35 protein-coding genes and 2 pseudogenes are annotated in these 43,680 nt (G+C 40.9%); 24 read left to right on the forward strand and 13 right to left on the reverse strand.

Annotation, left to right across the window (positions count from 1 at the left end; genetic code table 11):
* Positions 1 to 584 precede the first annotated feature (584 nt).
* The 5 genes from mce (at position 585) to D0T50_RS12545 (ending at position 5,164) form a co-directional block, all read left to right on the forward strand.
* The gene (gene mce / locus D0T50_RS12525) at positions 585 to 989 is read left to right on the forward strand and encodes a methylmalonyl-CoA epimerase (RefSeq protein ID WP_163223874.1); all 405 of its coding nucleotides are present in this window, start codon (positions 585 to 587) and stop codon (positions 987 to 989) included.
* A 36-nt stretch (positions 990 to 1,025) separates the two neighbouring features.
* A complete protein-coding gene (locus tag D0T50_RS12530; RefSeq protein WP_163223875.1) occupies positions 1,026 to 2,579 on the forward strand; it encodes an acyl-CoA carboxylase subunit beta in 1,554 nt (517 codons plus the stop codon).
* A gap of 12 nt (positions 2,580 to 2,591) precedes the next feature.
* Positions 2,592 to 3,506, forward strand: a complete 915-nt coding sequence (locus tag D0T50_RS12535) for an OadG family transporter subunit (RefSeq protein WP_163223876.1) — start codon at positions 2,592 to 2,594, stop codon at positions 3,504 to 3,506.
* A gap of 75 nt (positions 3,507 to 3,581) precedes the next feature.
* A complete protein-coding gene (locus D0T50_RS12540; protein ID WP_163223877.1) occupies positions 3,582 to 4,001 on the forward strand; it encodes a biotin/lipoyl-containing protein in 420 nt (139 codons plus the stop codon).
* Between the two features lie 2 nt (positions 4,002 to 4,003).
* Positions 4,004 to 5,164, forward strand: a complete 1,161-nt coding sequence (locus D0T50_RS12545) for a sodium ion-translocating decarboxylase subunit beta (RefSeq protein ID WP_163223878.1) — start codon at positions 4,004 to 4,006, stop codon at positions 5,162 to 5,164.
* Positions 5,165 to 5,224: 60 nt separating this feature from the next.
* Here D0T50_RS12545 and D0T50_RS12550 read toward each other — a convergent pair whose 3' ends face one another.
* Positions 5,225 to 5,638: a PaaI family thioesterase gene (locus tag D0T50_RS12550; RefSeq protein ID WP_163223879.1), complete on the reverse strand. Its 414-nt coding sequence runs from the start codon at positions 5,636 to 5,638 to the stop codon at positions 5,225 to 5,227.
* A 186-nt stretch (positions 5,639 to 5,824) separates the two neighbouring features.
* On the opposite strand from D0T50_RS12550, the gene D0T50_RS12555 reads away from it, so the two are divergent.
* From D0T50_RS12555 to D0T50_RS12575, 5 genes are all read left to right on the forward strand, one after another.
* Positions 5,825 to 7,156, forward strand: coding sequence for a tetratricopeptide repeat protein (locus tag D0T50_RS12555; RefSeq protein ID WP_163223880.1), 1,332 nt, complete (start codon positions 5,825 to 5,827; stop codon positions 7,154 to 7,156).
* A 193-nt stretch (positions 7,157 to 7,349) separates the two neighbouring features.
* Positions 7,350 to 7,850: an RNA polymerase sigma factor gene (locus D0T50_RS12560; RefSeq protein ID WP_163223881.1), complete on the forward strand. Its 501-nt coding sequence runs from the start codon at positions 7,350 to 7,352 to the stop codon at positions 7,848 to 7,850.
* 14 nt (positions 7,851 to 7,864) lie between these two features.
* Complete coding sequence (locus D0T50_RS12565; RefSeq protein ID WP_163223882.1) at positions 7,865 to 8,374, forward strand: hypothetical protein; 510 nt, start codon at positions 7,865 to 7,867, stop codon at positions 8,372 to 8,374.
* 13 nt (positions 8,375 to 8,387) lie between these two features.
* Positions 8,388 to 8,882, forward strand: coding sequence for a DUF4252 domain-containing protein (locus tag D0T50_RS12570; RefSeq protein WP_163223883.1), 495 nt, complete (start codon positions 8,388 to 8,390; stop codon positions 8,880 to 8,882).
* 6 nt (positions 8,883 to 8,888) lie between these two features.
* Positions 8,889 to 9,386 (forward strand): DUF4252 domain-containing protein, encoded by a 498-nt coding sequence (locus D0T50_RS12575; RefSeq protein WP_163223884.1) that lies wholly within the window; start codon positions 8,889 to 8,891, stop codon positions 9,384 to 9,386.
* A 7-nt stretch (positions 9,387 to 9,393) separates the two neighbouring features.
* Here D0T50_RS12575 and D0T50_RS12580 read toward each other — a convergent pair whose 3' ends face one another.
* From D0T50_RS12580 to rlmH, 4 genes are all read right to left on the reverse strand, one after another.
* Positions 9,394 to 10,560 (reverse strand): serine hydrolase, encoded by a 1,167-nt coding sequence (locus D0T50_RS12580; RefSeq protein WP_163223885.1) that lies wholly within the window; start codon positions 10,558 to 10,560, stop codon positions 9,394 to 9,396.
* 57 nt (positions 10,561 to 10,617) lie between these two features.
* Positions 10,618 to 14,994 (reverse strand): two-component regulator propeller domain-containing protein, encoded by a 4,377-nt coding sequence (locus D0T50_RS12585; protein WP_163223886.1) that lies wholly within the window; start codon positions 14,992 to 14,994, stop codon positions 10,618 to 10,620.
* Positions 14,995 to 15,718: 724 nt separating this feature from the next.
* Positions 15,719 to 19,447 (reverse strand): T9SS type A sorting domain-containing protein, encoded by a 3,729-nt coding sequence (locus D0T50_RS12590; RefSeq protein WP_163223887.1) that lies wholly within the window; start codon positions 19,445 to 19,447, stop codon positions 15,719 to 15,721.
* Between the two features lie 115 nt (positions 19,448 to 19,562).
* On the reverse strand, positions 19,563 to 20,036 hold the full coding sequence (rlmH, locus tag D0T50_RS12595) for a 23S rRNA (pseudouridine(1915)-N(3))-methyltransferase RlmH (RefSeq protein WP_163223888.1): 474 nt from the start codon (positions 20,034 to 20,036) through the stop codon (positions 19,563 to 19,565).
* Positions 20,037 to 20,135: 99 nt separating this feature from the next.
* Here rlmH and D0T50_RS12600 point away from each other — a divergent pair, with 99 nt between their 5' ends.
* The 6 genes from D0T50_RS12600 (at position 20,136) to D0T50_RS12625 (ending at position 24,531) form a co-directional block, all read left to right on the forward strand.
* Entirely contained in the window at positions 20,136 to 20,528 is a 393-nt protein-coding gene (locus D0T50_RS12600; protein WP_163223889.1) for a DUF4783 domain-containing protein, read from the forward strand.
* Positions 20,521 to 21,360, forward strand: coding sequence for a carboxylating nicotinate-nucleotide diphosphorylase (gene nadC / locus D0T50_RS12605; protein ID WP_163223890.1), 840 nt, complete (start codon positions 20,521 to 20,523; stop codon positions 21,358 to 21,360). The genes D0T50_RS12600 and nadC overlap by 8 nt, the downstream gene beginning before the upstream one ends.
* Before the next feature lie 196 nt (positions 21,361 to 21,556).
* Complete coding sequence (locus tag D0T50_RS12610; protein WP_163223908.1) at positions 21,557 to 22,108, forward strand: RNA polymerase sigma factor; 552 nt, start codon at positions 21,557 to 21,559, stop codon at positions 22,106 to 22,108.
* Positions 22,092 to 23,225, forward strand: a complete 1,134-nt coding sequence (locus tag D0T50_RS12615) for an outer membrane beta-barrel protein (protein ID WP_163223891.1) — start codon at positions 22,092 to 22,094, stop codon at positions 23,223 to 23,225. Before D0T50_RS12610 ends, D0T50_RS12615 begins: the two co-directional genes overlap by 17 nt.
* A gap of 34 nt (positions 23,226 to 23,259) precedes the next feature.
* On the forward strand, positions 23,260 to 23,787 hold the full coding sequence (locus tag D0T50_RS12620; protein WP_163223892.1) for a DUF4943 family protein: 528 nt from the start codon (positions 23,260 to 23,262) through the stop codon (positions 23,785 to 23,787).
* 9 nt (positions 23,788 to 23,796) lie between these two features.
* A complete protein-coding gene (locus D0T50_RS12625) occupies positions 23,797 to 24,531 on the forward strand; it encodes a DUF4858 domain-containing protein (protein WP_163223893.1) in 735 nt (244 codons plus the stop codon).
* Between the two features lie 38 nt (positions 24,532 to 24,569).
* On the opposite strand, the gene D0T50_RS12630 is transcribed toward D0T50_RS12625, so the two are convergent.
* Genes D0T50_RS12630 through D0T50_RS12640 form a run of 3 tightly spaced genes read right to left on the reverse strand, consistent with a single transcriptional unit; the run spans position 24,570 to position 27,699 of the window.
* Entirely contained in the window at positions 24,570 to 25,754 is a 1,185-nt protein-coding gene (locus tag D0T50_RS12630) for a SpoIIE family protein phosphatase (RefSeq protein ID WP_163223894.1), read from the reverse strand.
* Positions 25,751 to 27,460: a [Fe-Fe] hydrogenase large subunit C-terminal domain-containing protein gene (locus D0T50_RS12635; protein ID WP_163223895.1), complete on the reverse strand. Its 1,710-nt coding sequence runs from the start codon at positions 27,458 to 27,460 to the stop codon at positions 25,751 to 25,753. Before D0T50_RS12635 ends, D0T50_RS12630 begins: the two co-directional genes overlap by 4 nt.
* Entirely contained in the window at positions 27,454 to 27,699 is a 246-nt protein-coding gene (locus D0T50_RS12640; RefSeq protein WP_163223896.1) for an NAD(P)H-dependent oxidoreductase subunit E, read from the reverse strand. Before D0T50_RS12640 ends, D0T50_RS12635 begins: the two co-directional genes overlap by 7 nt.
* 202 nt (positions 27,700 to 27,901) lie before the next feature.
* On the opposite strand from D0T50_RS12640, the gene D0T50_RS12645 reads away from it, so the two are divergent.
* From D0T50_RS12645 to D0T50_RS12660, 4 genes are read left to right on the forward strand one after another with little or no spacing between them, the layout of a single operon-like run.
* Entirely contained in the window at positions 27,902 to 29,536 is a 1,635-nt protein-coding gene (locus tag D0T50_RS12645) for a hypothetical protein (RefSeq protein ID WP_163223897.1), read from the forward strand.
* A gap of 10 nt (positions 29,537 to 29,546) precedes the next feature.
* Positions 29,547 to 31,040 (forward strand): hypothetical protein, encoded by a 1,494-nt coding sequence (locus D0T50_RS12650; RefSeq protein ID WP_163223898.1) that lies wholly within the window; start codon positions 29,547 to 29,549, stop codon positions 31,038 to 31,040.
* Positions 31,041 to 31,051: 11 nt separating this feature from the next.
* Complete coding sequence (locus tag D0T50_RS12655) at positions 31,052 to 32,137, forward strand: outer membrane beta-barrel protein (RefSeq protein ID WP_163223899.1); 1,086 nt, start codon at positions 31,052 to 31,054, stop codon at positions 32,135 to 32,137.
* Positions 32,138 to 32,149: 12 nt separating this feature from the next.
* The gene (locus D0T50_RS12660) at positions 32,150 to 33,820 is read left to right on the forward strand and encodes an IPT/TIG domain-containing protein (protein WP_163223900.1); all 1,671 of its coding nucleotides are present in this window, start codon (positions 32,150 to 32,152) and stop codon (positions 33,818 to 33,820) included.
* Positions 33,821 to 33,845: 25 nt separating this feature from the next.
* On the opposite strand, the gene D0T50_RS12665 is transcribed toward D0T50_RS12660, so the two are convergent.
* Genes D0T50_RS12665 through D0T50_RS12685 form a run of 5 tightly spaced genes read right to left on the reverse strand, consistent with a single transcriptional unit; the run spans position 33,846 to position 39,747 of the window.
* Positions 33,846 to 35,144, reverse strand: a complete 1,299-nt coding sequence (locus tag D0T50_RS12665; protein ID WP_163223901.1) for a PAS domain-containing sensor histidine kinase — start codon at positions 35,142 to 35,144, stop codon at positions 33,846 to 33,848.
* Positions 35,145 to 35,153: 9 nt separating this feature from the next.
* The gene (locus D0T50_RS12670) at positions 35,154 to 36,500 is read right to left on the reverse strand and encodes a sigma-54 dependent transcriptional regulator (RefSeq protein ID WP_163223902.1); all 1,347 of its coding nucleotides are present in this window, start codon (positions 36,498 to 36,500) and stop codon (positions 35,154 to 35,156) included.
* 48 nt (positions 36,501 to 36,548) lie between these two features.
* Positions 36,549 to 37,808 carry an ABC transporter permease gene (locus D0T50_RS12675; protein WP_163223903.1) on the reverse strand — a complete coding sequence of 420 codons (1,260 nt, stop codon included), beginning with the start codon at positions 37,806 to 37,808 and terminating at the stop codon, positions 36,549 to 36,551.
* Between the two features lie 2 nt (positions 37,809 to 37,810).
* Positions 37,811 to 39,025 (reverse strand): ABC transporter permease, encoded by a 1,215-nt coding sequence (locus D0T50_RS12680; protein WP_239058269.1) that lies wholly within the window; start codon positions 39,023 to 39,025, stop codon positions 37,811 to 37,813.
* Between the two features lie 53 nt (positions 39,026 to 39,078).
* Complete coding sequence (locus tag D0T50_RS12685) at positions 39,079 to 39,747, reverse strand: ABC transporter ATP-binding protein (RefSeq protein ID WP_163223905.1); 669 nt, start codon at positions 39,745 to 39,747, stop codon at positions 39,079 to 39,081.
* Between the two features lie 633 nt (positions 39,748 to 40,380).
* Between D0T50_RS12685 and D0T50_RS12690 the strand changes: the two genes are divergently transcribed.
* The 4 genes and pseudogenes from D0T50_RS12690 to D0T50_RS12705 all read left to right on the forward strand — a co-directional run.
* Complete coding sequence (locus tag D0T50_RS12690) at positions 40,381 to 42,327, forward strand: nucleoside-diphosphate sugar epimerase/dehydratase (protein ID WP_163223906.1); 1,947 nt, start codon at positions 40,381 to 40,383, stop codon at positions 42,325 to 42,327.
* 3 nt (positions 42,328 to 42,330) lie between these two features.
* A complete protein-coding gene (locus D0T50_RS12695) occupies positions 42,331 to 42,846 on the forward strand; it encodes a UpxY family transcription antiterminator (protein ID WP_163223907.1) in 516 nt (171 codons plus the stop codon).
* A 574-nt stretch (positions 42,847 to 43,420) separates the two neighbouring features.
* Positions 43,421 to 43,558, forward strand: a pseudogene (locus D0T50_RS12700) (transposase); the annotation flags it as partial.
* A gap of 41 nt (positions 43,559 to 43,599) precedes the next feature.
* Positions 43,600 to 43,680: pseudogene (locus D0T50_RS12705) on the forward strand (ISL3 family transposase); the annotation flags it as partial.

Genomic DNA, 43,680 nt, shown 5'->3' on the forward strand with positions numbered 1-43,680 from the left:
AACTTAAAAGTTTCACTGTAGCGATGTTGTACGGTTTTATGCATAAATAAGAAAATATTATGCAGCAAAAAGGTGACAACCAAATCCCGTATAAGACATAAAGCAACAACAATACAGTGGTATAAGCGCAACATTTCAGTGGCAAAAAGGCAACAAGATAGTGCTTCAGCCATGAGGAAGGATACTTAAAAAGTTGTCTCGAAGTAGTTTGTGAATACCCTGTGAAGGATAAAAGAGAGGGTCTTCACACGTAAATTTCTATCAGCTAACAAGTTACAGCGTTTTGTGAATGTGAAGACCTATTCCGTAAAACTGCATTTGGAGTGTATCCAAGTATCATTTTGATACTCCAACCTACCAACAACACACTTTCGGATAACTAATGTGGCAAAAATCAGAACTAATGATTTAATGACTGTCGCTTGAAAGAAATTCAATTAGTATGGCATTATCAAGCAATCCTTAAATAGCGCAAAAAAGCTAGAACTTAATTACGGAAAGATTTCTTTATTTGGTTTTTTCTTTTCTATCTTTGTGCTGTTTTTCAGATAGTAAAACATTTTTTCGAACTAAAATAAATCATTATGAAGATTTCACACATTGAGCATTTAGGAATTGCCGTAAAGAGTATTGAAGAAGCTCTTCCATACTATGAAAACGTTTTAGGACTTAAATGCTACAACATTGAGGTTGTTGAAGACCAAAAAGTAAAAACCGCTTTCTTGAAAGTTGGCCAAACAAAGATCGAATTACTCGAAGCGACCAGCCCCGAAAGCACTATCGCCAAATTCATCGAGACTAAAGGACAGGGCGTACATCACATTGCATACGCAATAGAAGATGGTGTAGCCAATGCACTTGCCGAATGCGAAGAAAAAGGCATACGCCTCATCGACAAAGCTCCACGCAAAGGCGCCGAAGGTTTAAGCATCGCGTTCCTTCATCCAAAATCCACAGAAGGTGTATTGACCGAACTGTGCGAGGCGTAAATAAACACACAATTTATTAATTCTTATAAAAACAATATGAGTAACCAACTTGAAAAAGTAAGAGAGCTTATTGACTTACGTACAAAGGCTCGTTTAGGTGGTGGCGAAAAAGCTATTGAGAAACAACATGCAAAAGGCAAATACACCGCTCGCGAGCGTATTGCCATGTTATTAGACGAAGGTAGCTTCGAAGAAATGGATATGTTTGTAGAACACAGATGTACCAACTTCGGACAAGAGAAAAAACATTTCCTCGGAGACGGTGTTGTAACAGGCTACGGTACTATCGACGGAAGATTAGTGTATGTTTTTGCACAAGACTTTACAGTATTCGGCGGTTCTTTGTCCGAAACAATGTCTTTAAAAATATGCAAAGTAATGGACATGGCCATGAAGATGGGTGCTCCATGTATCGGTATCAATGACTCGGGTGGTGCACGTATCCAAGAAGGTATCAACGCATTGGCCGGATACGCAGAAATATTCCAACGCAACATCATGGCATCGGGTGTTATTCCTCAAATATCAGGAATCTTTGGTCCTTGTGCAGGTGGAGCTGTTTATTCACCAGCATTGACCGACTTCACGTTGATGACCGAAGGTACGTCATATATGTTCCTTACTGGTCCTAAGGTGGTAAAAACTGTTACCGGTGAAGATGTTACCCAAGAAGAATTGGGTGGTGCATCTGTACACGCCAGCAAATCGGGAGTTACACACTTCACTGCTGCCTCAGAAGAAGAAGGATTAAATACAATTCGCAGACTACTCAGCTTCTTGCCACAAAACAACTTGGAAGAAGCTCCGTTGGTAACTTGTACTGACCCAATCGACCGTATCGAAGATTCTTTGAATGACATCGTACCCGATAGTCCTAATAAGCCATACGACATGTATGAAGTTATTGGTGCTATTGTAGATAATGGCGAATTCCTCGAAGTACAACAAGATTACGCAAAGAATATCATCATCGGTTTTGCCCGTTTCAACGGACAATCGGTAGGTGTTGTGGCTAATCAGCCCAAATTCTTGGCAGGTGTACTCGATAGCAACGCTTCTCGTAAGGGTGCTCGTTTCGTACGTTTCTGCGACGCGTTTAATATTCCGTTGGTAACGTTGGTAGATGTTCCGGGATTCCTTCCGGGAACAGGACAAGAATATAATGGTGTTATTCTTCATGGTGCTAAATTACTTTACGCATACGGCGAAGCTACTGTTCCAAAAGTAACAGTTACACTACGTAAGTCGTACGGTGGTTCGCACATCGTAATGAGCTGTAAGCAACTTCGTGGCGATATGAACTACGCATGGCCAACTTCCGAAATCGCTGTAATGGGTGGTGCGGGTGCCGTAGAAGTATTGTATGCCAAAGGAGCTGCAGAAGCCGCAGACCCTGCTGCTTTCATGGCCGAAAAGGAAGCAGAATATACCAAGTTGTTTGCTAACCCATACAATGCCGCTAAGTACGGTTACATCGACGATGTAATTGAACCAAGAAACACACGTTTCCGTGTTATACGCGCATTACAACAATTGCAAACCAAGAAATTGTTGAACCCGTCTAAGAAACACGGTAATATTCCATTATAAATTCAAAGAAGTATGAATAAAAAAAGATTTGGGATATTAGTTGTGTTAATGGCAGCTTTTTGTCTGAATATGCAGGCACAAAGCGCTACAAGCCTTCGTATCAACGAAGTGTTGATAGTTAACGAAACAAACTTTCAAGACGACTATGGAGTGCACAGTGCGTGGATTGAAATCTATAACACCTCGTATGCTTCTGTTGACATAAAAGGTTGCTTCCTGACCAACGACGAGAACAACCCAACTATGTATCCGATACCAAAGAGCGATGTTCTGACACTAATCAAACCACGTCAGCACGTTATTTTCTGGGCAGATGGACAACCTTCTCGCGGTACGTTCCATGTAAATTTCACACTGGATCCTACCAAGAAGAACTATATCGCTTTATATGATTCAAACGGCAAAACGCTGATTGATAAAGTTGAAGTTCCGGCAGGGTTGTTGGCCGACCAATCGTACGCACGTATCAAAGACGGACATGGCACATGGGAAACTAAGACCGGTGGTCTTACCGACTATGTAACTCCAAGTACCAACAACATGACTCTTGATAGTAATAAAAAGATAGATAACTTCAAGAAACACGATTCTATTGGTATTGGCATGGCAATAACAGCGATGCTTGTTGTGTTCAGTGGCTTGATTTTGCTTTATGTTATATTCAAGTTTGTTGGAAATACAGCGGTTAGAATGGGTAAACGCAATGCGATGAAAGCACATGGCATTACCGACAAAACCGAAGCCAAAGAGAAAGGGCTTGGTCAACGTTCGGGTGAAGAATTTGCCGCAATCAGTATGGCAATGCACGAATTCCTGAATGACGCTCACGATTATGAAGATATGATTATTACCATCAATAAAGTGAAGCGTACATACTCGCCATGGAGTTCTAAGATTTATACATTGCGCGAAACGCCAAAAAGATAAGAGCCTCTCCCTAACTCTCTCCAGAAGAGAGAGGATAGAGAAAGTATTCAAACAATAAAAAAATGACATTATATTATGAAAGAATATAAATATAAAATCAATGGCAATCCTTACAACGTTGTTATTAAGGATGTAGAAGGCAACTTGGCACAAGTAGAAGTGAACGGTACGCTTTACAAAGTTGAAATGGAAACCCCTCCACCTGCTGCGCCAAAACCAGTAAATCGTCCGGCAGCTGCTCCAAAAACAGCCACAGTTGCAGCTCCTAAAGCCGCAGCCTCCAAAGCTGGTGTAAAGTCTCCGCTTCCAGGTGTTATTCTTGACATTAAAGTAAAAGAAGGAGATGAAGTTAAGAAAGGACAAACTGTTATTATCCTTGAAGCAATGAAGATGGAAAACAACATCAATGCTGACAGAGATGGTAAGATTGCGTCCATTAAGGTAAAAACCGGAGATTCTGTACTCGAAGGTACTGATCTTGTAATTATTGAATAGTTATGGGAGATTTCTTATCGTTTTTAGGAAATAACCTTGCTGATTTCTGGCAATTCACCGGTTTTGCCAATGCTACCGGCGGACACTTTGTCATGATATTGGTTGGTTTGTTTTTTATATACTTAGCAATTGCTAAAGATTTTGAACCGATGCTTCTTATTCCTATCGGCTTTGGTATGCTTGTTGGGAATATTCCTTTCGACTTGGAAGCAGGTCTTAAGATTGGTATTTACGAAGAAGGTTCGGTATTTAATATTTTGTATAGCGGGGTTACCTCCGGATGGTATCCACCATTAATCTTCTTGGGGATTGGGGCTATGACAGACTTCTCTGCACTGATTTCTAACCCTAAGTTGATGTTGATTGGTGCTTCTGCCCAGTTTGGTATCTTTGGTGCATATATCATTGCATTGGCATTAGGTTTCGAGCCTAACCAAGCCGGTGCGATTGGTATCATTGGTGGTGCAGATGGTCCTACGGCTATCTTCCTGTCGTCCAAACTTGCTCCTAATCTAATGGGTGCGATTGCAGTATCTGCCTACTCATACATGGCATTGGTACCGGTAATCCAACCTCCTATCATGCGTTTGTTTACCACAAGTAAAGAAAGAGTTATCCGTATGAAACCTCCCCGTGTGGTATCGCATACAGAAAAGGTTATGTTCCCAATTATTGGTATGTTGCTTACTTGCTTCCTTGTACCTTCCGGTCTTCCGTTGTTGGGTATGTTATTCTTTGGTAACTTGTTGAAAGAAAGTGGTGTAACCCGTCGTTTGGCAAATACAGCAAGCGGACCGCTGATTGATACCATTACGATATTGTTAGGACTAACAGTAGGTGCTTCTACACAAGCCTCTGAGTTCTTGAAGTTAGACTCTATCCTGATTTTCATGTTAGGAGCATTGTCTTTCATTATCGCAACCTCATCAGGCGTATTGTTTGTGAAGTTCTTTAACCTGTTCTTGGGTAAAGACAATAAAATCAATCCGCTTATTGGTAATGCTGGTGTTTCTGCAGTACCCGACTCTGCACGTATCTCTCAAGTAATTGGTTTGGAATATGACCCAACAAATTATTTATTGATGCACGCCATGGGGCCAAATGTAGCTGGTGTAATCGGTTCGGCTGTTGCCGCCGGTATCCTGCTTGGGTTCTTGATGTAAGCAGTTATGTCTATAATATAATAAAGGAGCAGTTCTGCACAGAACTGCTCCTTTATTATATTATACCTGTTTGCGAACCACGCTAAATGTACCCGAAGCCTTACAAACCAACTTTCCTTCACAGTAAATTTCGCATTCACTGAAGTGTACATTTCTACCGGGCTTAACCATATATCCTTTGGCTATCAACTCTTTTCCCCACGTAGCACGCAGAAAAGATGTTTTCAGTTCGGCAGTTAATACATCTTTGTCTTCGGGAGTCATAGTATAGGTTACAAAACCCGCCACTGTATCGGCAAGTGCAGCAAGTACACCTCCATGAATAACACCACTATATTGTCGTTGTTCTTCAAATAATGGCATACGAGCCTCTACCAAACCCTCTTCTACTTTAGTAAATTCTATCTGCAAATGCTTTACATACGGATTACGCGACACACGGTCTATTAGGTTTTCTCTTACTTCAGGAGTCATTGTTCTTTGCTTTATTATGGTTTGCCGGCAAAAGTAGACAAAATTCTTTGAAGTAGCTTATCCCAAGCAAGGAAGAGCAAGGCGTTAATCATTCTTAATTCAACTACGCATTATTCGTAGATATTGTTTTATGTTGCTATATTGCTAACCTATTTAGATAAATAGTACATAAAACAAAGAGACCAAATGAAACAAGCAATCGCATTATTTTGTATTCTACTGTGTGCAAAACTCAGCGCACAAAATGCCATTCAGCCTATCCAAGACAGCATGGCTAACTACGAATTCGAGAAAGCCATCATGCTTATTGAAAAAGAGCAACCCACAGAGCAACTCTTACTACTTAAAGCCAAAGCTTTACGCGGATTGCTTCGTTACGACGAAGCTGTTACAGCCATGCGGCAAGTTGTGAAGAAACAACCCGATAACATCACCTATCTATTTGATCTAGCTGAGTATTGCAAAGTCGCAGGAAGATTGGTCGAAGCTTTAGAATGCTACGAAAATACACTAACACTTAATCCCGAAAATGAATATGCCCAACTGCAGAAAATTTCATTATTACTTTCCATTGAGCGCTATAAACTAGCACATAAAGCCTGCACCGAACTATTGGCAAGAGACACTACCACCGTTGCCCTGCGTCTTATGGCAAATTGTTACGACGGAATGAATAAACTCGACTCCGCAACTGTGTACTACCAAAAAGTTATAGCAAAAAGTCCCGAAGATTATGGTTCGGTAGCACGTTTATCCCGCATATACATCTCAACAGACATGTACAATGAAGCGATTGAATTAACAGAAGATTACCGAATAAATGATACTACAAACATCTACGTAAACCGCCAAAACGCACAAGCCTATTGTCTGAACAAAGAATACAAAACAGCTATTAACCGTTATGAATCACTGGTTGCGCAAGGAGACGAAAGTAATATGACCAACTTCTACTTAGGTATTAGCTATTTTGCCGACGACTGCTTCTATGATGCTTATGATTACTTTGAAAAATGTCTGAAACAAACTCCCGAAAGCGCCAATGTACTCTATTATCAAGGAAGGGCTTGTGCCAACACCTTCCGTGCTAAAGAGGGACTTCGACACCTGCAGGAAGCATTTAAACAGACTATTCCATCTAACGAAACAGTAGGGAAACTACATGCTGCAATGGCAGAATGTTATTCAAAACTGCCTGACTGGACAAAATTCATAGCTTCGCTTACTACTCAGTTAGAACTGGAACCCGATAAAATATATAACTATTATCGCATAGGGGCAGCCTATCAAGATGGGCTAAAGGATCTCGACAATGCCGAAAAATACATCACCCGCTACATGAACTTATACGTAAAAAAGCACGAAGAGGACGCCAAGTTATCGGGAAGTGTACTCCTTGCCGAAGAAAATACCGCCTACAAAGCTGCTGCAAGAAGGCTGGAAAGAATAAAAAAAGAGAAGTTCTGGCAGAAGGGAACAGACGCAGAAACACAAACACCCAGTACAGTTATTGAATAAAAAGGGACCAACTCTATTGAGGAATTTAGTAATCAGGAAAGCGAACCTCATTCTTTTCTAAAAAGAACATTGTTTTAGAGAAGAGTGAGGTTCGCTTTCAATTATTATGGAGTTCAGAAATAATTATAAAACTTTTTGCAACTTTTTTCTCGCCCACCCGTCTAACTTATAAACAACAAATAAAAACAACGTAATGCACGAGCTAAAAGAATTTAAGCATACAATTCTCCCCTTACGCGACAAGCTGTTTCGTATAGCACTACGCATTACGTGCAACCGGGAAGAAGCGGAGGATATTGTTCAGGATGTGATGCTGAAAATGTGGCAAATGAAAGAACAGTGGAATACGATTCAAAGCAAAGAAGCTTATTGCTGCATGATGACGCGGAACTTATCCTTTAGTAGGCTGGCACTGAAAGATAATCAAACAGAGAATGTAGAAATAGAGCTGCCTTACGCAACGCATGAATCCTCCCCGCTACAAATACTGGAGAAGGTGGAAGAGAGAGAATTGCTACGGAAGTTTATTGGAAAGTTACCCGAAAAAGAAAAAGCGTCGATGGAGTTGCGAGACTTGGAGGGAATGAATTATAAAGAAATCTCCGAAACACTTCAGCTTACAGAATCGCAAGTGAAGACTCACCTCTTCCGAGGGCGAAAGAAAATAAAAGAATGGTTTCAGCATGTAATATAATAAGGAGAAAAAAGATGAAAAATAAAGATACATATATCTGCAGAATAGAGGAGCTTTTAAACAGGTACTGGGTGTGCGAAACAAGCCTCGAAGAAGAAGAAGAACTGCGCGCGTTCTTCCATACCGGAGACGTACCCAAACACCTTGCTGTGTACAAAGAACTCTTTGAACTTCAGTTGGAAGAAGCGACACCCGCACTTACCGACGAATTTGATGCACGTGTGCTTTCTCTCATACAAGAGGAGAAAGAAACACCGAGAAGATTCAACATGTTTGTGCCCTACTTGCGCGTAGCAGCTTCCATCTTACTGATAATTGGATTAACCTTTTCCATTCATTTGTACAATCGTCCGGACAACTTACTGACAAGTGTTGATACCTACAACACACCCGAAGAAGCATTGGTAGAAATCCAAAAAATACTTTATGGTGTGAGTGGGCAAATGGAAAAAGGAACAGACCTACTATCGGAAAAGATGAAGAAAACAGATAGCGTTCTACAAATTTTCAAACAAAACGATTAAAAAAACAACAAATATGAAAAAGATTGGATTAATAGTAGTAGCCATGATGCTATGGGGAGTAGCCTCCTCGCAGGAGTTTGTAAATGACTTCCAGAAAGACTTCGGAAAAGAAGCAGGATTCTCGGTGGTAAGCATCTCTCCAAAGATGTTCCAGTTGGTAGCCTCCATAAGCGACGACACCGAAGAGGTAAATATCATTAAAAACCTCACAGGGTTGAAACTTCTATCGACAGAGAAGAACTGCGATAAACTCTACAAAGAAGCGCTGAAACGGTTGAATGCGTCAGGACTCGAAGAATTGATAACCGTAGAAGATAGTGAAGACAACGTGAAGATTTACATAAAAGAAGAAGGAAAACACATCAGCTCGTTGGTTATCCTTACAACAGATACCAGCGACTTTACCCTCATTGAAATCATCGGGAAAATAGACCTCAAAGAAATTGCATCGCTATCCAAAACATTGAATATTGAGCAGTTAGACAATCTTAACCACATTAAAGAATAGAACACCATGAAGAATATCATCTGTATAATAGGTTTTGCACTCGTTTGCCTTTTTACATCAACGGCAAGTGCACAAAAATTTGAAGACATCTACAAGAAGTATAAAAAAGAAGAAAATGTTACCTCTGTGCGGGTAAATAAATTAGGACTCATGTTACTCTCTTTGTTTGGAGGAGAGGATGACGAGGAAGGAAAACAATTCCTGAAGAAAAGCTCTGGTATACGCATTTTAATCTCCGAAGACTCTACGAACAAAGATATGGAGGAAGACATCTATAAATTTATTAAAAGGAGTAACTTGGAACAACTTATAGAGATTACCGAAACAGGCGATGGAGAAAATGTGGAGGTATACATCCGCGAAAAAGGTGATACAATCCATGAGCTACTCATCTTGGTTAAAGATGAATCAGATCAAGTAGCTATACACGTTACCGGGAAATATCCGCTCTCTGTTATCAGAGATATGATAGCAAGCAAGAACGGATTTCCCATCAAAGGTTAGTGCAGCGTTATTTTATAAACACCTCGTACAGTGCGTTTATTACATCCGATTGTATTGACAAGAATTTGTTTTCTCCCCGTTTTGGCGGACAACCGTTTGTCATCATCACAAATCCAAACTTTTTCTCCGGTTCAAAGAACATCGCGCTATATAATCCATAGGCGGATCCGGTATGTCCTTTCATCACTTCGCCCGGAATTAGTCGGTCGGTAGTCTGTATAGAGAGTCCATAGTCAAAAACTTTTTCACCATACATATAGGGTGTTTGCATAGTAGTTACACTGGGTTCATTCAAGATGGTCACACCATTGAATGAGCCCTTGTTTATCTGAATAAGCATGTGTTTGGCAAGATCTTTGGGTGCAATCTTCATGCCGCCAGTGGGAGAAAAGACAGTGGTAGTACGCCCCATAGTATAATCGGCAAGCGCTTCGGAACGACTACTGTACGCATCGGGTGAGTAGATGAAGCTTCCTTGTTCATAATTATAAAGCGACACAAACTGCTTGGCGTCCAATTCATCGACATTGAAGCCGGCATTAACACCGAGGGGATCGAGAATATGCGCTTTGATATACTTGTCGAAACGTTCGCCGGAGTGAATCTCAACCAAAGCACCAAGCATATTATAACCCAAGTTACAATACTCATATACAGAGCCTGGAATTGTTTCGTTATAAACTTTCTTGTAATCTTCGGGAGAAGCAACGGGGTCAATTACATCAAACGTGAAATAGCCCATTTTATCGCTAAGACTCGACGTGTGCGAAAGCAGCATCCGATACGTAATGGACACATCAGGATAATGGGGGTTGCGAACAAGTATGCCGAAAGCATCGGACACATCGTCATCGAGATTAAACTTGCCCGCCTCGTTGAGCTGCATAATAGCCGTTCCTGTAAAGGTCTTCGAAATAGAGGCAATTCTAAAGATATCGTCGGAAGAGAGCAAAATACTATCTACCAAGCTCTTGTAACCAAATGCACCGGTATAAACAATTTGATTGTCTTTAACTACCGCAACCGAAAGCCCCACAGCATTGAGATTTGTTATTGCCTCTTGCATCAACTTGTCTGCTTGTTTCTTTTGTGAAGGAGCACAAGAGAACAACACACTACACATAAGTGCTAAGCTTATAAAAAAGCCGGACTTCTTGATAACTGTTTTTTTCATACAAATATTATTTTAGGTGAGATTGATTATGAACTTTACAAAAATATGAATTTTAATTTATTTTCCTTTGTATTCCTGTGGACTTACCCCATACTTTGCTTTAAATATCTTTCCAAAGTGTTTCGTATCCGATATTCCAATCATCGACGAAACCTCTTTTACCATATACTTGCCCGAGAGTAGTAGTTGCGCAGCCTTTCGCATCTTTATATCGCGAATAAAATCGAAAGGAGGGAGCCCCGTCAAGCTCTTTATTTTATTGGAGAATACCGAACGACTCATATTAAGTTCCACACTCAGGTGGTCTATGGTAAATTCGCTTTCGTCCAAATGGGCTTCAATGGTATCTATCGTTTTCTTTATAAATGCTTCGTCTTGAGACGAGACCGCAAATTGTGTCACCGCGGCATCAGGTGCAGCATCTATACGGGCACGATAGGCTTCTTGCAGACGTTTGCGTTGTTCGAGCAGGTTATTAATCCGAGCACGAAAATACTGCACACTGAAAGGTTTTGTAATATAATCATCAGCACCCGATATCAGTCCTTCCAATTTACTTTCTATAGCGGTTTTAGCCGTAAGTAATATCACCGGGATATGACTGGTGTTGATGTTGTTCTTCAACCGTTTCAGAAGTTCTATACCATCCATATTGGGCATCATTATATCACTCACTATAAAATCGGGAGCTTCGGCTTCCGCCTTTTCCAACCCATCCAATCCATCCTCGGCTTCAAAAACAGTATAATCTTGCTCAAGGATAGTTTTAATAAACCGTCGCAATTCGGTATTATCCTCAATGACAAGGATAGAATGTTCTTTCTCTAACGACTTGTGTGGTGCGGCTGTGTCCGCATCAGAGGCGGCAACGACTTCGGGTTGTTCGCCCATCCAATCGGCAGATGTAGCGGCAATAAGTTCTACCTCTTTTCCAAAATGAGCTGTTCCTTTAAGGAATATCAAAGTAAAGGTAGTACCCGAATTTACTTCGCTTTCAAGTTGTACCTTGCCACCATGCTTGTTCATCAAATCGTTTACGATAGAAAGACCAATGCCTGTACTTGGTTTGGTCGGATCTTCATTGAATGATGTAAAGCGGGTAAATATTCGTTTCTGTTTTTCTTTTGATATGCCGCATCCTTCATCTTTAACTTCTACAAGCAGTTGTTTCTCCTCATTACGTATGGTTACGTTAATACTTTTACCGTTGGGAGTGTATTTAAATGCATTAGAGAGGATATTCATCATTATTATCTCGAGCGATTCGGGTGCTATCCATATCTTTTGCGATTCTGAAAAATCGCTTACAGCAAAGTTCATACGATGTCTTTGTGCTATCTCGTTGAAATTATTGCAGATAGTTTTGATGTGTGATCCAACACATATCTCTTTCACTTGTAGTTTGGATTGTTGTATCTTGCGTAGGTCAAGCACCTGATTGACCAGCCTCAGCATACGATTGGTGTTTTGCGAGATGGAGCTCAACTGTTCTTTTACCTTTTCGGACACATCCTTTTCTGCCAACAGATAATCTACAGGAGCAGATATCATGGTAAGAGGGGTGCGTATCTCATGAGATATGTCGGTAAAGAAACGTAGCTTCATCTCCGAAAGGTATTTCTCTATTTCCATCTTTTTCCGCAAGCGGTAAAAGGTAAAGAGAATGCGCACAACACCATAAATAGCCGCAAAAAACAGCAACACATAGAGTACAAAAGCCCACGTTGTTGCCCAAAAAGGAGGAAGAACTTCTACAGAAAGTCTTCGTTCGTTGGACACCCACACCCCTTCGCTGTTTGTTGATTTCACCCTGAATGTATAGTTGCCTTTCGGAATATTGGTGTAGTTGGCTATGCGCGCTTTTTGTGCATAAACCCAGTCGCTATCAAAACCCTCGAGCATATAGGCATAAAGAATATTATTGGTATGAATAAAGTCGAGCGCGGCATATTCAATGCTAAACGAGTTTTGATTGTGGGCAAGTGTCAACCCGGCTACATCATCAATATTCTTTTGAAGAGGCGAATTCTTCTCTCCTATCGTAACCGATTGATTGTGTAACCTAAAATCCGACAAAGCTATGTAAGGGGCAAAATTAGTGCTCTTTATTTCTTCGGGAGAGAAATAGAGTAACCCACCAGAAAATCCGAACACCAAATCACCATTTTCAAGGCTACAGGTAGATGCCTCTGAGAAGCTATTTTTGGACATCAGCTTTTTAATCTCGGCAAAGGTTTCAATCTCTTCTTTTACAGGGTCAAACTTTGAAAGGTTATTCTCCATACTAACCCACAGTTTTCCGCTTCTATCTTCTGCAATAGCCAGACAAACATCCGAGGGGAATCCTTCGTGTACTGTATAAGATTGAAACGCAACGGGAAATCCCTCGGCATCATAGTGCACAACCTTGTTTATACCGCCTCCAAAGGTTGCCAGAAACATTTCACCATTTGCAGTGTTGCAGATTCCATGAATATCGTTATTACCTAAACTTTCCGAATTACCCGGAGTACGTGTATAGTGTTTATATTCTATATTATCGGGAGTATCGAAGCGGCTTTGAAACATAATAAGCCCCATAGTGGTACCGATACAGATATTGCCGAATTTGTTTTCGGATATGTAGCGCACACGTGCCCCGGCATCTATCGGGTAGTTTTTCAAATTATTTTTATGATTGATAAAATACGTTTTACCATCTGCCGCTGTTCTTACCAAATTCAATCCGCCGCCATACGTTCCTATCCAGATGTTTTGGTTTGAGTCTTGAAAGATACTGTAAACAACATCCTCGCTAATGCTGTAAATGTTACCGGCATCTTTCTTAAAATGCTCTACAACATAGTGGTTAGGGTTATGGGTAGGGGTTAATTTGAAAAGTCCATCCGTTCGGGTACCCAACCATATATTATTCTCATCGTCTTGAAATAACGTATATACAATACCTTCAAAAGGTTGTTTCTGACCAATAGTACCGTTTTGAGAGAAATAGCCGAGCAAGTGGTAGTGGTCGTCGTAAATAGCCAGCCGCTGGTCTTTGGTGGCTACCCACAAACGGCGGTGACAGTCTTGCAATACCGCTCTTACTTCGTTGGCTATGGGTGTATTGTCTTTTGGATTGGGGATGATGGTTTTGAATCTATTGTTGTTGAAGGTAGCCTTTTCCAAGCCGTGTGTGCGCGTACAGAACCAAAGATTGCCCTGCTTATCCGAATAGAGCGAGTGCAAGATATTAGAGAAACGCCACTCGGAGGATGCCACATTGTTATGAAACGGTACAAGTTTATCGGTTTCCTCGTCGTAGAACGAAAACCCACCACCACGCGGATGTATCCAAAGCTGTCCATGAATATCTTGAACTATATCCGAAGCGGGTGGTATGGCTTTGATAGAGGGGTCGTTTATATCTACCACGTAGTAGCTTATCTTTTTTGTTTCTCTATCGAACTGATAGATACCTATCTCTTCTGTTTCGAACCAGAAACGTTGCTTGTTATCGAGCAGTAGCATACGTATTTTGTTATCTTTCAGCTTAGCAACAGTGGTGGTATTATAGTGGTCGAAAGAGTTATCGGAGAGCCTGCAGACAAAAAAGCCATCGGTTTCGGTGGTTATGAGTATTTCATCAGCGGTAAGTTGTAGAAACGCCGTTAGGTTGGCATCGGTAGGAACTTGCAGCAGATTAAACTTCTCCAAAGCTTTGTCATACTCCCATATCCGCCCTTTGTTGGAAGCGAAGAGTATTTTGTCGGACAGCTCTGTGGCTGCAAAAAAACTCTGAATACCATTACCTGTAGTATTCTCGAAGAAGTAAGAAGTTGGTATTGTTTCATCCTTACGAAGAAGGCTTAGCCCGTTGTTGGTAAGTATCCATACCTGTTGGTTCTTGTCTTCAAACACGCTCTGCACATGGTTGCTTTTCAGTCTGCCATTATCTTTGTTGTACACCTCCACAGTAAAAGTAGAATCGTTTACGCAGACGCATCCGTTTTCATTTGACACTAACCATATATTGCCCGAAGCGAACATCTTGATATTCGACAGTTTGAATGTAGGGTAGAGATTTTGTAACTCTTCTATCTCTACAAATGTCTCTGTGTACGGACTGAAACAGTGTGCCTCATTACCATAGGTATGAAGCCACATATTGCCCCGTCTATCTTCCGAGATGTGACGAATGCGGTTACTCTCCATTTGATACAAATCGCCCGCACGTACTTTGAAGTTACGAAATGTATTGCCATCGAACTTAGAAAAACCGTCCCACGTAGCAAACCACATAAAGCCTTTGTGATCTTGCAAGATGTCGGTAACTATAAATTGTGGCAATCCGTCTTCGGTAGAGTAATGCTCGAAGTAACAAGTGGGTTGCGCTACCGTGTGGGTTACAAAGAACGCAAAGGAAAGGATAAGGATGAGTTTTATGTTTTTCATAAACGTAGCTATGACACGTTAATATACAAATATAGTGTTTTTGACAGATAATGTCACTTGAATTGAGATATTATAAACAATTTGTCAGCTTCAGGGCTTCTACCTCTGTTCTTCTTACCCTAAAGAATCCCTGCCAGAAGGCTTGTGAGGCAGATTAGTATTTTAATGAAGGGCAAGAAACAGCCCTAAAGTCAACGAAATTCCAGCTTCAATTTCATCTGCCTATGGCTCATTACCCATCTGCTTATGGCTCACTACCCATCTGCCTATGGATCTTTGCCCATCTGCTTATGGATGAATCATCATTATTCAGTGCATTAGGAGTGATAAACCAGTGTTTTACACCTCGTTTGTCACTGTTTTGCTACTCTTTTCTCTGTGATTTTTGTTCAATCTCCCACTTTTTGGGAAAAAGGAAGACAAAACGCAAGCTTTCTCTTCCCTTTCACCTTCACCCACAAACAATCGTTTTGATTTCAATCAAGAAGTTTTCAAAACATTTTATCAAACAAAGAGTCGTTATTAAATAAAACCACCTCATTTTTAGCAATACCGTTGACTTTTTGAATTTACCAAATCGCCGTGGCTGCGTTTTTTTGAACCAGCGCGGAGCGTAGGCTCTATTTTCGCAACCACGACGAGTTATCAATTTGTCAATTTGATAGTTTATATACTTCTACCTTCATGCTGGCAGATCAATAAAATACGCTTTCCAACAATCTATTTATTTAATCATCACTTTATCTCCAAAACCTTTGCCGGAACTTAGGTTTGTTACCCTAACGATGTACATACCCGCTGGATATGACGATGCATCAACGCGTACTTCATCTGTCACAAAGCTTTCGGAGTGAACTTCTTTACCCATCAGGTCAAGAATCGCTAATTTGTAGGTCGCACCTGCTTCGGCTCCATTTAGCAAGCGCACGTAGAAGTGGTCGGTTGCCGGACGAGGATAAACCAACAGTGGACGTATGGTTATTTTTTCTTCTACCATCGGCACTTCCTCAATACCAGTCTGCTCATCTACTTCGAAGCAACCCAAATCGGGTTTTTCGCCAAGGAAAGTAAGCCCTTCCACGATTGTACCTGCGTCAATTAGCTTCATGTTTCCCGCACGCGGTTTCATGAAATTCAGGTTGGGTAAGCTACCATCGGCCTGTCGTGGTCCACGCACACCTGTTGTGTCGGTGTTAACGTAGTCGCTTGCCGAGGTAAGGAAGTCGCAAGTGGTGCGCACACCTTCCATTAATCGCAAAGGAGTAGTGGTTGATTTACTTGCTTCGGGCACACCATCCCACACCGCTACACAGTTGGTAAGTGTCAGTTGCTTACCCGGAGCAAGGATATCTTCATCTATTTTGTAGGTAAAGTGATTCTTGTTGGCTAAGTATTTGTTCGAGAACCCGGTACAGTTGAGCAAGTACATATCGCCTGTGTTATGGTTCTGGTCGAAGCCTTTCATCAGGTTATCGAAAGCAAGACAACGAATCATAATCGCATTGTGTCTACGGTCGTTATTACCACTTCCGCCCAGCTTAAATCCATTGCCATTACCTTTACTTTCGCTTCCGTCGGCAAGGAAACCGTTGTTGAAAGCCCAGCAGTTTTCGTAGATGGTAGTCATATCATCGTCGAAACCTTCTTTTGCATCATAGAGGATGCCATCCCAACCATCGTCGGAATTGTTCCAAGCGCGACAACCATAGAAGTAATTGCCTGTTCCCACTGATAGTTTCGGAGCAAATCCATCGGCATTACCATCTTCGGCATCGCGGTTATGATAAGAGTCGCAGTTGATAACCCGATTATACTCCGCCATGTTTTTCATTTGCAAGCCGGTATCTTTATTATCGTAGAAACTGCAAAACTCTATTACATTGTGGTGTCCTTCTTGTGTATTGTTCTTGATATCCTGATAAGTGCCGCCCGAAGGTTTGTTACGCTCTATCAACAATCCATTGTCGCCAGCTCCTTTTATATCCAGTCCATACATATACCAATAACTACCTGTAAGGCGAATGCCTTGATTGTTAGGGTCGAGAACCATAGAAGAAAAGTCGAGCAAGGCGCGTTCGCCATTGCGAGTTCCCAGATAAATTGTTCCACCGTCGGCTTCGCCAACAGTACGGATGTTTATTCTTAGAGCATACTTATATGTTCCGCCCAGCATATAAATGGTATCTCCAGCGGCAACAAGGTCTACCGCCTTTTGCAAATCAAAGAATGGCTTCTCGATACTGCCATCTGCCGTAGCATCATTACCTTGTGGAGAAATATACAAAACGGTGGCTGCGGCAGTGGTTATTGTTGCTACATTGCCATAAGCTGTACCTGCACTGTTGGTTACGTAAGCACGTACATAATAGGTGGTATTGCTTTGAAGATTACCTATGGAGTCGGTAAACAGTCCATCGGTTAGTGTAGCTGTGGTTTTGGCATCTTCAACAGTGGGATTTCCGGTGGTGTTCCAACAAAGTCCACATACCACAGGAGCATTACCAGTACTTGTTACTACTCCTCCCCCTTTTATCTTGTAAGAAGTTGCGCCAGTAATTGCCGAAGTAGTAACAGCAGGAAGTTCCACACTGCCTGTTGTAAATGTTAGCGTATTTCCATAACCAACACCTGCTTCGTTTTGCGCATAAGCACGATAATAGTAAACTGTATTGGGAGTTAATCCGGAAAGCAAACTCGTGAAACTGCTTGTCACTGCTTCCTCAACCGTTTTATGGTTATTGTTAGTTGGTTCGGCTTGTGTACTCCAACAAATACCCTTGCTGAGTATCTGCGCACCACCTGCGTCTGTTACCTCACCACCAGCAATAGCTGTTTCGGCAGTAATGGCTGATGCTGCTACAGTAGTTAAAACGGGGATTGTTGCAGGATCTGTTGTGAACGAAACCTCATTGCCATATCCTGTACCCGAACGACTGGTTGCATATGCGCGTACATAGATTTTTCTTCCGGCAGGTAAACCTGTAAGCCCAAGCGAGAAACCTCCTGTGGTACCTTCGGCAACTACTTTGTTATCGGCAATAAGCGGAGAAGTATTGGTGCCCCAACACAAGCCTCTTTCCACTACACTTTTTGTTCCTTCGGACACCACCTCACCACCTACGGTGGCTGTGGTTTTGGCTACAGCAGTTGCCGCACCTGTAGTAACAACAGGCACATCGCCCATCGGGAAGACAGCAACGCTAAGGTTGTCGATATCAGCATCACTCCCACTCTCGTTTGCTATTTTTATTCGATTTATTGTGCCACTATTCACAGTCACCACATTCGAAACTACTTTCACTGTAGTAACAGTGGTTAATGTATTCCAAGTGCCTCCTCCATCGGTAGAGGTATATATGGTAAGCTTACGATCACCACGTCCTTCATAGAACGATAAATAGCTTACACCATCTTCCAACAAAGGAGTTACTACATACGAACCGTTTTTCACCAAGCGAAGATTGCTTGCCGAACCGTCTTGTATATACGCGGCATTGGTAGTTCTATAAGCTCCTTTGTAGAGCCAAGTACCTTGTCCCGGCACATCAAAAGAGACTTCTGTTTCCGGATTTGATGATGGGAAGATAGCTGAATTATTGAAGTCGTGTAACCAATACTGCACGGGGGCATCGCCCGAACGAGTGCTAAAAGCCAACTCTTCGCTATAAGCACTACCTTTGCTTGTGGTAGCATAAGCTTTTACGTAATAGGTAGCGCCGGGAGTTAAGCCCGATAGAGTGGCGCTAAAATCGCCAACAGCACCATCCACCACTACTTTAGAATCTGTAACATCCGGCTTTTCGGTAGTGCTGTAACAAAATCCACGCTCTATAATCTCGTCACTACCCGCATTTGCGATGCTTCCGCTTACAGTTGCCGCAGTTTGCGAAATATCACTTGCGTTACCAATTGTAGCTGTGACTCCTGCCGATCCTGCACTGGTTATTAGAATATCGTCCAGATAAACGCCGCCATTGGAGTTTGTGCTAAAAGTAATGTAACGTACTGCAGGGTCGTTTATTTCTACTCTGCGTAAAGTCCATTCGGAGGTTACACTGTAAGTTTCTATGGCTGCGCTCCAGTTTACCTTATCGGTAGAGGTATGTACAGTAATGGTTCGCCCACCACCCGTTGGTCTATTAGCATAATAAGTAAGTACCCCTGCTCCGTTCTCCAGAATTGGAGAAGTCAAGGCATTGGTTTTAGTAGCACAAATAAGACTGTATGTACCACCCGAAGCATAAGCATTTGTTTGAATATTGTTTTTGGCTACTGTCCATGTACCCGTTGAGGCAGCAATGGCATTGGAAGAACTTGAAGCCGTACTCCATACACTTTCCTCAAAGCTTTCGGTTTGGTAAGTGTAAGATTGCGCGGTTACTAATTGCGACAAGAAAAGGAAAGCACACACGAGCATACTCGTAAGCTTTCGACTGGAGAAGATGTGTTTCATTATGGGTATCGTTTAAAAGTTTTAATGTTGCAAATATAAACGACATACAGTTAACAAACGGGGGTGAATCTCTTTAAACAGGGGGGTGAAACAGAAGAAGGGGCAGTTTTTATCACTACTCGTGATGATACGGTCCACCATTTAAGATATTCATAGCACGATACAATTGCTCTACAAAGATAAGACGTATCATTTGATGTGAGAAAGTCATTTTAGAAAGCGATATTTTTTCGTGTGCCGCATCATATACCTTTTGCGAAAAGCCATACGGTCCGCCAATAAGAAAAACCAGTCGTTTATTCACTGTGTTCAGCTTCTTTTCCATCCACTGTGCAAAAGCAACGGAGCGAAATTCCTTTCCGTTCTCGTCCAACAAGACCACCACATCACCCGGTAGCAAGGATTTGAGAATAAGCTCGCCCTCCTTCTCTTTCTGCTGTTCCATGCTGAGACTCTTGGTGTTTTTCAGTTCGGGAATTACTTCCATTTCAAACGAGATAAAATGTTTAGTACGTTGTATATAGTCATTTATGGCAACGATATAATGCTGTTCTACTGTTTTTCCTACGACGAGTAAGGTTGTTTTCATCTTTAGTGTTTCTTTGTCTGAACGACAAATTTATGTTTTTTTATTCGGATATGTTACATATTATTTCTTACTTTGTCTATCATTAATAACTTGTGGCGTATGAAAAAAGCCCATATTTTATGCTTACTGGGGATGTTTCTCTTGTTGTCAAATGTAGCTGCACAAAGCATCCCGGCAGATTTGATTAATGCTTTTAATGAGGGATCTGCGCAAAAAATTGCCCCTTTCTTAGGCGAAAACATAGAGTTAGTTGTGCAAAATCGCAAAAAAGAGGTAAGTAAGAGTACAGCTATTCAAGAGTTATCGACCTTTTTCGCACAAAAAAAGGTTACTGGATTTACCATTAACCACGAGGGAAAAAGAAACGACTCCAGCTACATTATCGGCACGCTAACCACATCAGGAGGTGACTACCGTGTAAACTGCTATTTCAAAAAAGGAGATAAGGAGTATTTAATACATCAAATAAGAATAGATAAAACCAATGAATGAATTAATTGACAGATTAATTGACCTCGCCTTTGCCGAAGATATTGGCGATGGCGACCATACCACTCTTTCCACTATTCCGGCAGATGCCATGGGTGCATCCAAGCTACTGATAAAAGAAGAAGGAATACTTGCCGGAGTAGAAATCGCCAAAGAAATCTTTCATCGATTTGACCCGCAACTGAAAGTTGAGGTTTACATCAATGACGGCACCAAAGTAAAACCGGGAGATATTGTGATGCTCGTATCAGGAAAGACACAATCGCTGCTGCAAACCGAGCGCCTGATGCTCAACGTAATGCAACGTATGAGCGGCATAGCTACCATGACAAACAAATACGTGAAACGCCTCGAAGGAACCAATACGCGGGTACTCGACACTCGTAAAACGACTCCCGGTATGCGTATGCTCGAAAAAGAGGCAGTAAAAATTGGTGGCGGCGTAAACCATCGCATCGGACTCTTCGACATGATTCTTCTTAAAGATAATCATGTAGACTTTGCCGGAGGCATTGACAAAGCCATTACCCGTGCCCACAAATACCTGCAAGAGAAAGGTAAAGATCTGAAGATAGAAATAGAAGTACGAAACTTTGATGAACTGAATCAAGTACTTTCCATAGGTGGAGTAGACCGCATTATGCTCGATAACTTCACACCCGAAGACACCAAAAAGGCAGTAGCTATTATCGGTGGAAAGTACGAGACCGAATCGTCGGGCGGAATTACCTTCGACACACTGCGTGATTATGCCGAGTCTGGGGTAGACTTCATCTCGGTTGGCGCACTTACTCACTCAGTAAAAGGACTGGATATGAGTTTCAAAGCTGTGTAAAGGTTACTTTAGATTTTCGATTGCGGGTTATAAGTTCTTGGCTATGCTTCTTGCGTAACGCTATAACTTATAACCCGTTGTTTTTTAAAAATCTCCATTTGATATTCTTTAACAATCAAATATGCAGCATTCTTAAGGATGCCGCGTCCATTAGATGAAAGAAGCAAACATACGAACGGTATTAAACGCGTCGAATTTGGAAAATGAGGTAGAACTAATACAGGGCTGCAAAGCTGGCAACGATTTAGCCCGCAAACGTCTGTACACCCTCTATTCCGAACAAATGCTGGCGATATGCTATCGTTATACCGGCGATATGGATGCTGCTTACGATGTATTGCATGATGGATTCATCAAAATTTTCACGAAGTTTTCTTTTCGTGGCGAGGCTTCGCTCAAAACGTGGATAACAAAAGTGATGGTGACACAGTCGTTAGACTATCTCAGGAAAGTAAAGCGAACAAGTCAGTTGATGATTCACGAAGAGCAACTACCCGAAATACCGGAGACAGAAGGGCTTAGCGAAGCACACAGCTTAACAGAAGAGCAATTACTAAGCTTTGTTGCCGAACTTCCGGATGGTTGCCGAACAGTTTTCAACCTGTATGTTTTTGAAGAGAAGTCGCACAAGGAAATTGGAAAACTACTTCACATTAAAGAACATTCGTCCACTTCGCAGCTACATCGTGCCAAAGTCATCTTAGCAAAAAGAATTAAAGAATACATGCGTTATGAAGAAAGAAAATGATGAACTGACCAACCTGTTTCGCACACGGCTCGAAAACACAAAAATGCCTGTACGCGAAGAGTTCTGGAATACACTGCAACAAGATATTCCGGTGGTGATGAGTCGTCGTCGGCAGATGATGTACCGATTGTCGGGTGCTGCATCTGTACTATTGATACTTATAGGAGCTTCGGCAGCTTTCTTGCACTTCTCTCCAAAAGAGGAAATTTCAAATGCTTTTACACATATTGAGACTACTACCGGCAATACCGGTAAGATACGCTCCGATGCGGTGAAGGAAGACCTTCCACCCATTGAAGCTTTTCAAACGCCCTCGAACAACGTGGCTTACATAGCTCCGGTGGCAGACGAAGCAAACGAAGAAGAGTTCTCTTTTTCATTTTCAATGTCTTTCTCGGTTACGGAAACGGCTTCGGATGATGAGCAGAACCAGACTTACGCAAATAGACTCAGAACAAACGAAAATGAAGCCACTGAGACAGAACAACAGGCTCCAATTGCGACAACGAAAGCAGAAAAAACATGGGCAATAAAAGCACACGCAGGTGCTGATGTGCTTAGCGCAACAGAAAAAAAAGCGACCTTGTCGAATCAAGGTATAGCCGGAACGATAAAACATAAAAGATCTGCATCCTTTGGCTTGACGGTAGAAAAACAACTGTCGGATATCATTGCGCTGGAAACCGGTTTAATTTATACTCAGCTCAACTCAGAACTAACTGCTTCGGATGCTGGAGGATACTTCCACCAAGACCAAAAGCTACATTACCTTGGCATACCGTTAAAAGTTAACTTTACTTTGCTGGACAGCGACAAACTTACACTTTATGCTTCGGCTGGCGCTATGGCAGAGAAGTGCATAGCCGGTAACAGGTGGACAGCGTATATGGAAGCAGGCAAACAAGAACAATCTTACAAAGAAACCCAACGTCCCAACCCGCTACAATTTTCTTTAGCAGCAGCCGTAGGGTTACAATACAAAGTTAGCAGTCGCTTCGCAGTATATGCTGAGCCGGGCATCTCTTATTACTTTGACGATACCACTCCTGTGGCAACTATCCGCAAGGAAAAACCACTGAACCTGAATGTACGTTGCGGAGTTCGCATGACGTATTAAAACCTTGTTTGTTTTTCACTTAATTTTGAATGCAATGAAAAGAGCCTATTCATGGATAGTGGCAATAGCTTGTCTATTCCTCTTCGTAGCCTGCACAGACGACCCGGTAGACTACCACAACCCCGATGTAAAACTGTTTGTAAAGCACCTCAAAGCAGGAACCTACCATACCACCAATGCCGAAGGAGTGATAGATGTACCCTTGTTTACACGGCAACACATCCCCGAGCTACTTCGCTATACCACAGATTTGGCAGAGATTCCATTCTTCCCCACATCTTCTATCAACTCTCAATTTGGTGGTAAACCACGCTTGGGCGAGTGTCTTTTATGGATTATAGAGAGCATTCGTTTAGGCTATCCTGCTTCATTGGGCTGTAAATTGCTACACAAAAATGCCGAAAGTTACGACGGTATTTACTTCCTAACCAACGAGCAATTGCTGGAAGCTGTTAACTTGTATGCAGATTGGTGGAATAAAATAGAAGACCCGCAGATTGGATGGACGCTTGGATTATCAATTAACGACCCTTTAAAGGAAAGCAACTACCGTTGGTGGTAAATTAAAACAATGAATAAAAGACGCCTAAACCTACTCGTTTTAGTATGTTCTGCCTCTCTTACTCTCCATGCACAACTGGAGAATAAGAAAGATACAACCGAGCAAAAAAAGCAAGTAAACAACACAGAAGAAATTAAACTTAACCTCAAAGCGGTTAAGATGATTTCATTCGACTTGTTTGCCAACGATCCACTTTTTAATAACGAAAAGCTCACATTGAAACCCGACGAAACCTTGCCCGAAGTGTTTCCGGAAAAGAAAAAAGACTTAACCCTCACCCTTAGGCCCTACACACCGAATAAGAAGTTTTATTACGATCCTATCTATAAAACAAGGCAAAGCATCCCGGATAGTCTACTCAATCGAAAGAAAGCTTTTCGAGATCTGTACTTCTACTCCAACTGGGCAAAAAACTGGAAAGATGGGAAAGTACGCAAATCGCGCGAAGAGATAGAAGCCGCAGGCGTAAGGTATGTTATGGGGCAAGAACGTTCAGGAAATATGTACGTACCCTCTTACACCATCTCGCCCTTCAATGGCGGTGGTATTTCATTGGGTAATGGCAAGTATATGTCTACCACCGCTTCCGGAAGCACCGTCAGCGGAATGGATTTACTAGCACCTTTCACTAAAGAGTTTTGGAATGTAAAAGGGCGAAAAAGAAGAGCGCGAACATTGGAAGTACTAAATCACTATGGAGACTCTACAACGGTATTAATCAATCATGAGATTATAAAGCAGTAAATTATAACACTCCCTGCAAGCTGATCGGAGCTTTCCTGTTAGATATACACAATCTCCGTATCCTTAAAATACTTACTGCCCAATATATGCGCGATGCGCTTTATTACATTGCGGCGTATTTCCAATTCTACCGGCAGTGAGGGGTCTTGATGCGCGATATTGATTTTTGTGCCTACCAGGAAAGTAATCTTATCACTCGTCATGAGGTGGCGTAGTAATAGCTCGGCAGGGCTATCCGAAGAAGAAGAGACACTACCGGGCTTCAGCAACAAAGACTCCACCTTGCTCAATGTGAGGATTCCTTCGGTAATGAGGTCTATACCCTGCATGGTAGAGATGGGGGGCAGGTCGGGGTCGGACAAATCGAGACTTTGAGCAATGTCGCGATCCAATTCTCTTCCTATAATCTGGGCAGTGGTACCGCCACAAATTACTTTCTTCCCGTTGAACTCTTCTACCAACCGGCTTAGTTTGCAGTCGTCTTGTTCATCGAAAGGAGGACCCGAAGAAACCAAGAGGTTACGTGGGGTACGCATGTAGATAACCGCGCAAGTGGTATCATCCTTTACCGCGTAGCCATCGTTTTTATAGGACTCACCTACCATCATGCCGGCAAGTGTAGCAGCAGAGATGTCGGGGGTTCGGATAAAGGTTCGATCCAGAAAAGTTTTAATGCCGCTGCCCCAACCAAATGGATACTGTGATGTACCAATACCCGACTGACTGACTCCATCACTAAAAAAGACAATACGATCTTCGCGCTCCATGGTAAACTCCGAAATCCACAATTCGGTATTCTCAATATCGTCACGCTCCACAGGGATTTTCTGTTTGGGCAGCGTCAACATTTCTCCGCCACGATATAAGTAAAACGAAGGGCTCTCATATTCTACAATACGGGTGTTGCCCAGATAATCTATCTCGCAAATACAAAAAGTGGAATAGCTGATTTTTCGCCATTGGTCAATAGGAAGTGTCTTGATAATGCTGCTCGAAGCTGCAATAATATCTTCGTGCATCACCGAGTAGTTAAGTGCCATGGAAGCAGTAACGGTAGAGAGCATGTTCGCTTTTACACCACTCCCCAACCCATCGGATAGTACACAGATAATACGTCCTTCTTCTTTTAGCTTCTTACACAGAAAGGTATCACCGCACACTATCTCTCCGGCTTTGTTGCGCTGCGCACACTCTATCTCAACAAAGCTCCCATTGGTTCTCATAAGCTTTCGCTATCGTCGTACGCTTCGATTACAGCACGTAGGGTAGCATCTGTAAATGCAGCGTTTTCGCCCAGTATACCAGCCACCTTCTGCACGGTGTCGAGGTGATTCTTCATTACTTCGCGCGTTTTTTCAATTAACCATTCTTTGCGCACATCGGGGTCTTGCAGGTTTTGCAACAGCCCGAATACTAAATGGTGCGGCTGTATGTTGAAGATGGAGACAATCAGTAGATTATCTCCCTCCTTTACCTGACGTTCTTTAATTTCTTTCCCTGTTGTCAATACGTTGCTAAAGAGTGGCTCCAGCGAAACGACACTTTTTAGCTTTACATTACTCAACCCCGGCAACGCCTTGTACATTCCTTGTATCTTAGTACCCAGCATATCGGCACATTGAGCATTCATATCTACGATACGCAGGTCGGAATTAACGAGAATAACACCAGCCGGAATCTTTTGCAGCAGCACTGTAGCTTTGTCATGTGCTATCTGACGCATATACGAAGCACACATATTCTCTTCCGCACGATTCTCAATGAGGGCTGTGGCAAAGTCACGACAGGAGTCATAGCCGCAACTGCTACAATTAAGTTCGTCCTCACGCGACTTCTTCCCTACCCTTACAAGGGCTTCCATAATCTGTTTTTCTGAATAATTGGCAGGCTGTATTCCAGGGTCTTTTTCAAAAGTTTCACCTAAGTCAATGTGTTTGCAATCAAATTCATGCGGACGCTCCACTTCATCTTGGTGTACTACCCTATATCGTTTTATGGCAGGCGAAAGGGAACTTAACTTACCCGGACCATTAATACAACCACCTTCGCACGAAAGCAGTTCAAGAAAGATAGAGTTATGGTATGCCTCTTCAGGAATATCGCGAAGAACGCTTGCGATGTTCTCCAGTCCCGAAAAAGCCATGCCACTTACTTTATGTTCGCGCTGCTTCATTCCCATAAGCATACCATTCTCCATGGGGTAAAGGTTCCCTTGTTTGGAATGATAGGGTACAAAACCTTCCGTAGCGCTTGTCCACTGTTCGTGTTCCAAGTCTATACCTTCATCCTCAAACCAGCGATGCAGCTCTTTGAAAGTAATGGCCACATCTATTAAGTCGGGGTGGCGGTCGGCTTCCATCTTCTTGGCAACACAAGGTCCTGCAAATACCACCTTAGTATCTTCACCATAAAGTTCTTTCAACATCTTGGCGTGAGCTAGCATAGGCGATTGAATAGGAGTAATCTGCTGGGTATAGTGAGGTGCATACTTCCGGATGTACTCTACTACCACGGGGCATGCCGATCCTATATAAAGATTCTTTGGAGCATTATCCAGAAAACTGTCTGTACGATCGGTTACTATTTCGGCACCAAGAGCTGTTTCCGATACACCCGCAAATCCCAGTTCCTTGATGGCACTGACAAGCGTAGTGTACTTCACCTTAGGGAACTCACCTATATAAGAAGGTGCCAAGGAAAGATATACTTTAGGATGTTTGAAAAGCGTCATACGTGCACGCGCCAATCCGTCTCGAATTTTCTTCGCTTTAGTGGGGCACACACGGGTACAATGTCCACAATACACACATCGTTCGTCAATGATATTGGCTTTGTTATTTTCTATTCGGATAGCCTTTACCGGACATTCGCGTACGCATTTATAACAGTCCTGACAATTGGCTGGTTCAGTGTAAACAGGTCTTAACATGGGAATTCTTCTTGTAGTATTTTATGTAGCCCCGAAAGGGATACGGTTTCATATTCTGTTTCGTCTATAATGATTACGGGACCCCGGTTGCATTTATCCATGCACAAACATCCCGAAAACTCAATGGTTACTTCGAGCTTTTTCTCGACGATGAAAGCTTTAATAGCTTCCAAGTTAGCTTTATTTCCTCTGGAGAAGCAAGAGCTTCCCAGACATATTTTAATGGAACGTTTTTTCATATAGCAGTCGGTTGTCATGGCAAACTTAGGTAAAAATCTGCGATTTATATGCTTGTTTGATAAAAATATAAAAATCATATCTGCAATATTATAGATTTGTTTCATAAGCAAAAGAAACTTATGATAATATAATAAAAAAATCATATCTTTGTCTAGATAAGAGAAAGAAGCTTATTTTCTATAATAACATTTTTTTTGGTTTATGAGAAATACATCAATTGCCTTTTTCACTCTTTGCCTTTGTTTAGTATGTAGTTACTGCACTAAGGAGATTGAAATTTATGAAGAATTTAAAAAACCTGAATCAAAAATACTCTCAATAGAAAAGACAAATGGTTCCGACTATCAAATAACCACACAGATAAAAAATGGAGTAGGAGCAACACTCAATAGCTGCTATTTTGAGATTGAAGATATTACGATACCTAACACCATAAGGACTAAAATAGAAGCAAATAAAGAAAAGAAAGAGTTTAGTACAACTGCCCTAGTAACTTTGACAGAAAAACATGATTATAGAATACAAATTGTGTTAGAAACAGAGAAAAACAAATATAAAAGCGAAATCACATTCTTATATTTATCGGAAGATTATACGTTTAACAGCTTATCAGACATTTTATTTCCTTATATAGGAGAGTTTTATAGAGATACTCCCAATGAAATAGGTCTTACGCTCAATTCTGGCAAAGGGGGGCTTATTGATTTTCACTTTCAGCAACTCCCTTCTAAACCATTACCACTTGTCATCAAAGTAAATGGAAAAAAAATTCTGGAAACAACAATGGAATTTGAACATTGGATATATAACACTCAATACCAGGAATACATCAAAAGCGTTTACACCGAGTTCATCAATATCCCACCGGGAGATTACCCTATATTTATTACATTAGCTGATACTGAATATCAAATGAAAGAAAAGATTAGGATACTGGATAACAATATACGATATTTTAATCTTCCCCTTGCCTACTCGCAATGGAATAGTACAGCATTTTCATACGTTTATTCAAATAGGCCTTTTTATTTCCTGCAGAAAAACAAACAAACATATTTAGCGACTTCACTCGATGTGGAAAAAGGAGAATGGAAACTAGAAAGCGAAATTACACTTCCCTATGAGAATAGCTATTTTCTACCAAAAAGCACTCAGTTAAATAATGACTTGTATATGCTTGTAAGAAAAGATTCTATTTGTTATATTAAAGATGAAATATGGCCTGAAAAGATGTTTGTATTAGATATATGGAAATACAACAACACCTCTTTTGTAAAAGAAACATCATATCCAGGAAAAGCAAATCAAGATATCATATTCTTTACTGACGGTAAGAATCTGTATGCTGGTGGCGGGTATATATATACGTCAAATTTAGTAGGTCAGTCTGACTTTTGGTGTTATAATTTAGATGCAAAAGAATGGAAAAAAAGAAACGATATACCGATAACATTCAATAATCCTTTAGGTACAAGTAGCGTATTAATTGACAATGAGATATACATATTTACCAATTACCGGGAACTTTGGAAATACTCTCCGTCATCGGATAACTGGACACATGTCAGTACGCTAAAGGGTGGAGGTTATTATAGGAATAACAGTACTTTATTGTATTGTAAAGGCTCTTTATATGTATTGGGAGGAACCTTTATTCCCGGAGCTAATTTGTATGAAGAAGACGTTTGGGTATACAACATACAGAACAACAGATGGATGTTGAAATCTTTTTTTGACCGAGGATATTATAATTTTCCTGCATTTGTTAGAAACGATAAAATTTATGCCACCAACCACCTCATATTCGAGAATCTTAAGTTTATAGAAATCCAGTAACAATGTACCAATGAAGACACATAACTATCTATATATAATCTTAGCTCTAACCAGTTTGTTTGTTTCATGCGAAAAAGAGGTAATCATTACACCTACCGAACCTTTATTTTCCGACACCGATAGTCAATCTATGAATGAAATAGAGATAAATTATATAGAAACAAGCAATAACTCTATATATATTTCCTGGAAGAGGCAGAAAGTAATCACAAAATACGACCTTATCATTAATGATGAGTATACTATCAGAGACATACATGATAGTGATTTTATGTTTTCAGAATACGCCTATTATACAATTTACGGATTAACTCCAAATACAAAACAAAAGATAACGATAAGAGGATTTAACAAAAACAACGACACAAAAAATGTTTCATTCGAGGTATATACCCGAAAAGACTTTGTGGAAAATGTGAAACAAATTGTATTGGATAAATATCGGTATGATTATTTAAGTTTTACAGATTGTCACGTTACCCCCAACAACGACTTCATCATTGCAGCTTCAGCAACAATGCTAGGAAAGGAACTCACTGTTCTTTTTAAACTCACAAAAGAATACAATATAAAATGGATACAGGAGATTAATACACAATATATTAATTCCTTTGCCGATTTTGCCGATGGTTCACTCTTGGTGGTACATTCTTTGGGTGTAATTAAGCTGAACCCATTAGGCTGTCCGATATGGGAAAAGATATTTGTAAAAAATGATCTCACTCTTTATGCCGGTACTACCGAACCCGATGGCACCGTTTATCTAACCGGTACCATCTTCGAGTATGGGCCAACTCGTCAAATCTATACAGCAAAGTTAGATAGTTACGGTACAGTCGTGTGGGAACATTATGGCGAGAAAAAAATAAGTAAAGATATGTATTGGCCTAGCCATATTTTCATAAATGAGAAAGGAAGTATTATTATTACAGGAGGAACATGGAATGATGGAACGGCATACCCGGGAGAGGAAAATCTTTTCTTTTTTGAATACAGCAAAGACGGAGCAGAACTGAGTAAGAAACCATATACTATAAAGCAGATTCCATATTTTTTCTCCCAGTTAAAGTATATTGAGAAGTTGCCGGATGGATCGTATGTTTTATTTGTAAATGTTGCGGATTGGGATAGCGGTCTCCTAAACAAAGCTGTTCTATGTATAGAGATAGACGAAAATTTTAATTTTAAAAAATACGAGAAAAGGTACTTCTCTGCTGGGGGATATTTCCCACGAATTATTTCTGTATACAAAAGACCAGACTACACTTATTCGTGGTTACTTCACGACGATAGAGGAATCATACTTACCAACGTGAATAAATATGGAGAAGCATTATCAACCATTGGATTATACAACTTTCCACAAGGAGTGATTTCTGTTAGCACTCAGAACGACCAAACAACCTATATTACAAAAAGTGGTTTAATAATCACATTAAATCATGAAGGAGCAACACATGGATATCCTAAGTTTTTCCCCGACGAATTTATTAGATACAACTAAAATAAAATGACATGAAAAAATCCATAATTACAACATTTGTCCTCTTACTTACCATATTTCCCGCCCTTCAGGCACAAGAGACGTATATCATCAAAAATGACACTTTGGTAACGGGTTTAAATCTAATATTAGCTTCAGGAAGAAAAAAATATCATGAGGTGATTGAAGAAAAAAGAAAAAACAATGTTCTAAAGATTTATACTCCCAACATCATTAGTGAGTTCCATACGGATAATAAAACTTTTGTTAGTATGTCATCTCCAGTAGACGGTGAAGAACAAAAAGTTTTTCTTTATCAACTGGTTAAAAGAGATTCTATTACTGTTTATCAGTATGCGAACAAAGAGAAAAATTATCTGTTTTTTCGTAAAAACGAAGGAGAACTTAAAGAAATTACAGCACAAAATAATCCTTATTCTACATATATAAACGAAAAATATGAAGGTAACAGCACTCATCCAATCAATAGTTACCAGATTAGACCTACACCACAGTCTATTAGATTCGCTGAGAAGCTAATATATACCCAGAACAGGAACTTGTTAAGTCACATAAGATATGGAATATGGATAGGAGGTGGAATCAGCACCATTTCAAAATCAACTATCCCGAAAGAGAATACCAATACCCATCTATTTGCGGGATTGTTTCTAAACATACCTGTATATACATACTTCAGTGTACACTCGGAAATTTCTTTTATGCAGGAAGCATATAGTTATCATTACAAGAGTTCCGAAACGATTGATAAAACATTTAATCGCAAATCTCTATTTATGCCTATTATGTTGCGTTATAGCTTTAATAAAATAAAAGGTAATTTCATTCCGTACATACAAGCCGGACCTTCAACTCATTTTGCCTTAAAGCAAAAAGAAGAAAAACAGTTTCTTAGCATCAGTGACGAGAATGCTTCCATTGAAGAATTGCCTGTATCAGAGAAAAGCAACTTCTTTTATTCGGGAATAAGTAGCGGAACAGGATTAGAATATAAATTGAGCTCTCAGCATTCTGTATTCTTAGATGTACGATACATACACACGTTTATAACTAACAACAACAATATCATTTACGTTACTATTTCTGTTAACCTCTAAACTCAACTAAAAATGAAGCAATATTTACCTTTCATATTATTATTACTATTTCTGTATGGTTGTAAAGAAGAAACCGAATTACCTAGTTACGACCTCTATTTATTAGAAACAAACACTCCGATAGTCAGCAATTATGGGGTTACTTTTACCGCCAACTTAAAGAGGGAAAGTTCGGACGAAATTATAGAAAGAGGGTTTGTTATAACTCATAATTATGACAAAAATAAATGGTACCATCCTAACAACCCTGTAGTCGAAAAACACGATATTCCCTTGGATGGAGAATTCAGATTAAAGATTGAAAACGAATGGGATCCAGGTATAGGATGTAGCGTGCATGCGTATATAAAAACTTCAAAATATAATTACCAAGGTAAAGAGGTACACTTCACACCTAAAGGAAACCAGCCACCAATAATAAACTCAGTAACCCCCGAAGTACTAAGTAATACTGGGTATTTAACCATAACAGGAAACCACTTTTCCAAACATTTAATTAGGAATAAAGTGTACTTAAATGGCGTTGAATGCTATATTATGGAAGCAACTACAACAGAATTAAAGGTTAGTTATAGTATTGATTATATAGGATCTTATTATCTAAAAGTAGTTTCAAGAGGTGTTGAAGTTCAAAAAGAAATACCACTTGATATGCCGGGGCTAAAAATAAAATCCATATCACCTCAGCAGATATACGGTGGAAAGGAATTTACCATACAAGTTGAGGGTTACGATAGACTTTCAAGTATTTCCGTAATTATTGGAGGAAAAGCAGCCTACATTCTTGAAGAAAACTCACAAGAGATAAGATGCCTATGTCCTACTATCCCGGATGGAATAAACACTGAAGTATATATTTATATTCCTAAAGAAAGAATCAGTACTGCTAAATTCAAAATTCAAGTACCTAAATTTTGGGAAAATAAAAACGTAAAATCCTCTGAAAGCTCCCGCTATCAAGTTATAGGAAATGAAGCTTACGGTATGTCTGAATATGGTATTCAACAGTTTAACAAGAAAAACCATCAATGGGAAAACATCACAGCCTTTCCTGAAAGTGTAAATTTCAATTTATTTTTTGGTAAAGGAGACTATATTTATGTAGGAGGGTCAAATAATATACTACTTAAATATTACATTCCAGGCAATAAATGGGAGAAGTGTAAGAATACAATACATCCACTTGTTTCGAGAAACAATATAGGCGAATGGATTGATGATGAATATTACATTTCTGACTTTTCTTATAACAACTGGGTACCCAGGAATATTCTTATCAAATACTCACCCGAATCTGACACATGGACAGAGCTTAATGATAATATGGATAATCACTATAGATTCTTTCATATATCAGACAAAACATACTGTTTATCAGGCAATTCACTTTATGAATACAACATCAAGCAACAAGTAAAAGGGAAGCTATTTTATACCTTCCCATCTTACGTAAATGTAAGTGAGCGAATATACAACATAAAACGCACTGGTAATATCATATATTTCGATTCTGGCCATTATGATCCTATGTACCTGTTCGGCTTTGATTTCTCAAACAAAACATTCAAATCTTACGGAACGCCCATAACTTATTTCTATGGCTTTAATTTTGTATTATTGTTTAACGAGGATATGTTCGTTGGATGCAGTCAAGATTATGTATATAAATATATAGGAGAGTAAGACAACATAATTTACAGTGCTATTACTAATACCAAATACCAAACCTCGTCCACCCGTTTTCTGTTTCCAAACTGAACCTGCATCCATGATTGAGCAACACATCGCGCACAAACATTAGCCCGATACCTTGTCCGGCAGGTTTTGTTGTAAAGAAAGGGGTAAAAAGCTTTTCCCTAACCTCTTCGGGAATGCCGGGACCGTTATCCTCAATCAAGATAGAAGGCGGATTATTATAGGTAGTAATTTTAATCTCACCATTACAACCAATGGACTCGTAGGCATTCTTGATGATATTTACCAGTACCTGCTCCATCTGAATGCCGTCAATACGGATTATTTTATCTTCGCTGGCTAAGGTTAGTGTAAGTATTATATTTCGTTCGCCACAAGCACTACGTGTCAACGCATCTACTGCCCGAGCTTGTTCGTTGAGGGAAACATCAGAGAGAGTAGGCGCCGGTATTTTTACTACATGTGCAAAGTTACTGATGAATTTCGCCAAGTTACCGCAACGATCATGAGAGACTTCCACTGCAGGCAATACATCGTCCCAACCATTCACGTCATCTTGCTTGAAGATATCCGAAATAACGTTCAACGTAGAACCAATTGCTCCCACCGAGTTGTTTACTTCGTGAGACATCATACGGATAATACGCTCATAAGACTCCTTTTCTATCTTCAGCAATTCGCTGGTAAGTTCCTCTATCAGGATAAACGGGTGCTCAAATCCTTGATCTACAAACGACGACCGTACGCATCGGTATATATTCACACCCGAGGTGCGTACCACCGTTTCACTATCATTATCCAGCGCTGCAAGGGAAGTAGCCAAAGCTACGCCTGTTTCCGACAATCGTTTGCCGCGTACCTGTTCTACCGAGCTAATACCCAACAGGCGCACTCCCGAAGCATTTACATCACTTACCCGTTCATCAAAATCCAAAATAATGATTCCTTGCGAAGAGGCTTCTATCAACAAATCTAGGAAATGATTTTTCTCGCGTACTTGCAATCGTTCCTGCCTCAATGTTGCTATCATCCGGTTAAATACAGCAATCATCTGATTGGCTTCCTTATTCGCCACAGGACGCAGACGGGTAGAGAAATCTTGTTCATTCAGTAACTTCATACCACTCACAATGAGTTGATAGGGCTTGATGAGTTTTTTCTCAAGAAAAAGATAAATCGTCACAGGGATAATAAGTAAACCAGGCAGTATCCATAGCGGTTTTGATTCGTAGATAAAATAGACTATACAGGCTCCAGCCACTCCTCCCGTCAGTAGTGCAAGAAGTATCCCTATGATTAGTTTAACTCTCATTGCGGCAAGTTAATCGGGCAAGTTAATGTTATACTTTTCCATACGGCGATAAAGAGTTTGCCGGGTAAGGCCCAGCGCCGTAGCTACCTTGGAATGATTACCACCGTAGAGGGCTATAGCTTTGAGAATCATTTGCTTTTCCACACACTCCAAAGATTGCACAGAGTCAGTATTTCCCTTAACCGAAGTAGGTATCTCTACATATTGTTCCTTAAAATCCACATCTGTAATCCGGTCTTTACCCGAAAGTAATACCGTGCGGTCTACCAGGTTCTTTAACTCACGGATATTGCCCGGATACGGAAGGCGTTTGAGGAAAGCAATGCCTTCCGACGATATCTCAATGCTTTCTTTACCTAAAAGCATTGCTTGAGATGTGGCAAAGTGATGAGTTAGCAACGGGATATCTTCCAAACGCTCTCTTAGCGCGGGCATCCGCACCGTTATCAGGTTGATGCGATAGAACAGGTCTTCGCGGAAGCTACCACTTACCACCATGTCGGCTAAACTGCGGTTGGTTGCACTAATAACTCGCGTATCTACCTGCCGGGGCTTACTGTCGCCAAGTGCTTCGAAAGTCTGGTCTTGCAATACCCGTAGCAGTTTTACCTGGCACACAAGGTCAAGTTCGCCAATCTCGTCAAGGAAGATACTACCATGGTTTGCCAACTCAAACCGTCCGATACGGTCTTGCCGGGCATCGGTGAACGCTCCTTTCTTATGACCAAACATCTCGCTTTCAAAAAGACTTTGCGAAATACCCCCCAGATTTACCTTTACAAAGGGATTGTTCGCACGGTCGCTATTGTAGTGAATAGCTTCGGCTATCAGTTCTTTACCCGTGCCACTCTCTCCTGTAATAAGAACAGGGGCGTGTGTATTCGCTATGCGCGACACGGTGTTGAGTACCTGTGTAAGCAGGGGCGACTTACCTATTATTTTACCAAAGGCAGCTGTTGTCGAAGAGTGCTTTTCTTTATTTTCTTCTTCACTCAGCAGCAATGCTGTCCGAATACTGTTAAGTAGTGACGCATTGTTCCATGGCTTGGTTATAAAATCGAACGCACCCGCCCGTATACCTTGTACCGCAAGTGTTATTGATCCCCATGCAGTGATGAGTATTACCGGCACATCAGGACAGAATATCCTTACCTTTGCCAGCAGTTCCAGCCCTTCTTGTCCGGTGGTACTATTGGAGTAGTTCATATCCATCAATACCAGTTGGGGAGTGCTGTAACGCACAAAGTCTATAACCTCCGCAGGGGTGGCGGCAGTTACCACCTCATACCCTGCCCGCTTCAGCACCAAGGTTAGAGAGGAGCGCACAGTGGCGTCGTCATCACAAATTAATATCATTAAGCGTTTGTTGTTTTTAATTCAGTCTGCTAATATACAAATTATTTGCTATTCCGCCCTCAAGGCTTCAGCCGGTTCTGTCTTCGATGCCAACCACGATGGGTACCACACGGCAACCCCCGATATCAACGCCAGCAACAACAGTGTAATGGCATAGTTCACAAAGTAATGCCCACTGCCAAATCCTGCCATTTCATAATCGGCAAGAGGGATGCCTACCGCTTGCAACAGGTCGCTCTGTCCTAAGTTTACACACACGTACACTCCTATCACACTTGCCAACAGTAGTAATATCATGGTCTCTGCAAACATCTGCCAACGCACCTTCCGCTTTGACGAGCCCATGGCAATACGCAGCCCTATCTCGCTCTTGCGAGACTCTGTACGCGACCAGAAGGTGCCGATAATACCCAGGAATATATTAATAAAAAGAAAGAGTGTAATGGCAAGTACGCTCTTGAGGTTTTCGCCAACGTTGTAATCGAGTGTGCTTTCTTTTCTTTCCTCCAACGAAGAAATAGATTCAAAAGTGTAGGGACCTATAATTAATTGCTCCCTCATATCCTTAGCAAAGCGATCAGCAAAGCCTTCGTTGGCAGCAGGAGCCACACGAATGGTTATTTCATTGGTTGCGCAGTCGTAATTGGAACGTGTAAAGAACATAAAAATAATACTCTTATAGGGTTCCATTACATATCGCTTTTGCTTCTCCACTATGCCAACCACGGTATAATAATCTTCATTATCTTCGTGCAGTTTTATCTCTTTCACCGCATCAACAGGTATTCCGGTGCCTTTTTCATCCCGGAACATATTGTTTCTATCCGGACTTATAATCATGGTGCGGCTGTCACTGTTCTTGTCCAGTTCGCTGAAGTTACGCCCACTGACGAAGTTGTTCCTGAACACCTCAAAATATTCGGGAGTCACAGACTTCATCATTATGTTACAACTCACGGAATCGCCGTTTATATAGTAACCACGCGACATCGTAGAATATCCATACGGAATAGCCGCCGACGAAAAGCTCACACACTCCACACCGGGATATTGTTCCAATCTACTCTTCAACAGCATAGCGTAGTTGTACTTGTCGTCTTTGCTCTCTTTCGTCTTTTCCAGATTCTTCATACTTATCACGTAGGTATGTTCTATATCATATCCTTCGGATTCATAGTAACGGCTACCCACGTAATAGAGGTAGTCCATGCAGAACCAAAACACACAGAACACAATTATAAACTCCAGAAAGATTAGTGTATTGCTCTTTCGCTCGTTCCAGATAATGGTAAATATATGTCGTATCATGGCTATTTGTCGTTTTGATTAAGTGATTTGACAATAGTTACCCTCGAAGCCTTATAGGCAGGTAGTCCTGCCGAAAGTAGGTTTACGACCAAGCACACGAGGAACACAGCGATGAACACACCGGGGGTAATCAATGTCTCTATAGGTATCACGGTATTCTCGGCAACAGAAAGCAGCCACTTCTTCATCTGGAAGATAGCGATGTAAGAGAATATCAGCCCCAACACTCCACCGATGAGTGACGTTATAAAGTTTTCGTATAACACCTGAAGAAGGATTACATATTTCTTTGCACCGAAGGCTTTGCGCACCCCAATTTCGGATGTACGCTTCTTTATGCGCGAAAAACTGATTCCCGACAAGTTCAATGCCGGTACCAGTAACAGAATAGCCAGTATCAATACCCGCTTACGCCAAAGCACCTGCAGTTTTTCCTGCACCTCTTCCTGATTGGAACCACCTATATTGGCGGTAAAGGTTTGATGATTGTAAGGACCATATAGAAAAAGGAGTCTGTCGGGCTTATTGGCAGCATAGCGTTTCTCCTCGTTTCGTATTTCCTCGAAGAGGGCCGGATAACTACTTGTATGTTCGAGCAGCAGGGCTACCTGATACGAACTCTCCTCATACTCTTTCGTCGAAGTATAGGGTATCCATATCTTACTGGTAGCTTGCTTGAAAAGTGTAGACACATCCTTTACCACCCCGATAATCCGGTATTCTTTCTTATCCATTTCAAAACTTTTCCCGATGGGTTCTTCACCCTTAAAGAGGTTGCGTGCCTCAGTCTCACAAATTATAGCCAGGGGTACGCCCGACTGGAATTCCTCTTGTGTAAAGGCCCTTCCCTTCAGGAACGAGAAAGAGTATAGTTTCCAGTAATTGGCATCCGTATCGCGTACAGCCAAGCCATAGGTCTCTGTCTTGCCGGTCATATTCACCGAAACGTTTTTGGTACCATTGTAACCAAAGATACTAACGAGTTCGGGGGTCTTCAAATCCTTCAGATGATTGTTAGTGTACTCGTAGCTCACACTCCCCATATACGAGCTACTGTTCTTTTTGGCTGTATCTTGCTCCATATGTCCGTTCACATAGTACGTTCGCCATCTGTTTGCTTCCGGTGCCACGCTTGCGTTCCGTATCTCTTCCGATACAATAATGGTCATAATCATCATAATGGCAAGTGCCGTACCCAGTATGGCAATAATGCTCATAAACTTATTCTGTTTGAGCATGTACAAGGCTTGCCTGAAGTATATTCTATACATTATTCTACTCTCCTTCCGTCAAAGAACCTCACAATCTGCTTCGTCTCGCGCGCCAACTTCTCATCGTGGGTAACCATAATAATAGTAGTTCCCTCCTCGTTCAGCTTGTGCAGAACATCCATAATCTCGCGCCCCATCTTACTGTCTAGATTACCCGTAGGTTCATCGGCAAGTATAATCTTAGGACTACCCACAATAGCACGGGCAATGGCAACACGCTGACACTGTCCGCCCGATAGTTGAGAAGGAAAATGCTTCATACGATGAGAGAGCCCCACCTTTTCCAACACCTCGCGCGCCAACTCACGCCGTTGCTTCTCGCTACCTTTACGATAGAGCAGAGGCATCTCCACATTATCCAGCACATTGAGACTGTTGATCAAGTGAAAACTCTGGAAGATGAAGCCCAGCGTTTTGTTACGAAACTCCGCCATAGCGCCATCTTTCATAGACGAAGTATCGGTACCGGCTATAACAACATTGCCTTCGGTAGGAGCATCGAGCAACCCCGCAATGTTGAGCATGGTACTCTTGCCACACCCCGAAGGTCCCATAACAGAAAGGAAATTGCCCTGTTGCACCTCCAGATTTACATTTTCCAACGCAATTGTTTCCACCTCTTCGGTGCGGTATATCTTAGTGATACCTTGTAATTGAATAATTGACATAGTATATGTTATTGAATTTATACTTTATTACACAAGAATAAAGCAAGCTATATGCCAAAAAGCTAACGTATTGAATTTTAATAAATTACAAAACAGCACATCTGTCCGTGCGCGGACACTAGTGTCCAACTTCTTATTATTCCCAATTTGATTGAGCAACATATCGCGCACAAACTCTCTCTTTCTTTAAGTTATAATACACCATCAACGGGTGAAGAAGTAGTAAACGAAAACTCGAATTCCTTATAGTGCTCTATATTTACATCTATTGAAAGAAACTCGACCTGTTGTACCTTTAAATTTAGAAACTGATTAAATCCCCATAGAATAATTATTATAGGATGCTTTGGCTTCGTCAACCGTTTCTTACATTTTCTAATGCGATTGTTTCCACCTCTTCGGTACGGTATATCTTATTTATTTATACTTTCTATAAAAGAAAAAAGCAAGTCGTTTGCCAAAAATCTAACATATTGGATTCTAATAAATAACAAAACCACATTACTACCCGTGCGCGGACACTAATTTCGAACTCATAGGAAAAAGAGTTTAGTGTATTTATAAAATTCCTATACGAATGTTTTAACTCATAAAATAATTGTATATTTGCAATTCATAGAAAAAGGCAAAGGCATGAACAGAAACACATTTAAACGTTACTTTTCACTCAGAGTACTTCCAATATGGACTATTTTATTGATTGATGTAATTATCATTATCCTATCTTGTCTATTTGCTTACGCATTAAGGTACGATTTTAAAACAGCATTTATCGATGACAGCTCCATACTCAAAACAGTGGTATGGGCAGTAACGATTAATCTCGTTTTTTTCCGTCTCTTCCGAACATACTCCAATGTATTGAGATATTCTTCGTTTATAGATATCATGCGTATATTTGCTTCGCTCACAGTATCCTACGGTATACTGATGCTTGCAAGCTTTCTCTCTAACACACTCTTTTCCGATCAAAACCTTATTACTAACGAGCACATAGGTTCTATCAGCGTACTGCTTATTGCTTATATCATTAACTTTGCAGCTATGGCATTCTCGCGTGTGTTTGTAAAACAACTCTTCGATGCGTTACACTTCGACGAGCGACACAGCGCCAACGTGTTCATCTACGGAGCTAAAGAAGCTGGAGTAAACATAGCGAAATCCCTGCGTGTAAATATGCGTAATCACTACCGCTTGTGCGGATTCATTGCCGATGAACCTGAGCTTATTAATAAAACCATGATGGGAGTGAAAATTCACGCCAACGACGAGTATCTATTCGACGCCATTGAACAACGCAATATAAAAACAATCATTGTGTCGCCACTCAAAATGGAAGCGTTAAAACACTCTCCACTACTTGATAAGTTTATCGACAATAATATCAAACTAATGACTGCTCCTCCCTTAAGTGACTGGAACAGCATGATGCCGCAAGTAGTGCAACTCAAGAAGATCCAGATAGAAGACTTGCTACAGCGCGAAAGTATTCGTATCAACATGCGAGAAATAGCCAATATGCTTGAGGGAAAACGTGTAATGATAACCGGAGCTGCAGGATCCATCGGTAGCGAAATAATGCGACAGGTAGTATCCTATAACCCCTATAGCCTTGTGCTCATAGATCAAGCTGAAACGCCTTTGCATGATGTTCGATTAGAGTTGCAAGACAAATGGCGCAATATAGATGCCCACACTATTATAGCCGATGTATCTAACGAGACACGTATGGATGAGGTTTTCAAGAAATTCCGTCCCCAATACATATTTCATGCCGCAGCCTATAAACACGTGCCCATGATGGAAGACAATGTATCCGAAGCCATACAGATAAATGTAAAGGGAAGCCGAATTATGGCAGATTTGGCAGTAAGGTACGAAGCCGAAAAATTCGTGATGGTATCTACCGATAAAGCAGTAAACCCCACGAACGTCATGGGATGCTCCAAGCGACTGGCAGAAATATACATACAATCGCTTGCAAAAAAAATTCAAAAAGACCAATCATCATGCGTTAAATTCATCACCACACGATTTGGCAACGTACTGGGGTCAAACGGTTCAGTAATACCACGTTTTCGCGAACAGATAGAGAATGGAGGGCCTGTAACCGTTACACACCCTGACATAATACGATATTTCATGACTATACCCGAAGCTTGTAGTCTTGTTCTTGAAGCCGGATGTTTGGGGAACGGAGGCGAAATATTCATATTTGACATGGGAGCGCCTGTAAAAATAGTAGATCTAGCCAAACGAATGATTGGACTATCGGGACGCCGAGACATCAAGATTAAGTACACTGGTCTGCGACACGGAGAAAAACTCTACGAAGAGCTACTCAACAATAAAGAGCTCACAAAGCCCACACATCATGAAAAAATAATGATTGCCACTGTACGCGAATACAATTATGATGAAGTAAAACAAAACATCCAAAATCTCATAGATTTAAGCTATTCTTACGATTCAATGAAAATCGTAACAGCTATGAAAAATATTGTACCCGAATTTGTTAGCAAAAACTCCATGTTCGAAGCACTTGATTGTCCCAAAGAACAAAAGACCAGTACACTTTAAGCTATGAGCGAAAATGAAGAAAAGCACTGGTATGCAGCCCGCACACGTGCCAATCAAGAATTAGCTATAAGGGAGCGTCTAGAAGAAAAGAAAATAGAGTACTATTTACCCACACGTATCGTTAACCGAAAATTAAGCGACCGGATAAAGAAGGTAGAAATACCAGTTATCAGCAATATTATATTTATCAAAACTTCTAAAAATCACGCTTACGAACTCATCAATATACATGGGCTAAAAATTTCTTACCTGCAAGATTTTGCCGCACGGTCAATACTCATTGTTCCCGAAAAACAAATGAATGATTTCATGCGCATTATGAAATTACCACCCGATGACGTAGACCAACACAATGAAAACTTTGAACCCGGTGATAAAGTAAGAGTTATAAGAGGTCCATTATCAGGTATAGAAGGCGAAATGATACGCCTCGAAGGAAGAACACACGTGTTACTACGCTTACTAGACCTCATAGTCGTCAGTGTAAAGATTCCCAAAAATTACCTCGAAAAAATATAACTCAATAACGCTAACAATTAAACGTTTTAACGTTAATCCGTTTTAGAGGGTCAACGTTGAAATCTTTGTTGGTGATTCTTTAAATTATATCTCTGTTTATCTTTGTCTCATGTAACATGAAGACTTTATTCGTTTGTTTTTACCCTTTTTCGTGGTTTATCATTTTGATGCAGCAGACTGTCTTGATTCTCTTATCCGAATTAACATTTACCTTGACGAATCATACAAACTTCCTTCTAAGTAATTGTGTCTTTTTGCCAGTGCATTGGCAAAGTTGTGCCAACGCACTGGCACTACTGTGCATCAACGCTGGCACAACTTTGCCAACGCGTTGGCACAACCTACTGACGTATGTTTCAAAAAGACAGCTCAAGTCGAAATCTTTGTTGGCGCTTGTCTTCCCTTTACATTGCTGCTTATTTCCCCAGAAAAACAACCTTGCGCTAAGACGCTTCTGAGAGGGGTATTTCAACCCCAAATACTTGACGCGTCAACTCTTTATACTTGAAGCGTGTACTCTTTATACTTGACGCGTCAAGTATTTGGAGCACACGCCTATACTATTTAACGATCCGTTAATTACTTTAAAAATAGAGCAACCAACGCAGCAGCAGAATCATTCAATGCAAAAATAAAGGCATTTAGAGCACAGTTCAGAGGAGTAAGGGAAAGGGAATTCTTTATATACAGGCTGACAAATATTTATGCATAAAAATAAAATCCCTCAGGTTTTTACGTTGATCCGCAAGAACCATTGAAGCACACTATCTAAAAATAATAAACTACTTTGAAAGAAGAGCAACCAATGCAGCGTCAGAATCTTTCAATGCAAAA

The organism is Bacteroides sp. 214 (assembly GCF_010501015.1).
GTDB lineage: Bacteria > Bacteroidota > Bacteroidia > Bacteroidales > Bacteroidaceae > Bacteroides.

Coding starts and splice junctions, on each gene's coding strand:
- mce (WP_163223874.1), top strand. CDS start 585: ATGAAGATTTCACACATTGAGCATTTAGGAATTGCCGTAAAGAGTATT.
- D0T50_RS12530 (WP_163223875.1), top strand. CDS start 1,026: ATGAGTAACCAACTTGAAAAAGTAAGAGAGCTTATTGACTTACGTACA.
- D0T50_RS12535 (WP_163223876.1), top strand. CDS start 2,592: ATGAATAAAAAAAGATTTGGGATATTAGTTGTGTTAATGGCAGCTTTT.
- D0T50_RS12540 (WP_163223877.1), top strand. CDS start 3,582: ATGAAAGAATATAAATATAAAATCAATGGCAATCCTTACAACGTTGTT.
- D0T50_RS12545 (WP_163223878.1), top strand. CDS start 4,004: ATGGGAGATTTCTTATCGTTTTTAGGAAATAACCTTGCTGATTTCTGG.
- D0T50_RS12550 (WP_163223879.1), bottom strand. CDS start 5,638: ATGACTCCTGAAGTAAGAGAAAACCTAATAGACCGTGTGTCGCGTAAT.
- D0T50_RS12555 (WP_163223880.1), top strand. CDS start 5,825: ATGAAACAAGCAATCGCATTATTTTGTATTCTACTGTGTGCAAAACTC.
- D0T50_RS12560 (WP_163223881.1), top strand. CDS start 7,350: ATGCACGAGCTAAAAGAATTTAAGCATACAATTCTCCCCTTACGCGAC.
- D0T50_RS12565 (WP_163223882.1), top strand. CDS start 7,865: ATGAAAAATAAAGATACATATATCTGCAGAATAGAGGAGCTTTTAAAC.
- D0T50_RS12570 (WP_163223883.1), top strand. CDS start 8,388: ATGAAAAAGATTGGATTAATAGTAGTAGCCATGATGCTATGGGGAGTA.
- D0T50_RS12575 (WP_163223884.1), top strand. CDS start 8,889: ATGAAGAATATCATCTGTATAATAGGTTTTGCACTCGTTTGCCTTTTT.
- D0T50_RS12580 (WP_163223885.1), bottom strand. CDS start 10,560: ATGAAAAAAACAGTTATCAAGAAGTCCGGCTTTTTTATAAGCTTAGCA.
- D0T50_RS12585 (WP_163223886.1), bottom strand. CDS start 14,994: ATGAAAAACATAAAACTCATCCTTATCCTTTCCTTTGCGTTCTTTGTA.
- D0T50_RS12590 (WP_163223887.1), bottom strand. CDS start 19,447: ATGAAACACATCTTCTCCAGTCGAAAGCTTACGAGTATGCTCGTGTGT.
- rlmH (WP_163223888.1), bottom strand. CDS start 20,036: ATGAAAACAACCTTACTCGTCGTAGGAAAAACAGTAGAACAGCATTAT.
- D0T50_RS12600 (WP_163223889.1), top strand. CDS start 20,136: ATGAAAAAAGCCCATATTTTATGCTTACTGGGGATGTTTCTCTTGTTG.
- nadC (WP_163223890.1), top strand. CDS start 20,521: ATGAATGAATTAATTGACAGATTAATTGACCTCGCCTTTGCCGAAGAT.
- D0T50_RS12615 (WP_163223891.1), top strand. CDS start 22,092: ATGAAGAAAGAAAATGATGAACTGACCAACCTGTTTCGCACACGGCTC.
- D0T50_RS12620 (WP_163223892.1), top strand. CDS start 23,260: ATGAAAAGAGCCTATTCATGGATAGTGGCAATAGCTTGTCTATTCCTC.
- D0T50_RS12625 (WP_163223893.1), top strand. CDS start 23,797: ATGAATAAAAGACGCCTAAACCTACTCGTTTTAGTATGTTCTGCCTCT.
- D0T50_RS12630 (WP_163223894.1), bottom strand. CDS start 25,754: ATGAGAACCAATGGGAGCTTTGTTGAGATAGAGTGTGCGCAGCGCAAC.
- D0T50_RS12635 (WP_163223895.1), bottom strand. CDS start 27,460: ATGTTAAGACCTGTTTACACTGAACCAGCCAATTGTCAGGACTGTTAT.
- D0T50_RS12640 (WP_163223896.1), bottom strand. CDS start 27,699: ATGAAAAAACGTTCCATTAAAATATGTCTGGGAAGCTCTTGCTTCTCC.
- D0T50_RS12645 (WP_163223897.1), top strand. CDS start 27,902: ATGAGAAATACATCAATTGCCTTTTTCACTCTTTGCCTTTGTTTAGTA.
- D0T50_RS12650 (WP_163223898.1), top strand. CDS start 29,547: ATGAAGACACATAACTATCTATATATAATCTTAGCTCTAACCAGTTTG.
- D0T50_RS12655 (WP_163223899.1), top strand. CDS start 31,052: ATGAAAAAATCCATAATTACAACATTTGTCCTCTTACTTACCATATTT.
- D0T50_RS12660 (WP_163223900.1), top strand. CDS start 32,150: ATGAAGCAATATTTACCTTTCATATTATTATTACTATTTCTGTATGGT.
- D0T50_RS12665 (WP_163223901.1), bottom strand. CDS start 35,144: ATGAGAGTTAAACTAATCATAGGGATACTTCTTGCACTACTGACGGGA.
- D0T50_RS12670 (WP_163223902.1), bottom strand. CDS start 36,500: ATGATATTAATTTGTGATGACGACGCCACTGTGCGCTCCTCTCTAACC.
- D0T50_RS12675 (WP_163223903.1), bottom strand. CDS start 37,808: ATGATACGACATATATTTACCATTATCTGGAACGAGCGAAAGAGCAAT.
- D0T50_RS12680 (WP_239058269.1), bottom strand. CDS start 39,025: ATGAGCATTATTGCCATACTGGGTACGGCACTTGCCATTATGATGATT.
- D0T50_RS12685 (WP_163223905.1), bottom strand. CDS start 39,747: ATGTCAATTATTCAATTACAAGGTATCACTAAGATATACCGCACCGAA.
- D0T50_RS12690 (WP_163223906.1), top strand. CDS start 40,381: ATGAACAGAAACACATTTAAACGTTACTTTTCACTCAGAGTACTTCCA.
- D0T50_RS12695 (WP_163223907.1), top strand. CDS start 42,331: ATGAGCGAAAATGAAGAAAAGCACTGGTATGCAGCCCGCACACGTGCC.